At 63.7% G+C, this 42,487-nt stretch carries 50 protein-coding genes and 1 pseudogene (1 of these 51 running past the window's edge); 21 read left to right on the top strand and 30 right to left on the bottom strand.

What is annotated here, in order from left to right; genetic code table 11:
* The 5 genes from SE91_RS07300 to xoxF5 form a co-directional block, all read right to left on the bottom strand.
* On the bottom strand, positions 1 to 301 hold the 5' portion of the coding sequence (locus SE91_RS07300) for a (2Fe-2S)-binding protein (RefSeq protein ID WP_060737855.1). The gene continues 152 nt to the left of window position 1, outside the view; only the first 301 of its 453 coding nucleotides appear in the window; its start codon is at positions 299 to 301; the stop codon falls past the left edge of the window.
* 627 nt (positions 302 to 928) lie between these two features.
* Positions 929 to 1,492, bottom strand: a complete 564-nt coding sequence (gene gfa, locus SE91_RS07305; RefSeq protein ID WP_008562400.1) for an S-(hydroxymethyl)glutathione synthase — start codon at positions 1,490 to 1,492, stop codon at positions 929 to 931.
* A 33-nt stretch (positions 1,493 to 1,525) separates the two neighbouring features.
* Positions 1,526 to 2,635, bottom strand: coding sequence for an S-(hydroxymethyl)glutathione dehydrogenase/class III alcohol dehydrogenase (locus SE91_RS07310; RefSeq protein ID WP_060736696.1), 1,110 nt, complete (start codon positions 2,633 to 2,635; stop codon positions 1,526 to 1,528).
* 60 nt (positions 2,636 to 2,695) lie between these two features.
* On the bottom strand, positions 2,696 to 3,187 hold the full coding sequence (locus tag SE91_RS07315) for a c-type cytochrome, methanol metabolism-related (protein WP_060737854.1): 492 nt from the start codon (positions 3,185 to 3,187) through the stop codon (positions 2,696 to 2,698).
* 118 nt (positions 3,188 to 3,305) lie between these two features.
* Positions 3,306 to 5,111 carry a lanthanide-dependent methanol dehydrogenase XoxF5 gene (gene xoxF5 / locus SE91_RS07320; protein WP_060736695.1) on the bottom strand — a complete coding sequence of 602 codons (1,806 nt, stop codon included), beginning with the start codon at positions 5,109 to 5,111 and terminating at the stop codon, positions 3,306 to 3,308.
* A 513-nt stretch (positions 5,112 to 5,624) separates the two neighbouring features.
* Here xoxF5 and SE91_RS07325 point away from each other — a divergent pair.
* Positions 5,625 to 6,593 carry a helix-turn-helix domain-containing protein gene (locus tag SE91_RS07325; RefSeq protein WP_060736694.1) on the top strand — a complete coding sequence of 323 codons (969 nt, stop codon included), beginning with the start codon at positions 5,625 to 5,627 and terminating at the stop codon, positions 6,591 to 6,593.
* Positions 6,594 to 6,649: 56 nt separating this feature from the next.
* On the opposite strand, the gene SE91_RS07330 is transcribed toward SE91_RS07325, so the two are convergent.
* The 6 genes from SE91_RS07330 to SE91_RS07355 form a co-directional block, all read right to left on the bottom strand.
* Complete coding sequence (locus tag SE91_RS07330) at positions 6,650 to 7,075, bottom strand: hypothetical protein (protein WP_060736693.1); 426 nt, start codon at positions 7,073 to 7,075, stop codon at positions 6,650 to 6,652.
* 134 nt (positions 7,076 to 7,209) lie between these two features.
* Complete coding sequence (locus SE91_RS07335) at positions 7,210 to 8,199, bottom strand: Bug family tripartite tricarboxylate transporter substrate binding protein (RefSeq protein ID WP_060736692.1); 990 nt, start codon at positions 8,197 to 8,199, stop codon at positions 7,210 to 7,212.
* Positions 8,200 to 8,306: 107 nt separating this feature from the next.
* Positions 8,307 to 9,365: an FUSC family protein gene (locus tag SE91_RS07340; protein WP_245318393.1), complete on the bottom strand. Its 1,059-nt coding sequence runs from the start codon at positions 9,363 to 9,365 to the stop codon at positions 8,307 to 8,309.
* A 157-nt stretch (positions 9,366 to 9,522) separates the two neighbouring features.
* On the bottom strand, positions 9,523 to 10,452 hold the full coding sequence (locus SE91_RS07345; RefSeq protein ID WP_061847102.1) for a substrate-binding periplasmic protein: 930 nt from the start codon (positions 10,450 to 10,452) through the stop codon (positions 9,523 to 9,525).
* Positions 10,449 to 10,802 carry a c-type cytochrome gene (locus tag SE91_RS07350; RefSeq protein WP_008562441.1) on the bottom strand — a complete coding sequence of 118 codons (354 nt, stop codon included), beginning with the start codon at positions 10,800 to 10,802 and terminating at the stop codon, positions 10,449 to 10,451. Before SE91_RS07350 ends, SE91_RS07345 begins: the two co-directional genes overlap by 4 nt.
* Positions 10,803 to 10,814: 12 nt before the next feature.
* On the bottom strand, positions 10,815 to 12,479 hold the full coding sequence (locus SE91_RS07355) for a methanol/ethanol family PQQ-dependent dehydrogenase (RefSeq protein WP_061847103.1): 1,665 nt from the start codon (positions 12,477 to 12,479) through the stop codon (positions 10,815 to 10,817).
* Between the two features lie 334 nt (positions 12,480 to 12,813).
* On the opposite strand from SE91_RS07355, the gene lanM reads away from it, so the two are divergent.
* The 5 genes from lanM to SE91_RS07380 all read left to right on the top strand — a co-directional run bounded on the left by lanM (position 12,814) and on the right by SE91_RS07380 (position 15,384).
* Positions 12,814 to 13,206: a lanmodulin LanM gene (lanM, locus tag SE91_RS07360; protein WP_008569482.1), complete on the top strand. Its 393-nt coding sequence runs from the start codon at positions 12,814 to 12,816 to the stop codon at positions 13,204 to 13,206.
* Between the two features lie 122 nt (positions 13,207 to 13,328).
* Positions 13,329 to 13,652, top strand: a complete 324-nt coding sequence (locus SE91_RS07365) for a hypothetical protein (RefSeq protein ID WP_060736691.1) — start codon at positions 13,329 to 13,331, stop codon at positions 13,650 to 13,652.
* Positions 13,653 to 13,876: 224 nt separating this feature from the next.
* Complete coding sequence (gene pqqA, locus SE91_RS07370; protein WP_008562446.1) at positions 13,877 to 13,957, top strand: pyrroloquinoline quinone precursor peptide PqqA; 81 nt, start codon at positions 13,877 to 13,879, stop codon at positions 13,955 to 13,957.
* 217 nt (positions 13,958 to 14,174) lie between these two features.
* Positions 14,175 to 15,044: a DUF6662 family protein gene (locus SE91_RS07375; protein ID WP_061847104.1), complete on the top strand. Its 870-nt coding sequence runs from the start codon at positions 14,175 to 14,177 to the stop codon at positions 15,042 to 15,044.
* A gap of 130 nt (positions 15,045 to 15,174) precedes the next feature.
* The gene (locus SE91_RS07380; RefSeq protein WP_060736689.1) at positions 15,175 to 15,384 is read left to right on the top strand and encodes a hypothetical protein; all 210 of its coding nucleotides are present in this window, start codon (positions 15,175 to 15,177) and stop codon (positions 15,382 to 15,384) included.
* A gap of 24 nt (positions 15,385 to 15,408) precedes the next feature.
* On the opposite strand, the gene SE91_RS07385 is transcribed toward SE91_RS07380, so the two are convergent.
* Genes SE91_RS07385 through SE91_RS07405 form a run of 5 tightly spaced genes read right to left on the bottom strand, consistent with a single transcriptional unit; the run spans position 15,409 to position 19,072 of the window.
* Positions 15,409 to 15,756 carry a hypothetical protein gene (locus SE91_RS07385; protein ID WP_156489506.1) on the bottom strand — a complete coding sequence of 116 codons (348 nt, stop codon included), beginning with the start codon at positions 15,754 to 15,756 and terminating at the stop codon, positions 15,409 to 15,411.
* Between the two features lie 26 nt (positions 15,757 to 15,782).
* Complete coding sequence (locus SE91_RS07390; protein ID WP_061847105.1) at positions 15,783 to 16,577, bottom strand: pentapeptide repeat-containing protein; 795 nt, start codon at positions 16,575 to 16,577, stop codon at positions 15,783 to 15,785.
* Positions 16,578 to 16,625: 48 nt separating this feature from the next.
* Positions 16,626 to 17,363 (bottom strand): ABC transporter ATP-binding protein, encoded by a 738-nt coding sequence (locus SE91_RS07395; RefSeq protein WP_008562477.1) that lies wholly within the window; start codon positions 17,361 to 17,363, stop codon positions 16,626 to 16,628.
* Complete coding sequence (locus tag SE91_RS07400) at positions 17,353 to 18,090, bottom strand: ABC transporter permease (protein ID WP_061847106.1); 738 nt, start codon at positions 18,088 to 18,090, stop codon at positions 17,353 to 17,355. The genes SE91_RS07395 and SE91_RS07400 overlap by 11 nt, the downstream gene beginning before the upstream one ends.
* A 1-nt stretch (position 18,091) precedes the next feature.
* A complete protein-coding gene (locus SE91_RS07405; RefSeq protein ID WP_061851029.1) occupies positions 18,092 to 19,072 on the bottom strand; it encodes an ABC transporter substrate-binding protein in 981 nt (326 codons plus the stop codon).
* Between the two features lie 87 nt (positions 19,073 to 19,159).
* Between SE91_RS07405 and SE91_RS07410 the strand changes: the two genes are divergently transcribed.
* Positions 19,160 to 19,519 carry a hypothetical protein gene (locus tag SE91_RS07410; protein ID WP_061847107.1) on the top strand — a complete coding sequence of 120 codons (360 nt, stop codon included), beginning with the start codon at positions 19,160 to 19,162 and terminating at the stop codon, positions 19,517 to 19,519.
* Between the two features lie 181 nt (positions 19,520 to 19,700).
* Here the strand turns inward: SE91_RS07410 and SE91_RS07415 are convergent, their stop codons facing one another.
* Positions 19,701 to 20,519: a quinoprotein dehydrogenase-associated SoxYZ-like carrier gene (locus tag SE91_RS07415; protein ID WP_061851030.1), complete on the bottom strand. Its 819-nt coding sequence runs from the start codon at positions 20,517 to 20,519 to the stop codon at positions 19,701 to 19,703.
* Positions 20,520 to 20,569: 50 nt separating this feature from the next.
* Entirely contained in the window at positions 20,570 to 21,496 is a 927-nt protein-coding gene (locus SE91_RS07420; RefSeq protein WP_061847108.1) for a quinoprotein relay system zinc metallohydrolase 2, read from the bottom strand.
* A gap of 125 nt (positions 21,497 to 21,621) precedes the next feature.
* Between SE91_RS07420 and SE91_RS07425 the strand changes: the two genes are divergently transcribed.
* The gene (locus tag SE91_RS07425; RefSeq protein ID WP_061847109.1) at positions 21,622 to 22,506 is read left to right on the top strand and encodes a substrate-binding domain-containing protein; all 885 of its coding nucleotides are present in this window, start codon (positions 21,622 to 21,624) and stop codon (positions 22,504 to 22,506) included.
* Complete coding sequence (locus SE91_RS07430; RefSeq protein ID WP_061847110.1) at positions 22,503 to 23,060, top strand: PQQ-dependent catabolism-associated CXXCW motif protein; 558 nt, start codon at positions 22,503 to 22,505, stop codon at positions 23,058 to 23,060. Before SE91_RS07425 ends, SE91_RS07430 begins: the two co-directional genes overlap by 4 nt.
* A gap of 39 nt (positions 23,061 to 23,099) precedes the next feature.
* Here the strand turns inward: SE91_RS07430 and SE91_RS07435 are convergent, their stop codons facing one another.
* The 6 genes and pseudogenes from SE91_RS07435 to SE91_RS07460 form a co-directional block, all read right to left on the bottom strand.
* Positions 23,100 to 23,402, bottom strand: coding sequence for a copper-binding protein (locus SE91_RS07435; protein WP_061847111.1), 303 nt, complete (start codon positions 23,400 to 23,402; stop codon positions 23,100 to 23,102).
* A 142-nt stretch (positions 23,403 to 23,544) separates the two neighbouring features.
* Positions 23,545 to 24,153 (bottom strand): hypothetical protein, encoded by a 609-nt coding sequence (locus SE91_RS07440; RefSeq protein WP_008562515.1) that lies wholly within the window; start codon positions 24,151 to 24,153, stop codon positions 23,545 to 23,547.
* On the bottom strand, positions 24,150 to 24,998 hold the full coding sequence (locus SE91_RS07445) for a lanthanide ABC transporter permease protein PedC (protein ID WP_061847112.1): 849 nt from the start codon (positions 24,996 to 24,998) through the stop codon (positions 24,150 to 24,152). Before SE91_RS07445 ends, SE91_RS07440 begins: the two co-directional genes overlap by 4 nt.
* Positions 24,995 to 25,802, bottom strand: a pseudogene (locus tag SE91_RS07450) (ABC transporter ATP-binding protein). Before SE91_RS07450 ends, SE91_RS07445 begins: the two are co-directional and overlap by 4 nt.
* Positions 25,799 to 26,767, bottom strand: a complete 969-nt coding sequence (locus tag SE91_RS07455; protein WP_061851031.1) for a YVTN family beta-propeller repeat protein — start codon at positions 26,765 to 26,767, stop codon at positions 25,799 to 25,801. The pseudogene SE91_RS07450 and the gene SE91_RS07455 overlap by 4 nt, the downstream one beginning before the upstream one ends.
* A gap of 8 nt (positions 26,768 to 26,775) precedes the next feature.
* Positions 26,776 to 27,957 (bottom strand): lanthanide ABC transporter ABC transporter substrate-binding protein PedA1, encoded by a 1,182-nt coding sequence (locus SE91_RS07460; protein WP_061847113.1) that lies wholly within the window; start codon positions 27,955 to 27,957, stop codon positions 26,776 to 26,778.
* Between the two features lie 60 nt (positions 27,958 to 28,017).
* Between SE91_RS07460 and SE91_RS07465 the strand changes: the two genes are divergently transcribed.
* A complete protein-coding gene (locus tag SE91_RS07465) occupies positions 28,018 to 28,590 on the top strand; it encodes a DUF3280 domain-containing protein (RefSeq protein WP_156489510.1) in 573 nt (190 codons plus the stop codon).
* Positions 28,591 to 28,595: 5 nt separating this feature from the next.
* Here SE91_RS07465 and fghA read toward each other — a convergent pair whose 3' ends face one another.
* Together fghA and SE91_RS07475 are read right to left on the bottom strand one after the other, a co-directional pair.
* Complete coding sequence (gene fghA / locus SE91_RS07470) at positions 28,596 to 29,441, bottom strand: S-formylglutathione hydrolase (RefSeq protein WP_061847115.1); 846 nt, start codon at positions 29,439 to 29,441, stop codon at positions 28,596 to 28,598.
* A 71-nt stretch (positions 29,442 to 29,512) separates the two neighbouring features.
* Entirely contained in the window at positions 29,513 to 30,133 is a 621-nt protein-coding gene (locus tag SE91_RS07475) for a response regulator (RefSeq protein ID WP_008562541.1), read from the bottom strand.
* Between the two features lie 192 nt (positions 30,134 to 30,325).
* On the opposite strand from SE91_RS07475, the gene SE91_RS07480 reads away from it, so the two are divergent.
* The 5 genes from SE91_RS07480 to SE91_RS07505 all read left to right on the top strand — a co-directional run bounded on the left by SE91_RS07480 (position 30,326) and on the right by SE91_RS07505 (position 35,772).
* Positions 30,326 to 31,684: a histidine kinase gene (locus SE91_RS07480; RefSeq protein WP_061847116.1), complete on the top strand. Its 1,359-nt coding sequence runs from the start codon at positions 30,326 to 30,328 to the stop codon at positions 31,682 to 31,684.
* A gap of 165 nt (positions 31,685 to 31,849) precedes the next feature.
* Positions 31,850 to 34,321: a TonB-dependent receptor gene (locus tag SE91_RS07485; RefSeq protein WP_061847117.1), complete on the top strand. Its 2,472-nt coding sequence runs from the start codon at positions 31,850 to 31,852 to the stop codon at positions 34,319 to 34,321.
* Positions 34,322 to 34,956: 635 nt separating this feature from the next.
* Positions 34,957 to 35,292, top strand: a complete 336-nt coding sequence (locus SE91_RS07495; protein ID WP_061847119.1) for a hypothetical protein — start codon at positions 34,957 to 34,959, stop codon at positions 35,290 to 35,292.
* 102 nt (positions 35,293 to 35,394) lie between these two features.
* Positions 35,395 to 35,535: a hypothetical protein gene (locus SE91_RS07500; RefSeq protein WP_349540739.1), complete on the top strand. Its 141-nt coding sequence runs from the start codon at positions 35,395 to 35,397 to the stop codon at positions 35,533 to 35,535.
* Positions 35,536 to 35,772, top strand: coding sequence for a DUF6894 family protein (locus SE91_RS07505; RefSeq protein ID WP_061847121.1), 237 nt, complete (start codon positions 35,536 to 35,538; stop codon positions 35,770 to 35,772).
* A 77-nt stretch (positions 35,773 to 35,849) separates the two neighbouring features.
* Here SE91_RS07505 and SE91_RS07510 read toward each other — a convergent pair whose 3' ends face one another.
* The 3 genes from SE91_RS07510 to SE91_RS07520 all read right to left on the bottom strand — a co-directional run bounded on the left by SE91_RS07510 (position 35,850) and on the right by SE91_RS07520 (position 36,687).
* Positions 35,850 to 36,077 (bottom strand): hypothetical protein, encoded by a 228-nt coding sequence (locus SE91_RS07510; RefSeq protein ID WP_061847122.1) that lies wholly within the window; start codon positions 36,075 to 36,077, stop codon positions 35,850 to 35,852.
* A gap of 60 nt (positions 36,078 to 36,137) precedes the next feature.
* Positions 36,138 to 36,380: a hypothetical protein gene (locus tag SE91_RS37510; RefSeq protein WP_061847123.1), complete on the bottom strand. Its 243-nt coding sequence runs from the start codon at positions 36,378 to 36,380 to the stop codon at positions 36,138 to 36,140.
* A gap of 97 nt (positions 36,381 to 36,477) precedes the next feature.
* Complete coding sequence (locus SE91_RS07520; RefSeq protein WP_061851032.1) at positions 36,478 to 36,687, bottom strand: cold-shock protein; 210 nt, start codon at positions 36,685 to 36,687, stop codon at positions 36,478 to 36,480.
* 435 nt (positions 36,688 to 37,122) lie between these two features.
* Here SE91_RS07520 and rpsU point away from each other — a divergent pair, with 435 nt between their 5' ends.
* The 3 genes from rpsU (at position 37,123) to SE91_RS07530 (ending at position 38,324) form a co-directional block, all read left to right on the top strand.
* Entirely contained in the window at positions 37,123 to 37,398 is a 276-nt protein-coding gene (gene rpsU / locus SE91_RS07525; protein ID WP_061847124.1) for a 30S ribosomal protein S21, read from the top strand.
* Between the two features lie 286 nt (positions 37,399 to 37,684).
* Complete coding sequence (locus SE91_RS36940) at positions 37,685 to 37,852, top strand: hypothetical protein (RefSeq protein ID WP_008562564.1); 168 nt, start codon at positions 37,685 to 37,687, stop codon at positions 37,850 to 37,852.
* Positions 37,853 to 37,913: 61 nt separating this feature from the next.
* Positions 37,914 to 38,324 carry a hypothetical protein gene (locus tag SE91_RS07530; protein ID WP_060736678.1) on the top strand — a complete coding sequence of 137 codons (411 nt, stop codon included), beginning with the start codon at positions 37,914 to 37,916 and terminating at the stop codon, positions 38,322 to 38,324.
* A 63-nt stretch (positions 38,325 to 38,387) separates the two neighbouring features.
* Here SE91_RS07530 and SE91_RS07535 read toward each other — a convergent pair whose 3' ends face one another.
* Positions 38,388 to 38,963, bottom strand: coding sequence for a YybH family protein (locus tag SE91_RS07535; protein WP_061847125.1), 576 nt, complete (start codon positions 38,961 to 38,963; stop codon positions 38,388 to 38,390).
* A 129-nt stretch (positions 38,964 to 39,092) separates the two neighbouring features.
* Between SE91_RS07535 and SE91_RS07540 the strand changes: the two genes are divergently transcribed.
* From SE91_RS07540 to SE91_RS07550, 3 genes are all read left to right on the top strand, one after another.
* A complete protein-coding gene (locus SE91_RS07540; RefSeq protein ID WP_349540740.1) occupies positions 39,093 to 40,001 on the top strand; it encodes a LysR family transcriptional regulator in 909 nt (302 codons plus the stop codon).
* A 66-nt stretch (positions 40,002 to 40,067) separates the two neighbouring features.
* Positions 40,068 to 41,531: a GH1 family beta-glucosidase gene (locus tag SE91_RS07545; RefSeq protein WP_061847127.1), complete on the top strand. Its 1,464-nt coding sequence runs from the start codon at positions 40,068 to 40,070 to the stop codon at positions 41,529 to 41,531.
* A gap of 113 nt (positions 41,532 to 41,644) precedes the next feature.
* Positions 41,645 to 42,487: thiolase family protein (locus SE91_RS07550; protein ID WP_061847128.1), on the top strand; the 843-nt coding region annotated here is incomplete at its 3' end.

Below are 42,487 nucleotides of genomic sequence, written 5' to 3' on the forward strand. Positions count from 1 at the left end.
CCTGGCAGAAGCCGCATTGGGGCACGTTCACCTGCCGCCAAGCCTTTTGCACCGGATGATCGCCAGTGGGATGCAGCCCCTCGATCGTGGTGACCTCGCGCCCGGCGACGTCGTTGACCGACGTGATGCAGGCGCGCACGGCCTGCTTGTCGACGATGACGGTGCAGGCGCCGCACAGGGCCTGGCCGCAGCCATATTTGGTGCCGGTCAGGCCGGCCTCGTCACGGAGGAACCAGAGTAGCGGGAGATCCGGGTCGCCGTCCCAGCTCTGTTCCTGGCCGTTGATCTTCACCTTGATCATGATCGTCCCTCGCTCTTCATAAGCATGCCAAATTGAAATTGCGCCGACGCCGGTCGGCGACGGTTCGTGCGTCGTGTCGCCGCATTCCGCCGTCATCCCGCGCGGGCAAATCCCGAAAGGGGGCGGAACGCTAATGGCGATGTTTGGATGTGCTCGATACCTCCCGTTTTTGTTCTTAATTGATTGAACTTCGCGCGGCATCGTGACGGCGCGATCGTAGCAGAGATCGCTCCGGCTCGGCGTTCACAGCCGAGTGTTCACCGGGAAAACATTGCATCCATGATTTGTCAAAAGCAGGGCGCGGCGGCATGCCGCGCGCTTGCGATGCGGGGGCAGTCAAAAAAGCTTCGTCCGGCAGGAAGGCTGCACGGACGAAGCAGGATGCCTCAGTCGAGGGAGGGAGAACGCAGGCACCGGGAGCTTCAAGCAGGAAGCTGACGGTCCTGCGCAGTCATTCAGAGACCAGGACTGAGGAGCTGATGGTCCTCACATACGCGTGGTGCAGAGGCGGCGGCATCGCCGCGGCGGTCCCCGGACGGAGACCGATCCGGCTCGCTGGCGGTGGTGGGCGCCAGCGAGCGGGTTGGAGACTGACGGAGGCTCGATGGCTCCACCCGAGTGGCCTTCCTAGGCGGCCTTGGCTTTTGCCACGTGGGTCGCGATCGCATCCATCAGCGGCGGCGACAGGCAGTCATAGGGCTCCAGCCCGATCTCCTTCAGCCGCGCGCGGATGCCCGCCATCTGCTCCGGCTTGACGCCCGCTTCGATCACCGAGGAGACGAAGGCGGCGAATTGCGGCGCCTGCGAGCCCTGCTCCTGGAACAGCTCGGGATGGATGAAGTCGAGGCCGTAGAACGGATGGCCCTTGTTCTCGATGCGGCCGTACATGTGCGTGCCGCAGGCCTTGCAGGCATAGCGCTGGATCACCGCGGACGCATCGACGATCTGGAGCTTGTCGCCGTTCTCGAGCACCGAGACGTTCTGACGCGGCACCACGGCGACGACCGAGAAGGTCGCGCCTTGCGGCTTCCAGCATTTGGTGCAGCCACAAGCGTGGTTATGCGCGACGTCGCCCTTGATGCCGACCTTGACCGGATGGTCCGAGCATTTGCAGACCAGCGTGCCGCCGGCGAAGCTGCCGCTGCCCTGTTTGAGGCCGTTGTCGATCGATGGATGGAGTGCAACAGTCATGGGTCGATCCTCCTTGGTGTGATGGCTTTCGAGCTAGAACACGACGACGGAACGGATGGATTTGCCCTCGTGCATGAGGTCAAATCCCTTGTTGATCTCATCGAGCTTGAGCACGTGGGTGATCATCGGATCGATCTGGATCTTCCCGTTCATGTACCAGTCGACGATCTTCGGCACGTCTGTGCGTCCGCGCGCGCCGCCGAAGGCGGTGCCGCGCCAGTTGCGCCCGGTGACGAGCTGGAACGGGCGGGTTGCGATCTCCTTGCCGGCCTCGGCGACGCCGATGATGATCGAGGTGCCCCAGCCGCGATGGCAGGCTTCCAGCGCCTGGCGCATCACCGTGGTGTTGCCGGTGCAGTCGAAGGTGTAGTCGGCGCCGCCGTCGGTGAGGCCGACGAGGTGCTGGACGATGTCGCCGGTGACCTTCTTCGGGTTGACGAAGTGGGTCATGCCGAACCGCTTGCCCCAGTCCTCCTTGGAATCGTTGATGTCGACGCCGATGATCTTGTCGGCACCCGCCATCTTGGCACCCTGGATCACGTTGAGCCCGATGCCGCCGAGGCCGAACACGACCACGTTGGAGCCCGGCTCGACCTTCGCGGTGTTGACGACGGCGCCGACGCCGGTGGTCACGCCGCAGCCGATGTAGCAGCTCTTGTCGAACGGCGCGTCCTCGCGGATCTTGGCGACGGCGATCTCCGGCAGCACGGTGAAGTTCGAGAAGGTCGAGCAGCCCATGTAGTGGTAGATCGGCTTGCCCTTGTAGGAGAAGCGGCTGGTGCCGTCGGGCATCACGCCCTTGCCTTGCGTCGCGCGGATCGCGGTGCACAGATTGGTCTTCTGGCTGAGGCAGCTTTTGCACTGCCGGCATTCCGGTGTGTAGAGCGGGATGACGTGGTCGCCCGGCTTCACCGAGGTCACGCCGGGACCGATCTCCCGGATGATGCCGGCGCCTTCATGGCCCAGGATCGATGGGAAGATGCCTTCGCTGTCGAAGCCGTCGAGCGTATAGGCGTCGGTATGGCAAATGCCCGTGGCCTTGATCTCGACCAGGACCTCGCCGGCCTTCGGTCCTTCCAGGTCGACCTCGACGATCTCGAGCGGCTTCTTGGCTTCGAAAGCGACGGCGGCGCGTGTCTTCATCGGTAACTCCTCAGATCTTCGTAGAATGCCAGGACGTCGTCTCGGCGGTCCTGGCAACGTTCATTTATTGCCCATGCAGGCGTCTTCGGCCTTGGTGTAGGCCTCTGTCTTGTCTTCCTTCTTGGCGGGACGCTGCCGGCCCAAGGCTTCGGTGGAGCGGGCGCGCAGATAGACGTAGAGATCGTCCATGTAGCAGGCGACGTTCGGGTTGTCGCCGAAGGCCGGCATGACGTTTTCCTGCGCCGTGGAGATGTTCTTGCGACCGGATGCGACCACGCCGAGGAAGTCGCCATAGCTCATGCTCTTGACGGAATCCTTCAGCGCCGGCGCGTAGGTGGAGCCCATGCCGTCCGGGCCATGGCAGACGTGGCAGTCGGAATGGTAACGGCGGTATCCGGAATAGGTGAACCAGTCCACGGTGCCGTCGGCCGAAATCTTGTAGGTCGGGGTTCCGTCCTTATCGAGCCACTTTCCGTCGTCTTCCTTCTTCACAGCGGCCGGGTCGCCCGGACCGTCTGCGACCGCGATTCCGCCGGACGCAACGAAGATCATCATCATCACAGCAATGACAGAGCAGATTTTACGCAAGAGATTGTCCTCGGAAGGCGTTCGGTGGAGACGAGCCGGCGCGTGGAGTTGATCCACGCGCCGGAGCGATGCTGAGCGAGGCCTAGTTCGGCAGCGAGAACACGGTCAGCGTGCCGCCGAGTGCCGTGTAGTTGCTGAGGGCCGCGTAGCCGCCGACGGCGCCGAGACCTGCGGTCGGATCGGTCAGACCTGCCGCCAGACCGATGCCGGCCCAGCCGCCCACGCCGGAGAGCACGGCAACGTACTGCTTGCCGTTGTTCTCATAGGTGGTGACGTTGCCGATGATGCCCGAGGGAGTCTTGAACTTGTAGAGCTCCTTGCCGGACTTGGCATCGACCGCCTTCAGGTAGCCTTCGAGCGTGCCGTAGAACACCACGCCGCCTGCCGTTGCGAGCGCACCCGACCAGACCGAGAACTGCTCCTTGTTCGACCAGACGATCTTGCCGGTCTTGTTGTCCCAGGCGATGAAGTTGCCCATGTGGCTTTCACCCTGGGGCGGGTACATCGAGAGCGTCGCACCCACATAGGGCTGGCCCGCGGTGTAGCTCACCTTGAACGGCTCGTAGTCCATGCAGACGTGGTTGGTCGGGACGTAGAACAGCTGCGTGTCCGGCGAGTAGGCTGCCGGCTGCTCGTCCTTGGTGCCGAGCGCGGCCGGGCAGATGCCCTTCGTGTTCTTGTCCTCTCCGCCGTGCTCGGTCGAATATTGAGCGACGACCTTGGGGCGGCCATAGGTCGGCGAGTTCTTGTCCATGTCGACGCCGGAGGTCCAGTTCACCTTCGGATCGTACTTTTCGGCGACCAGCAGTTCACCGTTCTCGCGGTCCATGGTGTAGGCGAGACCGTTGCGGTCGAAATGGGTCAGCAGCTTGCGATTCTGGCCGTTGATCTGCTGATCCGTGAGGATCATCTCGTTTACGCCGTCATAGTCCCACTCGTCGTGGGGCGTCATCTGGTAGACCCACTTGGCCATGCCCGAGTCGGCGTCGCGCGCGAAAACGGTCATCGACCATTTGTTGTCGCCAGGACGCTGCTTCGGATTCCAGGTCGAGGGATTGCCCGACCCGTAATAGACCATGTTCAGTGCGGGATCGTAGGACAGCCAGCCCCAGGTGCAGCCGCCGCCAATCTTCCATTGATCGCCCTGCCAGGTCTTCAAGCTGGAGTCGGGACCGACCGGCTTGCCGAGCGACGTCGTCTTGACCGGATCGAGCTTGATCTGGTCATCCGGGCCTTCGGAGTAGGCGCGCCAGACCTGCTTGCCGCTCTTGAGGTCGTAAGCGGTGACATGGCACTGCACGCCGAACTCGCCGCCGGAGATGCCGACGAGGACCTTGTCCTTGACGACCAGCGCAGCCGACGTACCGGTCTCGCCCTTCGCCGGGTTGCCGTTCGTCGCGCTCCAGGCCACTTGGCCGGTCTTGGCGTCGAGCGCGACGAGGTTGGTGTCCGCCTGATGCAGGATGATCTTGCCGTCGCCGTAGGCGAGTCCGCGGTTGACCGTATCGCAGCACATCACCGGGATGACGTTCGGATCCTGCTTCGGCTCGTACTTCCAGACAATCTTGTTCTCGTTGGCAAGGTCAATAGCATAGACCTTGTTCGGGAACGGCGTGTGCACGTACATCATGTTGCCGATGATCAGCGGGCCGCCTTCGTGGCCGCGCAGCACACCCGTCGAGAAGGTCCAGGCTACCTGAAGCTTCCCTACGTTCTGTGCGTTGATCTGGTTCAGCTTGGAATAGCGGGTATTGGCGTAGTCGCCCGCCGGCATCACCCAGTCTTTCGGGTTCTGCGACATCTTAATCAGCTCGTCATTGGCTGAGGCGCTGCCGACGGCGAGAGCCGCCGCGGAGCCAAGATAGGTCGCCAGTAGCACCTTGCGCATAGTCATTCCTCCGTTGGTCTCGTTTATTGTTTCCGAAGCATTGCTTAATCACCGGGCTTCTCGTCCGGCGTCTGCTCGTGCAGGGCGGTCACGATTGGGACCAGAAACGATGCTGTGGTGTTTCCTCCTCCTGATGAGAGCCACGGGTCCACGTGCTGGAGCGGCCCGTTCTTTTTGTTCCTGCTGCAATCCCTAACGACTTCGCCACCGGGAAACTTGTCCAAGAGAGAAACCGGTTTGCTTGACAGCGCACGGGGGCGAAGATTTTGATTTTGCAGTAGCGAATTCAGCGGCTTCGTGCTGCCGCGGGGCCGCCTTCGACGCTCAGGTTCCCCTTGACGGCGCTGCAACTAAGGCGGAGGATTAACTTTCAAGGGCGGCAATGGAACGATGGCGCACGTTGCAAGAGACCGCTCAAATTCGAGGTAAACGTCACGCAATCACGGCTGAGGGCTCCGGTAGCGCTGGTCGCGATTCGCGTCGAATCTCCGGATCAAACCAGTGGCTGGATTAATGTCCGACACAATTCATACGCTCTCGACGACCGGAATGACGCCGAAGCGCCAGATCCAGAGTTGGATCGACGGGCTGACGAGCCTGTGTGGGCATTTCGATGTCGATCCGCTGGAGGCGTCTTCGCTCGAGGGGCGCATCGACTACACAACTGTCTCGCGCCTGAAGCTCTGCCAGATCGAAGTCAGTCAGCATCGCATCGCGCACACGCTGGCGCGGGCGAAGGCCAATGAACACCCTTACATCAAGATCCACTTCCAGACCTACGGCGTGTCCTATTTCGAGCAGGAAGGCCGCCACATCGAAATCAATCCGGGCGACATCATCGCCTATGACGTCTCCTGCCCGCATTCGATCATCAGTCCCGCCTTCACGCGTCACGACGTCGTGATCGTGCCGAAGGCGCTGCTGCGAGACCGCGGATTCCCGTCGCAGCGGATGCCGGCGTGCAAATTGTCGGCGAAGACCGGCACGGGCCGGATCGCCCATGATTTCGTCCACGCCACCTTCGACGAGGCAGCAAAACTCTCGGCGAACAGCGCGGTGGGCGTCGCCGATTCGCTGATCGACCTCCTGCTGCTGCCATTGCGCGAGGCCGACACAATGTTCGATCGTGTCGGGCCGGAGGCGATGTATGTGCGTGCGCAGTTCTTCATCCGCGAGCACCTGCGCGATCCGGATCTGTGCATCGACCAGATCTCGGCCGAGCTCGGCTGCTCCAAGCGTTATCTGCACATGCTGTTCTCCGAGCGCGGCACCACGGTGAGCGACTATATCTGGCAGGCGCGCCTGCAGAACTGTCGTCAGGAATTGGAGGCTCACGCCGGCAAGACCATCACCGACGTCGCGTTCTCCTGGGGCTTCTCCAGCTCATCGCATTTCAGCCGCGTGTTCCGGAAATATTTCGGCGTGGTGCCGTCCTCGATTCACAAGGCGCAGCAGGGCGCGGCGAGCTCGAACGAGCATTAGGCTGGTGCGCTGCGGCCGACAGGGGGCCTGTTACGTGCCGGCGGACGCGATGTCTCTCAAGCCGACGCGGCCATGTAGGGAATGCTGGCCACGAGAACGACCAGCAGCACCGCGTTTCCGAACATCCCGCTCCAGTGCAGCCGGCGCAGCCGACGCGGGGCTTCAGAATCACCAGCGTCCCTCGCGCTGAGCTGGTCGTCCATCCGCCGCATGAACCAAGGGCGCCCCCAGATCGCCATGGCTGCGATCAGGCCAACGCCCATCGCGGCCATCAGGCGCCCCTCGAGCAGCAAAGCCACCGTCCCGATGACGCCGGCGACGCGCATCACCAGAAAATGGGCGTTGAACATTCCGCGCAACAGCTGGGCGACGGGCTGGATATCGAGCCTGACCAGCAGAAAGGCGGGCGAGGCAAGCGTGAAATAGCTCATCGGAAAGAGCAGGATGATCATGACGGCGACGGCGACGGCATCTGGTGTCATGCGCTCGGCCTTTCCCGTCCGCGTCGGTCGGCGTTCCAGCGGCGGCGCACAATCTTAGCGCGAAAGCGCGTTTCCGACACTGGGCTTTAGTCGAACGCCGGCGCCGCTAACCAAACGGCGTCTTGCCCAAAGGTTCAGGCCGGCTCGAGACCCAGCGACTTTGCGCTCTCGATCCAGATCGGCAGCTCGCGCTGATACAGCTCGTTGGTTTCCTTGAAACCGATCGCGGGCTCGAGCACGAAAGTGGCGAGAACCTCCTTCACCTTCGGATCGTTGTTGGCGGCGACGCAGAACTCGGCCAGGCGGTCGACGATCGGCTGCGGCGTCGCCTTCGGCACCGCCCAGCCGGAGAAGCCGCTTACGGTGAAGAATTTCGACGTCGCGCCCTGCTCGGGGAGCGTCTTGACGTTCGGGATCGCGTCGACCTTCTTCGAGTGCACTGCGAAGACGGTGCCCCGGTCGCTTTGCAGAACCGACTGTGCAGCTGTGTAGCTGCCCATGGCAGCATCGAGGGTGCCTTCCAACATTCCCGTCCACATCGGGGCTTCGCCGCGATAGTGAACCGGCTCGATGTTGAGGCCATATTGCTTGTTGAGCTCGTTGATCGTCATGTGCGGGGCCGAGCCCGCACTGTAGGTGCCGAAATTGACCTTGCCGCTCTTGCGCGCGAAGGCGACGAAATCCTCCAGCGTCTTGACGCCGGTTTTCGGGTTCGCAACCAGCAGGAGGCCGGCGCCGGGGATGACGCTGACGAGGGTCAGATCCCGGTCCATGTCGTAGCCCGGATTCTTCACCACCATCCGGTTCATGATGTAGGTGGTCGAGATCGAGCACAGGATGGTGTGGCCGTCGGGCTCCGCACGGGCGACTTCCGCCGTGCCGATCGCGCCGGAGGCGCCGGGTTTGTTCTCGACGACGACGGTCTTGCCGACCTGCTTGGAGATGAATTCGCCAAAGGCGCGCGCCAGGAGATCGGTCTGTCCGCCGGCCGGGTAGCTGCAAATCATGCGGATCTGCCGCGAGGGCCACGCAGCTTGCGCCGAAGCGCCGCGTGAGACGAAAGGCATCGCGAGTGCGGTTGTACCGGCAGCGACGAAGCGGCGGCGATCGAGTTTTGCGGACATGATTCCCTCCCGGATTTTCTCCGAAGGTACTGCATCAGACTGGCGCTGGCATGGAGGCAAGGCGAGACAGATTGGCGCATTCGAACGGCGGACTGCCTGTTTTCGCATCATATCGGCGGCCGCGCCTTCCGCATGAGGCGTAGCCAGACGATCTCGGTCAAGGCCACCGCGACGAGACCGAACGCGCCGCCGATCAGCACATTGGCGATGCGTTCCTCCGCGATGCCGCTGGCGCCCCCGGCAAAAGAGGCCACGAGGGCGATGAAGAAGCAGCGCAGGCCGAAACCGACGACGTAGCGGGAGAACGAGATCAGGGTGAGGGTGGCCGCGAGCACCGCGAGCGCGTAGCCGACCCGGCTTTGCGGCAGCGCGATGCCGGCGAGGAGGCCGAGTGGCACGCCGACGAGCGCGCCGACCGCGCGCTGCTTCAGCTTGCCGGTCGAGGCGGAGAGGTCACCCACGATCACGCTTGCGGCCGACCACATCACCCATTGCCCCTGGGCGAGGTCGAGCATCTCGACCAGCGCCGCCGCGGCGAAGACCGCCATGGCGGTCGCGCTCGCGGGCAGAAGCCACTCGGCCGCGGGCGACCCGAACGGGGCCGCGCCACCATCTTCTCGCCGCCGGTCATAGATCCGGATGGCGCAGACCAGCGCCAGTGCGATCGGCGAGGACAGGAGGATGATGCCGGCATGACGCAATGCGTCCGCGGCACTCGCGCCCTCCCGCACCTCGCAGGCGAGATAGACGGCGGGGATGAACACCCAATTGCCGAGCGTGCGGAAATCTTCGCCATGGCGTGTCACTGCCACGGCAAGGAAGCCGGCGAGCGCCGTCAGCACGACGAATAGCGGCTTGATGGGACTTGCGAGGAAGAGAGCGGCAAAGGTGACGAGAATGGCAAGGTAGTGCCATGCGATCGCTTTCGGTGCCAGTTGCAGCCTGAGCGCGGGAATGAGCAGCGAGACCGCGATCAGCCCGAGATTGAGCAGCGCCGTCTCGCGCGACGCGAAGTAAGCGGCGACGAGCGGGCCGACGACGATCAGTGCCCGCAGGAGTTCGCCGGACTTGATTTCGCGAGCGAGGACGGCGTGCAGGCCTGCGGCGAACGGGGCGTTCAAGGTGGCACCGAAGGTCGAATGAAACGCCGGCATCATACGGTTCATAGGTCCCGCAGGCCAGTCGATGCCATCATGCTACGCTAGCCGGATCGTCATTCCGGGACGTGTGCGCAGCACGCAGGCCCGGAAATCCATCAGGCTGCATGCGCTGTGACCCCTTGATTCCGGGGCCGCCCTGCGGGCGCCCCGGAATGACGACATCTCACCGCTGAATGATCTTCATCCAGACATCGCCGAGGATCGCAGGCTCGCGCGGCGGCAGATAGGTGAGCCCGGCCTGCTTGCCGAGTTCGGCGATCTTGCCTTCCGCGGCGAGCGCCGTCAGCGCCTTGTTCACGGCCTCGATCAATGCGGGATCGCCGGCAAGCCCGACATAGCCGCGGTTGGCGCCGATCGGATAATAGTAGCCGGACGCGGTGATCCCCGTATCGGGGTGGGCGGCGCGATGGGCGTCGAAGCGGGCAAGGTCGATCAGCGTTGCATCGTGGTCGCCGCGCTGGAGCGCGCCGAGCAGGTCGTCGCGGCCGGGGACGAGATGGGTGATGTTGTCGATCAGGCGTCCCTTGTCGAAGGTCATCAGGATGGCATCGCCGAGCGAGCCGCTTTCGATGACGAGGCGAAGGCCGGCGAGATCGCCGATGTCGCCGATCTTGCGGCCCTTCGCCTTCGGCCCGAGCACCACCGCCATCGGCGAGTAAGCATAGGGCTGGCTCGGTGCGAGCACGCCGAGTTCGACGCGGCGCCGCCTGTCGTCACGCGTGGCCCCGACGAAATCCGGCAGGCGCGCCGTCTTCATGCCGGGCTTGACCAGGGAATCCGTCGTCAGTGCGTAGCCGCCGACCAGCGCGCAGCGACCGTCCGAGAGCAGCGCGTTGGCCTCGAGCTGCGGGCTGGAATCTTCGTCGAGCCTGCTCTCGAACCACTGGATCGTCAGCGGCCGCCGCAGGCGCTCGGCGACCGCCTGCGCCAGTAGCACGTCGAAACCCGCATCCGGCTTGCCCTTCTGATGCACCGATAGCGGCGGCCGGTCTTTGTCGAGACAGATCTTCAGCGGATCCTCGGCCGCGCGCGCAACGAGAGGCGCCGCCGCGAGAATCGCGGCAGCGCTCCAGACGGCGAGCCGACGTCTCATGGCTTTCTCCGGCTGGAGACAAAGGCCCAGAGATTCCCGATCTCGTCGTCGCTGAGGATGTCGGCCCAGGGCGGCATCTTGTTGTTCTTGCCGTTCTTCACCGTGGTGACGAAGCGCGTCTTGTCGTCGGGAATGGCGCGCAGGTCCGGCGTGATGGTGCCGGAATTCATCAGATTGGGGCCGTGGCAGTGCGAGCATTTCGAGGCGTAGGTCGACTTGCCATGGTCGATCTGCGCCTGCATGGAATTGCCGGTGGCGTCATCGGCGCGAACGGTCGCCGCAAGCGCGACCGACAGCACCGCGACGGCGGCGATCATCGCCGCCGTCTTGTGAGAAGTCACTTTCAGCATCGTACCCGTTGGCTACTGCTTGACTGCAAAGACCCACAGCGAGCCGCCGGGCGGCACCTGGGCCAGCCGCTCGTCGCCGGAGAACAGCGAATAGACGCCGCCATAGCCGCTCGTCACGGCGACGTACTGCACGCCATCCTGCTGCCAGGTCACCGGCTGTCCCTCGATGCCGGAGCCGGTCTGGAACTGCCAGAGCTTCTTGCCGGTATCGGCATCGAAGGCCTCGAACTCGCCGGTCAGCGCGCCAGAGAATACGACTCCGCCGGCCGTCGACAGCACGCCCGAGAAGCGCGGAATGTCGCTCGGCGCTTCCCATTTCGATTTCCCGGTCATGGGGTCAATGGCCTTGAGGTGACCGCGCGGCCCGTCGCCGTACTCCCAGAGGTCGGTCAGATCCATGCCGAGATACCATTCCCCCTGCTTGAAGGTGACGGGCTCGGTCTTGTACCTGCCGCCGAACGCGAGCGTGTTGGCATAGGCAAGGCCGGTCTGCGGATTGAACGACATCGGTTCCCAGTTCTTGCCGCCGAGGATCGACGGATAGACCGTGACCTTCTTGCCCTCGCGCGCGTCCTTCGAGACGTCAGTCTCGATCGGACGTCCCGTCTTCATGTCGATGCCGGTCGCCCAGTTGACCTTCACGTAAGGATTGGCCGCCAGCAGCTTGCCGTTGGTGCGGTCGAGCACATAGAAGAAGCCGTTGCGGTTGGCGTTCATCAGCGTTTTGGTCGGCTTGCCCTCGATGTTCACATCGGCGAGCACCATCTCGGCCACGGCGTCGTAGTCGAACGGGTTGTTCGGCGAGAACTGGTAGTGCCACTTGATCTTGCCGGTCTTGGGATCCATCGCCAGCACGGAGCAGGTGTAGAGATTGTCACCGGGGCGCACTGCCGAGTTGAACGGGCCGGGATTGCCGATGCCCCAATAGATCGTGTTCAGCTCGGGGTCATAAGACCCCGTGATCCAGGTCGAGCCGCCGCCGAGCTTCCAGGTGTCGCCCTTCCAGGTGTCGCCGCCGGGCTCGTCCGGCGAGGGGATCGAATGGGTGCGCCAGAGATGCTTGCCCGTCGCCGGATCCCAACCGTCGATGAAACCGCGCGTGCCGAACTCGGCGCCGGAGATGCCGGTGATGACCACGCCGTCGGCAACCAGCGGGGCCACCGTCATGGAGTAGCCTTCCTTGATGTCGGCCGCCTTCTGCCGCCACAGCTCCTTGCCTGTTTTCGCGTCGATCGCAATCACGTTGGCATCGAGCGTCGTACGGAATAATTTGCCTTCGTGGATCGCGACGCCGCGATTGATGATGCCGCAGCAGACGATCCGGGGCGTTTCGGCAGGATATTCGATCTTGCTCTTCCAGATCTGCTTGCCGGTCTTGACGTCCACCGCCATGGTCGCATTGTGCGTGGTCACGTAGATCACACCCTGATAGACGATGGGCTGGGACTCCTCGCTGCGATCGTCGTTGAAGGAGTAATTCCAAACAGGGACGAGGTTCTTGACGGTATCCTTGTTGATCTGTTTCAGCGTCGAGAAGCGCTGAAGATTGTAGCCCATCCCGTAGTTGAGAGCGTTCGACGTATCGGTCACACCCTTGACCAGCTGGTCAGTGGTCTGTGCATACGCGCAAGTTGATACAAGCATGACGAGGCTCGCGGCCATCGCAAGGCGTTTCATCCGTTCCTCCCAATATGCGCGTCTTTGACGCTGCGGGAGCAACACTCCGCCCGAATGCAAAACGCGTCAATACGAAAGTCGTAAGTGCGACGCCGATATGTTGAACGGCAGATGCAGTCACCTGACAGAAACCTTACAAACCCCCTCACACTTGTGCGCAGGCGCTGGAGAAATTCCGCGGTGCGAGGCGGTCGAGACGGAAAGCGACGAGCTTGACGCGGGAGTTCCGCGAGTTGCGGCGCGCGCAGGTTGTAATTTCCGACTTGAACCGGGGCTCGTTTGCGGACTTATGTCGGTTTGATCCCGCTCGAATCGAGGTTCTCAGGAGGTTTCGATGATGTCTCGTCACTCGGTTGCGCTTGCTCTCACGATCGCATTGCTGTCCGGTCCGGCCTTCGCGGCATCCGGTGGCGCGGTCAAGATGTTCGATACGGACAATGACGGCACGCTCGATCTCGCGGAGGTGAAGAAGGCGGCCACCGCATTGTTCGCCAAGCTCGATCCTGATCGCGACGGCACGCTGGACGCACGTGAGTTGCGCGGGCGGCTATCGGCGAAGGAGCTGGCCGCCGCCGACCCCGATCGCGACGGGACCCTGACGCTGGACGAATACCTTGCCGTGGTGGAGCAGCGCTTCAACGCGGCCAATCCGGATAAGGACGGAACGCTCGATGCAAAGGAGCTGAACGCACGGGCCGGCCGCGCGCTGGTGCGCCTGCTGCGCTGAGCGCCGCACTGCCGGGAGCTTAATTCCGGACCGAAGCTCGGAACATCAGGCTGTGCGGCCTGTTCTTCTCGCGATGTCCTGCTCGGCGCCGGGGCAGCGCGGCGGGAGAAGAGGAGAAGCAGATGAACACGAAACGTTCCGTTCTTGCTGCCTGCGCGATCCTGACCTTGAGCGCGGGCGTCGCCATTGCCGGCCCGTGCAACACGGGCAGCGCCAGCACCGACAAGGATGCCGGTTCCGGTCCGGTCACCGTGGGATCGGCACAGTCCCAGAGCTCGTCCAGTGAAACGGGTCAGCATCCGCCGACCAGCACGATGAACCGCGCCAGCAGCGGCGCGGCAGCCTCGTCGGAAGATGCACAGCGCCAGATGCAGAGCCAGCCGACCGCAGCGGAGCGGGCGGAAGGCGCCAAGCCCAATACGCAAACGGCAGGCAAGGACTGCTGACGCGGCGCTAGTCGTGCCGATTCGAGCGCGGTGTGTCGCGCGAAGTCATCTTGTTCAGCTCCGTGCTTGACCAAGAGCGAACTGGCTTTGCCCGAGAGAGAAATGCAGCCGCGAAGAATTGACACGGATGCGTTCGACATTCGAAACGGCGCTTGAACTGTGGGGGACCCAGCCCTAGGTTTTGCCCCGCGCGATGTCGCGCTCAATACCTTGGGAGACCCCGAATGGCTTGGAAAGCTCCGAAGATCGTGGAAGTGCCGGTGGGCATGGAAATCAACATGTACGCCTGCGCTTCGCGCAAGTAAGACTGACGACCTGCCGCGGCTTCGACGGCAAACGCCGCCGAAGCCGTGGCAGTGTCGGGCCGTCGCCCGCCATGGTTGAGCTCGTGCTCTGGCGCTGACGTTAGCCGCACACACCTTCAATCCTTTCCATCAAAATCTCGATCGCGTTCTGCGGCACTGTGTTAGGCTCACGCCTGGTCAGCGTCGCATCAGGCGGCGCACGCCTTCGGGGCAGGGGATGGGCGGCGGGGCTTGCAAATTCGGGGTGGCGGTTGCGTGCATAGCCGCGCTCGCTCCGGCCTGTGTCAGGGCCGAGGAAGGCTTCGATACCGAGCACATCTTCGGCTTCATGATCGGTACCGATATCGGCAATGTCGGCGAGCGCGAGTTTCAGACGCAGACGACGGGAGGCTTCGGCAAGGGCAGGGGCACCTATCGCGCGCTCGAGCACGAGGTCGAGATCGAGGTGGTACCGCTGCCGAATTTCCGCGTCGAAGTCGGAGGCACCGCCAGCCTGCACGACATCACCGGCGTCCCTGACATCGACGACCGCCGCCAGTTCAACTTCCAGGGCGCCTCGCTTGATCTGCGCTATCGCCTGCTCAACCGCGAGCAGGCGCCATTCGGCCTGACCGTCGCCGCAGAGCTCCACGGCAACCGCATCGACGAGACCAGTGGCGCGAAGGGGCGGATGTACGGCACCGAGTTCACGCTCGCCTTCGACCGCGAGCTCGTCCCGAACTTCGCCATTGCTGCGCTCAATCTGATCTATCAACCGGAATGGGCGCGCTTCGAGATGGCGGGACTGTCCGAGAAGAGCTCGACGATCGGGGCCGCGTTCGCCGGCCTGGTCCGCGTGAGGCCCAACGTGCTGCTTGGCGGGGAGATGCGTTATTTTCGGCAATACGAGGGCATTGGCCTCGGCGAGTTTTCGGGCCAGGCCCTGTTCGTCGGCCCGACCGCTTATTTCCAGCTCTCCGAGCGCTCGCGGCTGACCTTGAGCTGGAGCATGCAGGCTTGGGGACGTCCGGCCGGAGCATCCGGCAATCTCGACCTCGTCAATTTCGAGCGCCATCAGGGCAGATTGGTGTTTGGCGTTAATTTTTAGTTGTGGGACATGTCTCCTGCGCGCGGATAAAGTGCCAGAGCAGAGTTCCACCATCCGATTTGAAACTTCGCTCTCTTGGGGACGTAGTTTTTCGTGCTAATCTCGGTTGCCTATGCGAGAGGATCCCGGCATGAACCCGATTGACCTGGTGGTGACTGTGTGTGCGGTGCTCTCGCCTGCGACTTGCGAGGAGCAGCATCTGGTGTTCCACTATTCCGGGTCGCCGCGACAATGCGCGATGGCCGCGCCGCCCTATATCGCGCAATGGGTTGGCGAGCATCCGAAGTGGCACGCGATAAAGTGGCGCTGCGAATACCCGCACCCGAACGACAAGGCATAAAGGCTCCAACGGAGAGCCGTCGCGCTATTTGCTGCAGTCCTTCAAATCCTTGTCCGCGATCGAGAACACCGCATCGGCCCTGATCTCGATGTCGCGGACCACACATTGGCGTCCACTGGGATAGCCGACCTTGGCATCATAGCGGCCGGGCTCGACGCCGACGATGCGCAGCCGTTCGTCGTGGTCGACCTCCTTGTCCTTGTCGTTCAGGCATTGGTTCGGGCCCCAGTCGGTCTTGCCGGCGGGAGCGAGCTGGAAGCCGGAGATCGTCTCCGCCGTCAGATTCCAGAGCCGGATGCCCTTGCCCTTGGCCTGCGCGGCGGCCTCGCCGGCAAGCGTCAACAATGCGATCAAAGCCAGAACCCAACGCATCAGCCAGTCCTCCCAAAGGCGTGCCTTCATTCCCTGATCAGGCGTTCGCGGTTCTTTGCCTTGTCGAAATTTTTGGCGCGGTCAAGGCCGTTCGGTGCGATCAGCTTCGCCGAGACGAGATCGGCGCCATCGAAATCGGCGTCGATGACGATGGCGCCGGTCAGATCGGCGCCACCGAGTTGGGCATTCTTCAGCGATGCACCGCTCAGGTCGGCGCCCCTGAGGACCGCGAATTCGAGGTCGACGCGCGACAAATCGGCGTTGCGCGCGTTCAGCCGTTCCAGATTGGCGGATCTCAGCACCGCGCGCATCAGCCCCATCGACTGGTTGCGCATGTCGGCGCCGAGATGCGCATCCGCAATCGACGTGCCGACCATGCTCGCGCCGGTGAGATCTGCCGTGATGCGCGCACCAGTCAGATCGGCGCCGTCGAGGCGAGCACGTGCCATCTGTGATGCGAACAAATTGGCGCCCTTCAGGCTCGCGCCCGTGAGATCTGCATCCAGCAGCCACGCCTGATCGAGGATCGCCCCGTCGAGCCGGGCGCCGGCGAGTTTCGTCTTGTTGAGCCGTGCCGCACGGAGAATTGCTTTGGTGAGGTCGAGGCCACTGAGATCGAGCCCCGATAACCGCTTGCCGGTGAAATCGGCCGGCGCGCCGGCGATCGCTTTGGCTAGCACGGCCTCGACCTCCTGCCGGCTCATCTCCGCGGAGACCATGGCGGGTGACGTCAGATCGAGATCGCGCATCATGTCCTGCGCGCGCGATGTTGTCGCGAGCAGAGCAAGGCCAAGCGCCGTCAGGGCGATCGTTCGCGTCATCAGCAGACTCCGCTGCGAGCCAATCTAGCACGTGCGTCGCGCGATTGCCTATGAGGCATCCCGCCCGGCGCGTTCGTCGCCTTCCTCTTGGATGCGTCGCGCTAGCCCGGCCTTGATTGCCGCAATCTCGGCTTCGCCCCGTGCGTCGCGCGGAATCGCGATCGGCACCTCCTGCACGATGCGGGTAGGGCGCGGCGACAGGAAGAGCAGGCGGTCGCCGAGCCGGATCGCGTCGTCGAGGCTGTGGGTGACGAGCAGCGTCATGACCGGACGGCTCGCCACCAGCGTTGCGATCTCGTCGCGCAAGCGGCCGGCGAGCGCGTCGTCGAGCGAGGCGAGAGGTTCGTCGAGCACCAGCAGATCGGGCTCGACCGCGAAGGCACGGGCCAGCGCTACGCGCCTGGCAAGGCCCAGCGACAATTCGCCGGGGAAATGGTTGCGATGCGCCTCCAGCTCCAGGATCCTGAACAGCTCGGCGAGCTTCGCATCGGTGACATCAGGCGCCGCCAGTCGCACGTTCTGCTCGACGGAGCGCCACGGCAGCAGCCGCGGCTCCTGGAACACCATGCCGATCCGCGCCTGCGGCGGGCGCGCGATGCGCCCCTGAAATTCGTGGTCGAGCCCCAGGATGATGCGCAGCATCGTGCTCTTGCCGCAGCCGGAGGGGCCGATCAGCACGCCGACCTCGCCGGATTGCAGCGCGAACTTGACCGGCGCCAGCACCTCGTGCGTTCCGCCCGCGGCACTCCTGAACGTCTTGCCTGTGATCTCCACCTCAAGCCGCACGGGGGCGCCACCGTGTTGCGCGGGCTTCGAACGGCTGCACCAGCAAGGTTTCGATGACGAGCACGACGGCGGCAAACGTCAGCGAATAGGCGAGCAGGCGCGGCGTGTCGAACAGCTGGAAGGCGACGCCGATCTCGAAGCCGACGCCGTTCGGCCGTCCCAGGAGCTCGGCGACCAGCACGATCTTCCACACCAGCGACAGGCCGGAGCGGGCGGAGGCTGCGATATAGGGCGCGAGCTGCGGCAGCACGACGTGGCGGAAGGCGCGCCATCGCGGCATCGCGAACACGCTCGCCATCTCATCGAGCGAGCGGTCGAGCGCGCGGGTGCCCTCGCGCAGGGTGACGATGGCCGTCGGCAGCTTGTTGATGGCGATCGCCGCGATCGCGGCGGCCTCGGTGAGGCCAGCCCAGATATAGGCGAGCACGATCACGACCAGCGCGGGCAGATTGAGCAGCAGGATCAGCCAGGGATCGCCGAGCCGGTCGGCGAGCTTCACGCGGCCCATCAGATAGCCGATGGCGCTGCCGAGCGACATCGCCAATGTGAAGGCGAGCGTCACGCGCGCCAGTGTCGCGCCGAGATGCAGGAACAACGCGCCGGATGCGGCTTCCGCGATCATCACCTGGAGCACCGCCGGCGGAGACGGCAGCTTTGCGCCGCCGGCGAACAGCGCGGCGATCCACCAGACTGCGAGGAGCAGGGCGAACGAGAGAAGACGCAGCACCTCAGTCTCCAGGGACCGCGTGATAGAAGGTGCCGGGATCGAGCTCGGCCGCCGGTCCCACGAGATCGCGGCCGCCGGTCTCGGCCAGCACGCGGTAGAGCACGCGCGCATCCGCCTCCTCGTCGGCAATGCTCCGGCGCGGGATGCCGTCGCGATAGCGGTCGCGGTAGGTCTTGAGCATGGCCGGATCGCCCGTGCCGGTGAGCGGCGCGATCTTGTCCCAGGCCGCGTCCGAGGTCACCAGCAGCTCCTTGGCCTTGCGCGTCATCGCGATGAAGCGCGCCACGGCGTCGCGATGACTTGCCGCCCAGTTCTCGTCGAAGACATAGCCGACCGCGGCGACCGCGCCCTTGGCGCCGAGCTTCGGCAGGATGTCCTCGATGCCGGCGAGCCGGCGAAAGCCCTTGGCTTCGAGCTGCGCGCAGAAATTCCAGAAATTGAGGCTCGCATCCATCTCGCCGTCGAGGGCCTTGGCGGCGATCAAGGGCGGGGCGCCATAGACGACGGTTGCCGCAGACTTCAGGTCGATGCCGTCCTGCTTCATGCTTGCCTGGAGCAGCAGCCAGCTCTTGTCGATCGCACCGCCGGCCACGGCGAGCTTGCGCCCCTTCAGATCCGCAAGCGTCTTGATCGGCGAATTGGCCGGCACCATCACCGCGCCGAGCGCACTGGAATAGGGATAGAACGTGAGCTTGGCGCCGAGCGCGCGCTCGCGCGATACCCACAGCCAGTCCGACAGGATGATGTCGGCGCTGCCTGCGCGCATCGCGATCTTGCCGGCCTCGGTGCTCGCGAGCTCGGTGACCTCGAGCGACAGGTCGGCCTCCTTGTCCAGGCCGCTCGCGCGGATCGCGGCCAGCTCCCAGGAGAATGTTCCGGTCTTCTGCACCGCAAGGCGGACGGTCTCCGCGGCGCGGCCGGATGCGGCAAGGGTCAACGCGAGCGTCACCGCGAGCGCCAATGTTCGACCAGAAGCTCTCATCACCTTGTGAGCCGTTTCCTCTGACAGACTGCTTTTCAGGACAATACGCATAGCATAGCTTGGGCCGCAACCAGCGGGAGGATGCGTATGAAACTGGCGGGACAGCTACGACCGATTGTCGCCGCATTGACGGTATTGACGGCGACTGCGTGCGCGGCGCAGGCCGAGGAGGCCAACGATTATCCGACATCGGCGCGCGCGGAGTACGTCTATGGCTGCATGAAAGCCAATAGCGAGAGCCGGCAGTCGATCGAACAATGTTCCTGCTCGATCGACGTGGTGGCCTCAATCATGCCCTACGCGCGCTACGTCACCGCGGAGACCGCGCTCAGCATGTCCCAGGTGCGCGGCAATCTCGGCGTTCAGTTCCGCACCTCGGAGCAGGCGAACTCGGCGGTGAATGATTTGAGGCGCGCGCAGGCGGAAGCCGAGGTGAGGTGTTTTTGAGGTGCCCTTCCCTTCTCCCCTTGTGGGAGAAGGTGGCGCGGAGCGCCGGATGAGGGGTATCTCTCCTCGTGCTCAGGCGTGTGAGAGTATCGTTCGCGGAGACATACCCCTCACCCGTCTCGCCGCTATCGCGGCGATCCACCCTCTCCCACAAGGGGAGAGGGAGTCAGCGCAAGCCTCATTACGTCCCTGGCTTCTCCACATCCCACTCGTTGCGGAACACGTGCCCGTCGGTGTCCTTTGCCTCCGCGCGGAAGCGCTTGGCGCCGTTGGAGACATAGGTGAAGCGCAGATTGGGATCTTCTGAGATCGAGATGCCGCCTTCCATCGACAGCACGGGGCTGTCGTCCTGCGTCAGCTTGATCTGGTTGATGAAGAAGGCCGGGATGTAGAGCTGCGTGACCTGGTCCATTTGCAGCCCGGAATTGTTGGGATGGCCGATCATGATCTGCGCCTCGCGCACGCGGCTCGCCGGCGCCTCCTCGCGCGCGAATTGCCGGTAGCGCATCTGGCCGAGCCGGGCCTTGGCTTCCTCGATGTTCTTGCCTGCGGGTGCGGAGCAGCCGCCGGAGGCCTTCACGTAGACTTTCGAGACATAGAGCTGGCCGTCGCTGAGCTCGGCGACCGCATGCACATCGGTGTAATTGTTGACGCGCACCCGCGTCGAGATCTCCGTGACATTGGCATCCGGTCCGAGCTCGAACTTCGCCGCCATCGGCGCGGGATTGCGGTCGATCACCAGCGTGATCGAGCGGATGCGCCGCGCATCGCCGGGCGACAGCTTGCTGCGCAAGGTCACCGGCACGATGGCCGCGTCCTCGGCGCGATACGGCATCTCGATGCCGATGACGGTGCTGCCGTCGTTCATCGGACGGTTGCTGAAGATGTCCTGCACCAGGCCCGGCCAGGGATCGTTGGCTTCCTCAGCCTGCGCCGGCACCGCGAGAGCGAAGCCGAGCAGGAGGGCGGTGAGGGTCAGGCGGCGTGTGCATCCCGTCATGGTCATGGTCCTGCGGACGATACGTCGTTCGGTGCAGCCTAGCGCGCCTGCTACTCCCATTCAATTTCCGAGAATGCTGCGGTTGCGTTGCGGGAATTGTAGTCCTCGAACAGCTCCCATCGCGGCCGCTCCGCCGCCGCCGCCTTGTCGACGGCGCTTCGAATCGGCTCGCCCTTCTTGTTCAGCGCGCGAACGTCGGACAGCAGCGTTGTCAAATAGCGCTGTTCATCGGTCAGCGCGGCAGGCCAGTCGCTCACGGGGCCGTGACCGGGAACGACGCGCAACGCCGGGATCGCCTCCATTCCCTTCAGCGTATCGAGCCAGCCGCGGATGCTGCCGTCCATGACTGGAACGTGGCGGAGAAAGACGAGATCGCCGGCGAACAGGGTCTTGGTCGTCTCGTCGAGCACGGTCAAATCGCTATCGCTGTGCCCAGTCGGCCAGGCGCGCAGGGCCAGTCGATGCGATCCGAGATCCAGGTTCATCGTGTCCGAAACCAGCAGGGTCGGGGCGATGATCTTCACGGGATCGATCAGTTCGCGGCCCATGATGCGGCGGAAATTGTCGAGATAGAAAGGCCCTCGCGCCGCGAGCGCCTGCGGCAGCTTGTGATGGCCGACGAAGGTGGGGTTTTCGGCGGCGAAGGCTGCATTGCCGAAAACATGATCGGGATGGCCGTGGGTGTTGATGACGTAGCGGATCGGCTTGGGCGTCTTCGCCCGCACGGCGGCCAGCAGCGCCTCACCCTCGCGCACGCTACCGCCGGTATCGATGACGGCCACCGCATTATCGCCCACGATGAAGCCGACATTGGCGATGCCGCCCTCGTTGTCGCGGGTCATCAGGGCGATGGTCCCGGAGTGTACGAAGATTCCCGGCGCGACTTCGCTCACAGGCAATTCGGCTGCCCCGGCGCGTGCTAGCGTCGCGATCCCCAGCAGGGACAGGGCCGAGACGATTGAAGCGATGCGAGACACTTTTCTGCCTCAGTTCAACGGATTGGCCGCACTGCACTGCAACAAGAAAGCCAACACCAATTGGCAAAACATGGCGCGTCATGCGTTGCATGGATAACATTCAAACAAAGCGAGGAGGAAGCGCGATGACGGAGACCGGACGACATCGTCGCTGGTTGTTTTCACTGTGGGTCCTGGTTTCATCCTGCGTGGTCGGCGATGCCGCCGTCGCGCAAACGAGCGAGACCGGCGACCTCTCGTTCGAACTGGTCGATCCCAAGGTGTTGCGCGTCTGTGCCGATCCGCGCAACCTGCCGTTTTCCAACGAGAAGGGCGAAGGCTTCGAGAACAAGCTCGCCGAATTCCTGGCGGAGAAGCTCCAGAAAAAGCTCGACTACGTTTTCTTTCCGCAGGCCGCCGGGTTCGTGCGCATGACGCTGGGTGCGCATCGCTGCGACGTCATCATGGGCTTCCCGCAGGGCGACGATCTCGTGCAGGGCACCAATCCTTATTACCGGACGAGCTATGCGCTGGTCGCCAAGGCCGGCAGCGGGCTCGAGGACGTCGAGACGCTCGAGGATCCCAAGTTGAAGGGCAAGCATGTCGGCATCGTCGCCGGCACGCCGCCGGCAACCAACATGGCGCTGGCCGGCTTGATGGCTGATGCAAAGCCCTATCAGCTGATGATCGACACGCGTTTCGACAATTCGGCGCAGGCGATGATCGACGATCTCAGCGCCGGCAAGATCGACGCGGGCGTGCTGTGGGGCCCGATGGCCGGCTACTACGCGAAGAAGGCCGGCGCGTCGTTCCATGTCACGCCGCTGGTGAAGGAGACCACCGGACCGAAGCTGGTCTATCGCATCGGCATGGGCGTGCGTCCCGCCGACCAGAACTGGAAGCGGCAGCTGAACAAGGTGATCCAGGAGAACCAGGGCGAGATCAACAAGATCCTGCTCGACTTCGGCGTCCCGCTGCTCGACGAGAGCAACCGGCCGCTCGGCGCGGAGACGGTCAAGAAGACGCCATGAGGCCGCATCTTGCCGTTGCGCTGCTCGCTGCCGTTCTGGCGGGGCAGGGATTGGCGCAGCAGCAGGAGCCGTTCGAGCCCGAGGGCTATCGCACCGACCAATACCGCGCACCGGTGCCGGCGGCACTTGCCGGCGCACGCGTGTTGTCGACGGCGGAGGCCGAGGAGATATGGCGCGCGAAGAGCGGGGCCTTCGTCGACGTAATGCCGCGTCCGCCGAAGCCGAAGAACCTTCCCGAAGGCACCGTCTGGCGCGATGCGCCGCGGAGGAACATTCCGGGCAGCATCTGGCTGCCCGATACCGGCTACGGCATGCTGCCGCCGGCCATGGACGACTATCTCCAGCGCGGCCTCGCCCGCGCCTCGCACGGCGACAAGACTGCACTGCTCGTGATCTATTGCCTCGCCGATTGCTGGATGTCCTGGAACGCGGCCAAACGTGCGATGGCGTATGGATATTCCAACATCGCCTGGTATCGTGACGGCACCGACGGGTGGGAGGGTGCGAAGCTGCCCGTCGAGGACGCGCAGCCGGAACCGCGCCCGGACCAGTAAGATTGGATGCAGTGCCTGCCTCTCCCCGGAAGCAGGCAGCTATTTTTGCTTCTGCAACTTCGTCAGCGTACCCGTGCCGTTCGTCTCGGTGGCCGTATAGCTCACCCTGTCGCCGGCATGGACGGCGTCCAGCATTGCCGCGTCCTTCGCCTTGTATTCCTGGAGCGCGCCGGCGTTGCCTGTGCTGGTGCCGACCGTGCCTTTCTGCGTTTGCTGGATCGAGATGGTGCCGTTGAGCCGATCAATCCGCGTGATCATTCCGGTCATGTCTTCGGCAAAGGCGCTGGATGTCAGCATGGTGACGACCGCAGCGCTCCCGAGGATGAATTTCGTTGTTCCCATCAAGGCCTCCCGAGGTTGGATGTCTTGGGTTGACTTCGACAAGACATCCCGGAGCGATTTGGTTCCGCCGGATGGCGCGGCGAAAGGTTAACGATCGCGCTGATATCGCGGGAACTTTCCCGGGGCGTCAGTGAGGCTGACGCTATTCCATTTCCTGCTGGATCACGCGCCCGAGCGCGAACAGGCGCTGGTCGATCGTGGTCGGAACCTCGCAGACGAATCGCACCACTTTGTGACGATCCTCGAAAATGCGCGTCTTCCAGATCAGCTCGTTGCTGAGGGCCTCGACCTTGGCCTCATCGCGCGGCGTTGCGCCCTGGAGCGCCTGAAGCGCAAGTGTCTCCTCGCGGATCTTGTCGGCGGCCTCGCGTTGCTTGCGGCTGACGCGTTCGAGCCCGCTCATGACCTGGGAGCGCTGGGCGTTGAGCGTGTCGAATAGGCCGGCGAACAGCAGTTTTGCGTTGGCGGACTTGTCCGAGGCGGAGGCGGCGAGAAACTCCTTCACCGATTTCTCGGCCTCGTCCAGCGGCGTCTTGCGCGCCGACAGCTTTGCGACCAGTGCGCTGACCTTGGCGTCGTCCTTCCACTTATTCTGGACGTCGTCGAGCGCCGGCCCGGCCCAGACGGCCGAAAGCGAAATCTCCGGCACCTTGGCCTGGGTGCAGGGCCAGTCCGGATAGCGCGGATCGGCCGCGCGGGCAGCCGCGCCCGAGAGCGCAATTGCGATGGCAGCCAAAATCCAAGCCTTCATCCTTCGCCTCCCGCCGGTCCGCGTCGCGCCAGCCCGCGCGACGGATCATAGGCGAAAATCGCACCGATCATGAAGGCGATTGTGCAGATCGCGACCACTGACAGTGAGATCCAGTTGATCTGTCCGTACAGCGCGAAGCGGATCAGCTCGACCGCGTGGGTGAACGGATTGACCTCGCAGAGATAGTACAGATAGGGGCTGCCCTCCTGGACCCGCCAGAGCGGATATAATGCGGAGGAGGCGAAGAACATCGGGAAAATGACGAAATTCATCACGCCGGCGAAGTTCTCCAGCTGCTTGATGCCGGAGGATATCAGCATGCCCAGCGAGCCCAGCATCAGTCCGGACAGGATCAGCGCCGGCAGCACGGTGAGGTAACCCGACGGCGGTGGGGTGATGTCCCAGAACCAGGCGATCAGGAGGAACGCATAAACCTGGAGCAGCGATACGGCCGTGCCCGCGAGCAGCTTGCAGAACAAGAGGAACCCGCGCGGCAGCGGGCTCACCAGCAGCGTGCGCATATTGCCCATCTCGCGGTCATAGACCATCGAGAGCGAGGACTGCATGCCGTTGAAGAGCTGGATCATCGCCATCAAGCCGGGCGCGATATAGACCTCGTACAGGATGTAGGTCTCGTAAGGCGGGATGATGGAGATGCCGAGCACCTGGCGGAATCCCGCGGCGAAGATGAACAGCCACACCAGAGGCCGCACCAGCGCCGAGACGAAGCGCTCGCGTTGATGCAGGAAGCGCAGGCCCTCGCGCCAGACGATGCCGGTGAGGCAGGTCATGTACTCGGCGAATGAGAAGCCGCGCGGCGCCTCGCTGGTGGCGATGCTGCTCATGCGTTGCCTCCCGGCATGGTTTGCGCGCCGGTTAGGCGCATGAAAGCGGTGTTGACGTCCTGCGCGCCGGCTTCCGTAACGACCTGGCTCATCGGTCCCTGCGCCAGCACCTTGCCCTGGTGCAGCACGACGAGGTCGTCACCGGGCAGGATCTCGTCGAACAGATGCGTGGCCCAGAGCACGCCGATGCCTTGTTCAGTGACGAGCTGGCGGACATGGCTGATGATGTCCGGCGCGCGCCTTGACATCCAGGCCGACTGTCGGCTCGTCCAGCAACAGCAGCCGCGGCCGGTGCAGCAGCGCGCGGGCGATCTCCAGCCGCCGCATCTGTCCGCCGGAGAGGTCGCGCACCTTGCTGCCGGCGCGCTCTTCGAGCCCGATGCGCCCGAGCAGCTCGGCGCTGCGTGCGGCCGCCTCGCGCCGGCTGATGCCGTGCAGGGCAGCGTGATAGAGCAGGTTCTGCGTCAGCGAGAGATCGAGATCGAGCGTGCGCGGCTGGAACACGACGCCGAGCAGCCGCAGCGCCTCGCCGGGGCTTTTGCTGATGTCGTGCCCGAAGATGCCGACACGCCCCGATTGGATGCCGAACAGGCGCGTGATCAGCGAGAACAGCGTGCTCTTGCCGGCACCGTTGAGGCCGAGCAGTGCCGTGAAGCTCGCCGGCAGCACGCGGAAGGAGACGTCGGTCAACGCCCGCCGCGGACCGTAAGCATGGCTGACGCTGTCGATCGACAGCGCCGGCACAGTGGCCGCGTCCGGCCCCGGCGTCTCGCGCGGTTCAGCGGTCGGGGCGGGCATCGTCATGGCGCGATCGCGACGCCCCAGGGCAGTTCGCCGACCTGGATGGTCTTGATCACCTTTTGCGCGGCGACGTCGATGACGGAGACGTCGTTCGACACGCCGTTGGTGGTGAGCAGATATTTCTCGTCCGGCGTGAACGCCACGTGCCAGACCCGCTGACCGACCAGAAGATATTTCGTCACCTTGCGCGTGGCGACGTCGACCACGGCGATGCGATTGGCCGGGCCGAGCGCGACGAAGGCGGTCTTGTCGTCCTTGGTCATACCGATCCCGACCGGCTGGATCGCCTCTTTGCGCAGGCCCGGGATCTCGAACGTGACCTTGCCGATCACCTCGTGTTTCCTGGGGTCGATGATCGAGACGGTCCCGCCGATCTCCGAGGACACCCACACTTCGGAAGAATCATGCTTGAACTCGGCAAAGCGCGGGCGCGCGTCGACCAGCACGTTGGCGACGATCTGGCGCGTGGCGGTGTCGATGAAATGCGCCATGTTGGTCGTCTCGGACGTGTTGATCAGCGTCTTGCCGTCGGGGCTGATGGTCATGCCCTCGGGCTCGACGCCGACCTGGATGTCGCCGAGGCGTGCGCGCTTCTCGAGGTCGATCACGGTCACCGTGTTGTCGTTCTCGTTGGCGACATAGAGGATCTTGCCGGCGGCGTCCTGGGCGAACAATTCCGGATCGGGACCGGACGGCAGGCTGTCCACCACGGTCTGCGTCTTGGCATCGATCACCTGGATGGTGTCGTCGTCGCCGACCGCGACCATCACGAACTTGCCGTCGCGCGTGAAATCGATTCCGCGCGGGCGCTGGCCCACCTTGATGGTTTTGGTCACCGTCCAGCTGTCGGTGTCGATCACCGACACCGTGTTGCTCTTCTCGTTCGAGACATAGGCGATGAACGCGTGCGCGGGCGTCGCCGCCAGCACCAGTGCGGAGAGAAGCCCAACACGCCACATGCGCGACATCTGCATCCTCATTTCAGCTTGCATTTGCTTTCCGGACGATCGTAGCCGAGCGTGTCGAGCTCGGAGACCTGGTGCAGGAAACCCTCCTGCGGCGACACCGACACCACCATGCGGCCATCGACCAGCAGGATCGGCTGGCGCAGCTGCAGATTCCAGTCGCGCAGCGTCAGGCGCGTGCCCTTGAAGGCGGCGACGGAGAAATCCGGGCCTTTGAGGAAATCGGTGACCTTCTTGACGTCGCCGGAATTTGTGCGGGAGGTGGCTTCGCCGATCATGCGCACCGCCGTCCAGGCCTGCATGTCGAGCGCGGTCATGCGCCGCGAGTTCAGCTTGACGAAGCGGTTCTGAATCTGGAGGGCGCCCCATTGGTCCTGCGCCGCGTCCCAGCTGCGCGGCACGAGGCCGGCCGAGCCCGCGACCGGGCGCGGATCCCAGGTGCGATAGGGCAGGTAGGCGCCGAACACCTCGCTCTCGTCGGCCGCGACCAGTACGTCATAGGCCGGCGCCTGTTGCGTGAAGACAGGCATCTGACGCTGGATCAGCGTGACGCCGGAATCCGTGCGGCGGGCGCCGCCTTTGTCCTCGAAGCTACGCTCCTGCACGATCTTGGCGCCGAAGCGCGTCGCGGTGCGCCTCAGGGCATCGGCGAACAGCTTGTCCTCGTCATGCGAGCCAACCACGAGCAGCCAGCGCGACCATTTCTTCCACACCAGGTACTGGCCGAGCGCGTCTGCCAGCATCGCGCGGGTGGGCGCGGTATGGATGACGTTGGCGCGGCAATCGGCCTCTCGCAACCGCTCGTCGATTGCGCCGACGTTGAACAGCAGCGTGCCGCGATCGCGCAGCGCGTCCGAGACTTTCAGTAGCGCATCGGCCGGCAGGTCGGCGATGATGAAGCCGTTCTTGTCGGCGAGGGCGGTTGCGGCCTGGACCGGATCCTCGCCTTCTTTGATGCGACGCTCCTCCAGCGCAAAGCGCTGATTGAGGAATTTCCCGGTGGTGTTGTTGTCCTCGATGGCAAGGCGGGCGCCGGCGACGCCGTCATTCTCCGCGGGCTGCTCCACCAGCGACAGCGTCGATCTGGTGCCGGCGACGCCGAGATAGCCGACGCCGATCGCGACGGGGTCGGCCGCGAGCGCACTCGTCGCGGCAACGCCCAAGCCGATCAGGCCGACCAACCATCGGATCATGTTTCCTCCGGACGATCTCTGCGGCTTGACCGCCGCTGGAGAATTGTCTCTGCTTCAAGCATGACCAATTTGCCAGGGCATGCAACCCCGCATTTCGTCCCCGCGCGCACGAGGATTGGAATCACGATCATGCGAGCGTTGATGTGTTTCGCAGCTTTGCTGTTGACGTGTTCGGTCGCGCGCGCCGATCCGCCGAAACTCGCCGTGTTCGATTTCGAGCTGATCGACACCAGCCTGCCCGGCGAGTTCTACGGCTCGCGCCCCGAGGAGGCGCGGCTGGAGCGCATCAGCGAGCAGCTCCGCAAGGAACTGGCAGAGTCAGGCAAGTTCCAGCTGCTCGACATCGCGCCGGTCAGGGACGCCGCCCGTCGCGCGAACTTGCAGGCCTGCGGCCGCTGCGACCTCAAGCTCGCAGGGCAACTCGGCGCCGATCTCGAGATCACCGGCCTCGTGCAGAAGGTCTCGAACCTGATCATCAACCTGAACATCTATCTGCGCGACGTGAAGACCGGCAACATGGTCGCGGCAGCCAGCGCCGATATGCGCGGCAACACCGATGAAGCCTGGACGCGCACGATGAGCTATCTCATCCGCAACCGGCTGCTGGCGCCGAACTACGGACGGCCGCAATAGCGGGCTTACCCCTTCAATCTCTCTGCGTGCCAGTGCAGATGATCGCCCATGAAGGTCGAGATGAAATAATAGCTGTGGTCGTAACCCGCCTGGCGCCGCAGCGTCAGGGGGATGCTCGCCTTGGCGCAGGCGGCTTCGAGGAGCTCCGGCTTGAGCTGCTCTTTGAGGAAATTGTCGGCCTCGCCGATGTCGACCAGGAAGCCGGAGAATTTCGCCCCGTCTTCGATCAGCGCCACCGTGTCGTGGCTGCGCCAGGCGTCTTTGTTCGACCCGAGATAGCCGGTCAGCGCCTTAATGCCCCAGGGCACGAGCGAGGGCGCCACGATCGGTGCGAAGGCGCTTGCCGCGCGAAAACGGTGCGGATTGCGCAGCGCCACCGTCAGCGCGCCGTGGCCGCCCATGGAATGGCCCATGATCGATTGCCGCTTGGCATCGACCGGAAAATTCTCCGCCACCAGCTTCGGCAGCTCGTCGGTGACATAGCTCCACATGCGATAGTTGCGCGCAAAGGGCTCCTGCGTCGCATCGACATAGAAGCCGGCACCCAGGCCGAAATCATAGGCGTTATTGGCATCGCCGGGCACGTCGGGCCCGCGCGGTGAGGTATCGGGCGCGACGAAGATCAGGCCGAGCTCGGCGCAGGCCTTGCGGAATTCGCCCTTCTCGGTGACGTTGGCATGCGTGCAGGTCAGCCCGGAGAAGTACCAGACCACGGGCAACTTGGCACCGTCCGCATGCGGAGGAACATAGACCGAGAACACCATGTCGGTTCCGGTCGTCGCGCTCGCATGGCGGTAGACGCCCTGCACACCGCCACAGGACTTGTTCGTCGAGACAGTCTGGATCGTCATGCCCTTAAGCTCCGTGGCATCTCACTGCAATCAACATTGCAACGCTTGTGTGACCGAAATTTGTGGCGCCGTCAGGCAACGCCGCTGTCGATCGCCAGCCGCACCAGCTCGACCGAGGTCTTCACCCCGAGCTTCTGGCGCATGATCGAGGACGTGTTGGCCACCGTCTTGTAGGAGGATTGCACCAGCCAGGCGATCTCGGACAGGCTCTTGCCGGCGCTGAGCAGCCGCAGGATCTCCATCTCGCGCGCGTTCAGCTTCGAGAGCGGGCTTTGCGCCAGCGCAGGTCCCGCGAAGGCGATGCTGCGCGCGATCGCGGTCGGAAGGTAGGTGCCGCCGCCGCCGACGGCGCGGATCGCCTCGACGAGGTCGTCGGGGTCGCCGGTCTTGGAGACGTAGCCCTTGGCGCCGCATTCGATCGCGCGCGCGGCGAAGGCAGGGTCGTCGTTCATGCTGAACATGATGATGCGGGCTTCGGGCGCGCGTTCGAGGATGCGGCGCGCGAGCTCGAAGCCGGAGACGGTCGGCAGGTTGATGTCGATGATGCAGAGGTCGGGACGCTCGACGATGAAGACGCATTCGCCGTCTTCGGCGTCGGCGGCCTCCAGGATCTCGATCTCGCCCTCGTCGGCCAGCACGGCACGGCAGCCGGAGGCGACAATGGGATGATCGTCGACGATCAGAATGCGCATAGGCGTTCCCCGCGACAGCTTCGAACCTGTGCGCCGCAAGAAGCCGACCAGGCAAGACGCGTGCGCCTCATGTCGCCTCATGCAACCCGGCCGGGATTGCTGTACGTTTCCGATTAGATATCCGCCGCTTCGTCTCTGTCAACGTCATCGGACAGGCGGGCAAAACCTTCGCGGGGGCACCAAGCAAGACCAATGTGGCAAAATCTATCCTTGCGCGGGCGCATCAACCTGCTGCTGGCGTTGCTGCTGGCCCTGGGGCTCGCCGTCAATATCGGCCGCCAGATCGCCGAGGCGGGGCCGCGCGTGCAGGCCGAGGACCAGAGCGTGATCCGGCTCGCGCGCGAGTTCATCGAGATGATCGTGGCGGACCTGAACGAGGCGCCCGATCCGGATGCGAAGCTGAACCAGATCGCGCGCGATCTCAGCCGCCTGCGCCATGTCAGCATCGCGCTCCATGACGCCGGCGGCCGTCCGCTGACGCCGCCCCGAGCTGGGGCCGACGCCGACACGCGCGGGCCGCCGGCCTGGTTCGTCGGCCTGGTTCATCCCGAGCAGACCGCGGTCAGCGTGCCCGTCTCGATCCAGGGCAAGCCCGGCTCGCTCGTGATCACCTCGCATCCGACCGACGAGATTGCCGAGATCTGGGACAGCATCGTGACCCAGCTCGAAGTGGGCTCGGTCCTCGCATTGGTGCTGTTCCTGCTGATGACGAATGTGGTCGGCCGTGCGCTGGCCCCGCTGCAGTCGCTTTCCGAGACGATGGCCGAGATCGAGGGCGGGCATTACGACGCGCGGGTCACGCCGGGCGGCGCCCCCGAGCTCGCCGCGATTTGCGGCAAGCTCAATAATCTGGCAGCGGCGCTCGGCGAGGCGGTCGAGGACAAGCGCCGGCTTGCCGAGCGCGCGGTCTCGCTCCAGGACGTCGAGCGCAAGGAGATTGCGCGCGAGCTGCATGACGAGTTCGGGCCGTATCTGTTCTCGCTGCGCGCCCACGCCAGCGCGTTGGCGAAGCTGGCGGACGGCCGCGAGCCGAGTGCGGAGGCGGTCCGAAAGCATGGCAGCGCCTTGCTGGAGCAGATCAACGCGCTCCAGCAGTTCACCCGCCGCGTGCTGGAGCGGCTGCGCCCCGTCGGTCTTGCCGAGCTCGGTCTGCGTCAGGCGCTGGAATCGCTGTCGCGGCTGTGGCGGGAGTCGCATCCCGAAGTCGCCATCGAGACCACCATCTCGCCCGCGCTGGGCACGACCGGGGAGACCGCGGACCTCACCATCTACCGCATCGTGCAGGAGGCGCTCACCAACGTGTTCCGCCATGCCGGCGCGACCTCGGTCAACGTCGTGATCGAGCCGGCTGGGCAGCTCGGACGCGACGGCCGCTTCTGCGTCAAGGTACGGGTCAGCGACAATGGCCGCGGCATGGAGCCGGGTCAGAAGCTCGGCTTCGGCCTCGTCGGCATGCGCGAGCGTATTTTGGCGCTGGGCGGCACCCTCAACGTCGTTTCCGGGGACGGCGGCTTGACCGTCGAGGCGCTGGTGCCGACGGCCGCGGCCTGATCGCGCCCGAAACGATCGGGAAAAATTCCCGATCCGATCGGGAAAACGGGTGTGGATACCGCCCGATCTTTTGTGGCTGGCGCACCCATTGCGGCCGAATAAACTCGTCTGGACAAATCGGCGGAAAAATCAAAACAGCCGGTCGTTGCGGATGGGAAGGCGGGGATGGGCAAGGTTCTTTCGTTCAAGTTTCGTTTGTTGATGGCTTCGGTATCGACCGGGCTGGTCGCGGGTGTGGTCTGTGCCGGCCCTGCCGGGGCCGCTCCGGACGAGGAGACCAACGTCCAGAACCTGCCGCCGGTCGAGGTGACCGCACCACCGCCGGCAACGCGGCGCGCGGCGCCGTCGCGACCGGTGGCGCGCATAGGCGCGCCGGGATCTGCCGCGCCGAGGACACGCCTTTACGTCTACCCGACTTCGCCGGGCACCGGCCGGGGTCTCGACGTCGACAAGGTCCCGTCGGCGATCAATGCCGTCGATGCCAGCCAGATCAGGCGCACTAACTCGCTGAACATCACCGATGCGCTGCGCGACAACATCCCCGGCGTCAACATCAGCGAGGTCACCGGCAATCCGTTCACGCCCGATATCGAGTTCCGCGGCTTCGTTGCGTCGCCCGTGGTGGGCACGCCGCAAGGTCTGGCCGTTTACCAGAATGGCGTCCGCATCAACGAAGCGTTTTCGGACGCCGTCAATTGGGACCTGATCCCAACGGCCGCGATCAGGTCGGTGACACTGGTGACCAACAATCCAGCCTTCGGCCTCAACGCGCTGGGCGGCGCCCTCAACCTGCAAATGAAGGACGGCTTCACCTATCAGGGTGCAGAAGTCGACCTCATGGGCGGTTCGTTCGGCCGGATCCAGGGCTCGGCGCAATGGGGCAAGCAGGTCGACCAGAACTATGCGGTCTACGGCGCGCTCGAAGGGATACGCGACAACGGCTTCCGCAATTTTTCGCAATCCGAGGTGAGGCGCTTCTACGGCGATGTCGGATATAGGACCGGCGACAGCGAATTCCATGTCAACATGGGAGCCGCCAAGAACAAATTTGGCGCCAGCGCCGTCGTCCCGGCCGAGCTGCTGGATAAATATTGGGGCGCCACCTACACGACGCCGCAGACCACGACCAACCGCGTTGGCTATCTCAACCTGACCGCAAAAGTCGATGCGACGCCGACCTGGACGTTCGAAGGCACCGCCCATGTGCGCAGGTTCGAGCAGAACATCGTCGACGGCAATCCGACCGATGCGGAGGAGTGCGCGGTAGATCCCGCGTTGCTTTGCTTTGGCGACGACACCACGCCTGCCAACGGTGCGGGCGGCGTACAGCTCGCCAATCCTTTCGCTCCGGGAACGGTCCTCGGCGCGATCGACCGGGGCTCAATCCGTTCGTCCACATTCGGCGTGTCGGGGCAAGCCACCAACGTCGATCAACTGTTCGGCCATGATAACCGCTTCGTCGTTGGCGCAACCTATGACGCCGGCGTCACGCGCTATAACGCCAGCTCCGAGATCGGCTCGATGGGTGAGAACTACGTCGTCACCGGCAGCGGCGTTTTTCTCGGTCCAACTCCAGCGGCAGACCCGATCGCGGGCCCCGTCTCGCTGCGGACCATCAATCAATATAACGGCGTCTATGCGATGGACACCTTCAACGTCACGGATGCCTTCGCCGTCACGGGCGGCGGACGCTTCAACGCGGCGCGGATCACCTTGGAAGATCAGCTCGGGACCGCGCTCAATGGCGACCACACCTTCATGCGCTTCAATCCGGTTGTCGGTGGCACCTACAAGATCATGCCGGGCTTGACGGCTTATGCCGGCTATTCCGAGGCGAACCGCGTGCCGACGCCGCTCGAGCTCGGCTGCTCCGATCCCGCCAGACCTTGTCTCATTGCGGCTTTCCTGGTTTCGGATCCACCGTTGAAGCAGGTCGTCTCGAAGACGGTGGAAGCGGGCTTCCGCGGCACCGCGGAGCTGAACATCGGCACGCTCGGATGGAAGGTTGGCGGCTTTCGCGCCACCAATCACGACGACATCATGGCTGTGCCGGTCGTTGGCCGGACCGGCTTTGGCTATTTTACCAATGTTGGTCGTACAAGGCGGCAGGGGCTTGAGGCCGAGGTCAATATCAAGTCGCCCACGCTCCAGTTCCAGGCGAGCTACGCCTTCGTCGACGCACGCTACCTTGACCCGCTTGAACTCGAGTCGGAAAGCCCGTTTGCCGATCCGGCCACCGAGACCATTCAGGTCAGACCTGGCAACCAGATCCCAGCGATCCCGCGCCACCGCGTCAAGGTCGGCGTCGACTATGCCGTGACTGACGTCTGGAAGGTCGGCGGGAATGCGCTGTTCGTCTCTAACCAATTTATAGTTGGCGACGAGTCGAACCAATACGCCAAGCTGCCCTCCTATACGGTCTTCAACCTCCACACCTCCTATCAGGTCGCCAAGAACGTCCAGCTCTACGGCCGCGTCGACAATGTATTCGACAAGCGCTACGTGACCTACGGCCAGTTCTTCGACCGCGATGCCTTGCCCAACTTCACCAATGGCGGGGCAGACTTCACCGATCCGCGCTCGCTGAGCCCGGCACGGCCGAGGGCGTTCTATGCGGGGATGCGGGTGACGTTTTAGGGCGGAGCTGAGACGGCTTCGCGCGCGGGAAGCCAGGGTGTTGTCGCCCAGCACGTTGGCGCATCGGCCCAACAACGCTTGCACCGTCCGCAAGGAGACTGTCCCACTTGTACAGCCAGTCCGGCCGATGGGGCCGTTGGGACAGTCAAACTAACTCGATCCGGATTTCCGGCAGCAAACTAATTCGGACGCGGTCAGATATCAGTGCTAGACTCGGGGATGATGAAAATCCTTGTGGTTGCGCTGGTCACAACAGTTCCGGCGCGCTCAAGTCGGTTCCCCGCAGAAACCGCCTCTGACCGATCGTGAACAGGTTAAGGCTGACCGAGAGAAGGCGGTTGAAGCCGAAAAGAGCGCACCCACAACGCGACCTTGGGATCGTGACGCGGACGGCAAGCGTCCCTGGGATTAAAAGCCCTCGAAGCCCTGAGACTCGAGGGGCAAGCTTCCAATGGCGCCGCGCTCCATGGCGCAGGCGTGCTTCCTTGTTTCCGGCGATGCGGCTCCGACCTGCGCCGATTTCTCAATGGCCAATGGCTCCCAAGTCCTAGGAACGGTTCGGACGATCGCCCGTTGGTCATCCATCTTCTGCCGATGGGCGCGTTGCTGCGGTGGCAGCAAACTAGGTGAGCCCAATGAGCAAGCGTTCCAGCCTCGCGCCAGCTGTAAGCTTTCGGCCTTCGGCGTCCCTGCTGAAGGCCATCGAGGCGTGGATGGCTCAGAACAACGGCACTTCCCTACCTGAGGCGATTGGTCGCCTCATCGAACTGGGCCTCACGGCACACGACCGTCGTGATCAGCAGAAGCTGCGCGCGCGCAAGATGGCTGGCGATGCCATCGATGGCATGGGCGACAAGGCCACGACGGAAGATGCCCGGATCGCTCGCAAGCAGGATCTGCTCAATGGACCCGAGGAGTTCGACCGTTTGCGCAAAGACCGACCCAGCACAACGCGCCGGTCAAAAACCTAACGCGGCAGCGAGAGCCGGCCGACACCAGACACATCGCAGAGAAAGAAGGCATGGACCATGAGACAGCAATCCCACACACGGGCCGTCAAGGAGGCCCATGACTTGTTCAAGCCGATCGCGAAGAAGCCGCCGACCGATTACGAGCAAGCGCAACAGACTTTTCACGCAAATCGGGAACGTTTGAAAGCCGAAAGGTTGGCCAGGGAAGCCGAGCGCCGCGGCAAGCCCGACAGGGCATCTTAGGTGCCGCACTTCTATTTCGATATCTGGGACGGGGAGTCGCTCGTATTCGACGAAGAGGGGTTGAGTTTGACCGGCCGAAGGGCCGCGGAGATCGAGACGGCGCTGTCTCTTGCGGACATCACCAGGGAGCTTGATGCCTTCAGGAGCCGCGACGGATTGAGCATTCAGGTCCGGAACGCGATCGGCCTTGTCTTCAGTGCAACTTTCGTTGGTGAAAGAGCTCTGCCGGGCGATTGATGAAATTGGCGCGCAGCGTCATCGCTGCTCTATGATGTGAGCGTCATCTCTGCTCAAGACCACTGCGCCCATCCGGATCATGCTCGACTAGACTGGAGCATCGAAAGCACGACAATTCCGTCTTCGAGTTCTCCTGAAGCCAGGCGCGCCCGCGCGATGCGCTCGAACTCCGTCCGGTGCTTCTGGAGATAGCTGAACGCCTGCTTTTGCGTGTTGAACGTCGTGGCAAGTCGGCACATCTGCCGATTTGCGCCCGACGCGAGAAAGAAAGTGATGGTTCCGTGGTCTGGCTTGAGTCTAGGCACGATCTGCTCTCTCCGGCATGTGATCGGCCCCTTCAGGGTCGGCGGTAGCGTTGAGAGCGACTATTGCGCCCGCTTCCTTGAACGCTGCTTCGGCATCGGCGTTGGCAAAGCGATGCGAGCGGCCTCATCGGCTGCTTCCCTGGCCTCGCGCGCCTCGCGAAGCCGCGCCATGTTGCTGCGGATCTGGACAGCCTGGCGCTCGACCTCAGCCAAAGCACGCGCGCCCTCTTCAGCGGCCAAACGCTTGCGGTCGGAACGTGCGATGCTCTCGGGCGACGGCTCTGCCGATTTCCTGGCGCTCATTGCTCGCGGGCCTCCGCCACGGACGAAACCCGCTCAATCCGAAGATCGAGCGGGCAGGGGAACCGTTTCAGTACATCCGTGAAACGGTACCACGATATCAAGCCAGGGAGAGATTCTCGGCGCTGACTTTGCCTCGCATCTTGTCAGTCTTGATCTCGAAATTGACCTTTTGGCCCTCACCGAGACCCGTCAGACCAGCGCGTTCTACAGCGCTGATGTGAACGAACACATCATTGCTGCCGTCGCTCGGCTGAATGAAACCGAAGCCCTTCTGGCCGTTGAACCACTTCACAGTACCTGTCGTCATATTCTTCTCCAAAGTGCGCGAGCACATGCCGCGTGACAATCACGCGTCATCTTCAACTTCGTCGATGTCTTTGGAAAAGGAGCCCGCAGGGCGCATTCAACAAGGCACAGCGGCTAATCGAACAAGCTCAACATATAGCACGTTCGCAATTTTGCAAGTTGCAAGCCAATTTGTTTCGGCGGCCACCGTCCAGGTGTTCCGATCGAGCCGCTTCGCGCGCCCTTCGTTGAACGCAGGCGACACGTTATCGATTGACAGCGGTGCACGAGAGGGTCACGTTGATGTCACCAAGCTGCATCGCCGTGACGCGCAGATCGGCTTGTGCGCAGCCGCGGCGAACGTTGCCGCCACTATCCTCAAAAGTCGGAATGAAGCTCCTGCGGGATTGGCTGCCACAGGACGTGCCGCATTCGCAGCCATCAGCAAGGAGACTCAATGCACGTACTCGTCAGAGACAACAACGTCGATCAGGCACTCCGTGTTCTCAAGAAGAAGATGCAACGTGAAGGCGTCTTCCGCGAGATGAAGCAGAGGCGGTCCTACGAAAAGCCGTCCGAGAGAAAGACCCGCGAGAAGTCCGAGGCCATTCGCCGGGCCCGCAAGCTCGCTCGGAAGCAGGCCATCCGAGAAGGGTTGCTGCCCGCACCGCCGAAGAAGAAGCCGTTCGAGCGCAAGGCACCATTGCCGGAGATCAAGGCGCGGACCGAATAGAGCGCGCCATTGGCGAGCGTATCGCTATGATCTGAAATGGATGCCGCGCAGCACGATACCGGGCGGCGTGCCTTGCGAGCTCGGTTGCACGACATTTGCTCGCCGTGCATGCTTCGATGGTCGCGACAAGCCGGCCGGGGTGAGCGAGGCTGGGCTTCGGGCTTGCGGTGTGCTCCGACATTGCTGCTTCGTGCCTTTAACCGACCAGAAACCATCGCAAATGATCGGAAAATTTTAACGAAACGACTTGGCTGCCTCCGCGTCAGTTCGTCGGAGGGCCCGTACGATGACAGAGCGCCAGTTGAAAGAGCAGGAATTCCAGATCGCGCGTTACAAGCGTCTGGAGCGGGAAGTGACGGATCCGCTCGCCGCGTGTCTGCTTCACAGCATCATCGAGGACCTTGAAGCCGAACTGCGGCGAGACTTACCGGATTGGCACGGGCCGCGCGATTAACGCTTTCTTAGCGCTAATGATGCGGATTATCCGCTTGGGAACACCAACGGAGATGGCTCCCATGCTGAAGGACGGCACCTACGCGGCGTGGTACAAGACGCCACTCGATCAGGGGACCGGCATCGTCCACGTTGCCGACGGACAGATCTGGGGCCGCGACAGCCTGATGACGTATCATGGCTCCTGCCAGATCGACGGAGACCGCTTCACAGCCACCGTGTCGACGAGGCGTCATACCGACGGACGCGCGACGGTCTTCGGCAACGACGATGAGCTCACGCTGAACATCGAAGGAAATTGCCCCGGCAGGATCGCGACCTACACGGCGACGGCCGTGCAAGTTCCGGGAATGGTTCTCCAGGGCACGCTCATATTGACGGAGCAGCAGCAGTCCCCGGCGTCTGAACGAGCCGGCCAGATGCCGGCGTTCAACCCCGACAAGCTTCCGAAGTTGCCGAAGCGCTCGCGCTGAGTAATGTCACGCGGAAGATGACGCCCCAACCATTGGCCGGCTGACCCAGCGAGACGAGCGACATCATTTTTCCTCCGGCCAGCCTCGGGCGAGCGTCGCCGCTTGTTGCAAGGTGATGCGTCGCACCAGCGGATCTGCGTGACGGTGCACGAGCTGCCAATCGGTGCTATCCTTGCGGTAGATTTCGGTCACGCGCAGCGACCAGTCCTGAGCCGCCAATCCACCCACCTCGGCCCGCTGGCGTTCGATCATGACGAGAACGACGAGCACGTCCGATGCGTAGGTCTGCAAAACCTCGAGCTCGGTTTCGCCTTCCCTGAAGTACTGCGACAGTTCGGCCAGGCGCTTGGGGCTGGCGTCGAATCCACGACTGGCAGGCCCGCCGAACGGCTGCATCAACGTGAAATCTTGCGCAATGCGGACAAGCTGAAACCAGCGATCCATGTCGCCGCGCATGAAGGCGGCATTCTTCTCGCGGGCGCGTTCGATGAGGCCGGCTATCGCGTCGTTCCCTGCGGCCGCACCGGCCGAAAGCTGAACGGTCAGCGGCATTGCAGCCGTAGCGGCCATCATCGAACGCCGCGACATCGTGTCCCGCGAGTTCGGCCATTTGTTCACTCCCGGCGGTGTCTCAGTCATGTCACGGCTCCTGATCGAACGGCAAAGGTGCCCCTATCCATGAAGCCTTGATCTTGCTGAAGCCAGCGATATGATTTCAGCAATATGCTGAACCAAATTGATCTATCCAGGATCGACCTCAATCTCCTCGTGCTCTTCCGCGTCGTTCTGGAAGAACGTCATGTCGCGCGTGCAGCCGCGCGTCTGAGCTTGACGCCGTCGGCCGTCAGCCATGCGCTGGGCCGGCTCCGTCTGTTGCTGAACGACCCCCTGTTTCTGCGGACACCGAAAGGCGTCGTTCCGACGGCGCGGGCCTTGGAGCTTGGCGAGCCCGTGGCCGAGATCATCGCACGCATCGAGCAACTGATCGGCTCGGCTGCACCGTTCGATCCCGCGAAAAGCAGCCGCCGGTTCACGATCGGCGCTCCCGATGCCGTCCTGGTCTCGACATCCGTTCAGCTGTTGCGATCGATCGCGACTGTGGCGCCCCATATCGACGTCGCCCTGATGCACCTGATGCCTGCGTCGCGCGGCGGCGCTGTCGGACAGCCCTGGCAGCAAAGCCTCGACATGCTCGAAACACGCGAGCTCGACGTCGCAATGCTGCCGTTGCCGGCAGTGTCGCCCCGGTTCGAGGCGCGCAGGCTCTACGATGAGGATTTTGTGCTGGCCATGCGTAAGGGACATCCCCTGGCAAAAGCGCCGGCCCGCACTTTGTTCTCGCAATCACAGCACCTGCTGGTGTCGCTCAGCGGTGAGGCGCGCGGCTTCGTCGATGAGATATTAGCCAAGCGCGGCCTCGAGCGCCGCATCGCCTTGACCGTTCCCCATTTCATGATGGCGCTGGTCCAGCTTTCCGGGTCTGATCTGATCGCAGCATTGCCGCGCCGATTGGTGGATCACCATGCCGGCCGTTTCGGGTTGGTGTTCGCCGAGCTGCCTTTCACGCGCAAACCGGATACTATCCGGGCCATCGCAACCAAGGCGGCGATGAGAGACGCCGGCATCGCGTGGCTGATGCAGGTCGTAGTCGGTTCAATCGGATCAGGCCGGCCCTAAATCCGCCCTTTCTGAACCCTGGAACTGACGATCGTGCCTCGAACCAAGAGAAGTGGAGCAGCATCAATGTCGGACAAGGTCTCGCGTCGCCAGTTTGCCACGCTGGCAGGATTGTCCGCAGCTGGGATTGCAAATCCGCTTGAGGCGGCTGAGGTCAAGCCGGCACCGCCGCCGCGCGGCGGAAGCGGATTTCCGGCGGGCTTCATCTGGGGCACCGCAACCTCATCCTATCAGGTCGAGGGTGCCGTCAACGAAGACGGGCGAGGGGCCTCGATCTGGGACAAGTTCGTGCGCATCCCCGGCAAGATCGAGGACGGCACCACGGGCGATCGCGCCAATGAGCACTATCATCGCTACAAGGAGGACATCGCGCTCATCAAGGCGCTCGGCTGCAAGGCCTATCGCTTCTCGGTGGCTTGGCCGCGTGTGTTTCCCGACGGCGACGGCAAGCCCAATCCCAAAGGGCTCGACTTCTACAACCGTCTCGTCGACGAACTCCTGAAGAACGGCATCGAACCATGGCTGACGCTCTATCATTGGGACCTGCCGCAATCGCTCCAGGACCGTTTCGGCGGTTGGCGCTCGACCGAGACCTGCAAGATCTTCGGCGACTATGCAGCCTATATCGCGGAGCATCTGACCGACCGCGTCAAGAACGTGTTCACGCTGAACGAGAGCGGCCGCTTCGTCTATTTCGGTTACGGCATCGGCATCGACGCGCCGGGTGTGACGCTGCCGCAAGCCGAGGTCAACCAGATCAGGCACAACAGCGCGCTCGCGCACGGGATCGCAGTGCAGGCGGTGCGCGCCCACGGCCGACCGGGCACAAGGGTGGGACCGGCCGAGAACATCGATGCCTGCGCGCCTGCAATCGACACGCCGGAGAACGTCCGCGCCGCGGAGATCGCGCTGCGCGAGATGAATGCCGGGTATCTCAACGCCATCATGACAGGCGAGTATACCGAAGCCTTTCTCAAATTCGCCGGGCCCAACGCACCGAAATACACCGATGCGGAGCTGAAGATCATCTCCTCGCCGGTCGATTTCCTCGGCCTCAACATCTACGCGCCGCAGAACTACGTCGTCGCCTCCGACCAGGGCGCCGGCTTCATGCCGCTGCCGATCCCGAAATCATTCCCGCACATGAATTCGGACTGGCTGCGCGTCGGCCCCGAGACGATCTACTGGGTGCCGAAGCTCGCGGCCAAGATTTGGAAGACGGATGCGATTTATATCAGTGAGAACGGCACGTCCGGCGATGACGTCGTCACGCCCGACGGCAAGATCTACGACACTGATCGCATCATGTACCTGCGCAACTACCTGGCGCAGCTCCAGCGCGCCACCGCCGAAGGCGTGCCGGTGCGCGGCTATTTCCTCTGGAGCCTGATGGACAATTTCGAATGGGTGTACGGACTGAGCAAGCGCTTCGGGCTCTATCACGTCAATTTCGACACCCAGGTCCGCACGGCAAAACTCAGCGCCAGCTTCTACCGCAACGTGATCGCGAACAATGCGGCGGGGGTGTAGCCGATTTTACGCGTAGCGGAAAATCCGGGTGAGAGGCGCCATCGTCGCGCATTGACTCCCCTCATCCCCTGATTCACAACGTCCTCAACGCTCAAAACAAGAGGACAACGCCAATGGCTGACGCGCTGATCATCGATGCCTGCCGGACCCCGCGCGGCGTCGGCAAGGCCGGCAAGGGAGCACTCTCGGGCATTCATCCGCAGCAGCTCGGTGCAACCGTGCTGCGCGCGCTCGCCGATCGCACCGGTATCGACACGGCCGATGTCGACGACATCGTCTGGGGCTGCAGCGCGCAGGTCGCCACCCAAGGCGGCGATCTCGGGCGCATGTCGGCGCTCGATGCCGGCTACGACGTGCGCGCCAGCGCCGTGACGCTCGACCGCTTCTGCGGAAGCGGCATCACCAGCGTCAACATGGCCGCAAGCTCGATCATGGCGGGCGCGGAAGACCTCGTCATTGCCGGCGGCTGCGAGATGATGTCGATGGAGGGACGACGCGGCGGCGGTCCGATGATGATGGATTCCGGCAATCTGCGCCTGCGGGCAAAGCATCCGCAGTCGCATCAGGGCGTCTGCGCCGACGCGATCGCGACGCTGGAAGGCATCACGCGACAGGATGTCGACGCGCTCGGCCTGGAGAGCCAGAAGCGCGCCGCGCATGCGATGGCGAACGGTCACTTCAAGAAGAGTCTCGTCCCCGTCTACCGCGAGGATGGCAGCCTCGCGCTCGACCACGAGGAGTATCCGCGGCCGCAGACCACGATGGAGGGCCTGAGCAGCCTGAAGCCCGCGTTCCCCGCAATCGCCGATTATGCACTCGACGACAAGGGCACGACCTATCGCGGCCTGATCCTGCAAAAATATCCGGATCTCGACATCGACTTCGTGCATCACGCCGGCAACTCGTCCGGCGTCGTCGACGGCGCCGCGGCGATCCTGCTGGCCTCGCCCGCCTAC

It is taken from the genome of Bradyrhizobium sp. DOA1, from assembly GCF_001593325.1.
Classification (GTDB): Bacteria; Pseudomonadota; Alphaproteobacteria; order Rhizobiales; family Xanthobacteraceae; genus Bradyrhizobium.

What these genes read in the sequence shown, in the direction of transcription:
- gfa (WP_008562400.1), bottom strand. Translation starts at nt 1,492, where the DNA reads ATGACTGTTGCACTCCATCCATCGATCGACAACGGCCTCAAACAGGGC.
- SE91_RS07310 (WP_060736696.1), bottom strand. Translation starts at nt 2,635, where the DNA reads ATGAAGACACGCGCCGCCGTCGCTTTCGAAGCCAAGAAGCCGCTCGAG.
- SE91_RS07315 (WP_060737854.1), bottom strand. Translation starts at nt 3,187, where the DNA reads ATGATCTTCGTTGCGTCCGGCGGAATCGCGGTCGCAGACGGTCCGGGC.
- xoxF5 (WP_060736695.1), bottom strand. Translation starts at nt 5,111, where the DNA reads ATGCGCAAGGTGCTACTGGCGACCTATCTTGGCTCCGCGGCGGCTCTC.
- SE91_RS07325 (WP_060736694.1), top strand. Translation starts at nt 5,625, where the DNA reads ATGTCCGACACAATTCATACGCTCTCGACGACCGGAATGACGCCGAAG.
- SE91_RS07330 (WP_060736693.1), bottom strand. Translation starts at nt 7,075, where the DNA reads ATGACACCAGATGCCGTCGCCGTCGCCGTCATGATCATCCTGCTCTTT.
- SE91_RS07335 (WP_060736692.1), bottom strand. Translation starts at nt 8,199, where the DNA reads ATGTCCGCAAAACTCGATCGCCGCCGCTTCGTCGCTGCCGGTACAACC.
- SE91_RS07340 (WP_245318393.1), bottom strand. Translation starts at nt 9,365, where the DNA reads ATGAACCGTATGATGCCGGCGTTTCATTCGACCTTCGGTGCCACCTTG.
- SE91_RS07345 (WP_061847102.1), bottom strand. Translation starts at nt 10,452, where the DNA reads ATGAGACGTCGGCTCGCCGTCTGGAGCGCTGCCGCGATTCTCGCGGCG.
- SE91_RS07350 (WP_008562441.1), bottom strand. Translation starts at nt 10,802, where the DNA reads ATGCTGAAAGTGACTTCTCACAAGACGGCGGCGATGATCGCCGCCGTC.
- SE91_RS07355 (WP_061847103.1), bottom strand. Translation starts at nt 12,479, where the DNA reads ATGAAACGCCTTGCGATGGCCGCGAGCCTCGTCATGCTTGTATCAACT.
- lanM (WP_008569482.1), top strand. Translation starts at nt 12,814, where the DNA reads ATGATGTCTCGTCACTCGGTTGCGCTTGCTCTCACGATCGCATTGCTG.
- SE91_RS07365 (WP_060736691.1), top strand. Translation starts at nt 13,329, where the DNA reads ATGAACACGAAACGTTCCGTTCTTGCTGCCTGCGCGATCCTGACCTTG.
- pqqA (WP_008562446.1), top strand. Translation starts at nt 13,877, where the DNA reads ATGGCTTGGAAAGCTCCGAAGATCGTGGAAGTGCCGGTGGGCATGGAA.
- SE91_RS07375 (WP_061847104.1), top strand. Translation starts at nt 14,175, where the DNA reads ATGGGCGGCGGGGCTTGCAAATTCGGGGTGGCGGTTGCGTGCATAGCC.
- SE91_RS07380 (WP_060736689.1), top strand. Translation starts at nt 15,175, where the DNA reads ATGAACCCGATTGACCTGGTGGTGACTGTGTGTGCGGTGCTCTCGCCT.
- SE91_RS07385 (WP_156489506.1), bottom strand. Translation starts at nt 15,756, where the DNA reads ATGCGTTGGGTTCTGGCTTTGATCGCATTGTTGACGCTTGCCGGCGAG.
- SE91_RS07390 (WP_061847105.1), bottom strand. Translation starts at nt 16,577, where the DNA reads ATGACGCGAACGATCGCCCTGACGGCGCTTGGCCTTGCTCTGCTCGCG.
- SE91_RS07405 (WP_061851029.1), bottom strand. Translation starts at nt 19,072, where the DNA reads ATGAGAGCTTCTGGTCGAACATTGGCGCTCGCGGTGACGCTCGCGTTG.
- SE91_RS07410 (WP_061847107.1), top strand. Translation starts at nt 19,160, where the DNA reads ATGAAACTGGCGGGACAGCTACGACCGATTGTCGCCGCATTGACGGTA.
- SE91_RS07415 (WP_061851030.1), bottom strand. Translation starts at nt 20,519, where the DNA reads ATGACGGGATGCACACGCCGCCTGACCCTCACCGCCCTCCTGCTCGGC.
- SE91_RS07425 (WP_061847109.1), top strand. Translation starts at nt 21,622, where the DNA reads ATGACGGAGACCGGACGACATCGTCGCTGGTTGTTTTCACTGTGGGTC.
- SE91_RS07430 (WP_061847110.1), top strand. Translation starts at nt 22,503, where the DNA reads ATGAGGCCGCATCTTGCCGTTGCGCTGCTCGCTGCCGTTCTGGCGGGG.
- SE91_RS07435 (WP_061847111.1), bottom strand. Translation starts at nt 23,402, where the DNA reads ATGGGAACAACGAAATTCATCCTCGGGAGCGCTGCGGTCGTCACCATG.
- SE91_RS07440 (WP_008562515.1), bottom strand. Translation starts at nt 24,153, where the DNA reads ATGAAGGCTTGGATTTTGGCTGCCATCGCAATTGCGCTCTCGGGCGCG.
- SE91_RS07445 (WP_061847112.1), bottom strand. Translation starts at nt 24,998, where the DNA reads ATGAGCAGCATCGCCACCAGCGAGGCGCCGCGCGGCTTCTCATTCGCC.
- SE91_RS07455 (WP_061851031.1), bottom strand. Translation starts at nt 26,767, where the DNA reads ATGTCGCGCATGTGGCGTGTTGGGCTTCTCTCCGCACTGGTGCTGGCG.
- SE91_RS07460 (WP_061847113.1), bottom strand. Translation starts at nt 27,957, where the DNA reads ATGATCCGATGGTTGGTCGGCCTGATCGGCTTGGGCGTTGCCGCGACG.
- SE91_RS07465 (WP_156489510.1), top strand. Translation starts at nt 28,018, where the DNA reads ATGACCAATTTGCCAGGGCATGCAACCCCGCATTTCGTCCCCGCGCGC.
- fghA (WP_061847115.1), bottom strand. Translation starts at nt 29,441, where the DNA reads ATGACGATCCAGACTGTCTCGACGAACAAGTCCTGTGGCGGTGTGCAG.
- SE91_RS07475 (WP_008562541.1), bottom strand. Translation starts at nt 30,133, where the DNA reads ATGCGCATTCTGATCGTCGACGATCATCCCATTGTCGCCTCCGGCTGC.
- SE91_RS07480 (WP_061847116.1), top strand. Translation starts at nt 30,326, where the DNA reads ATGTGGCAAAATCTATCCTTGCGCGGGCGCATCAACCTGCTGCTGGCG.
- SE91_RS07485 (WP_061847117.1), top strand. Translation starts at nt 31,850, where the DNA reads ATGGGCAAGGTTCTTTCGTTCAAGTTTCGTTTGTTGATGGCTTCGGTA.
- SE91_RS07495 (WP_061847119.1), top strand. Translation starts at nt 34,957, where the DNA reads ATGAGCAAGCGTTCCAGCCTCGCGCCAGCTGTAAGCTTTCGGCCTTCG.
- SE91_RS37510 (WP_061847123.1), bottom strand. Translation starts at nt 36,380, where the DNA reads ATGAGCGCCAGGAAATCGGCAGAGCCGTCGCCCGAGAGCATCGCACGT.
- SE91_RS07520 (WP_061851032.1), bottom strand. Translation starts at nt 36,687, where the DNA reads ATGACGACAGGTACTGTGAAGTGGTTCAACGGCCAGAAGGGCTTCGGT.
- rpsU (WP_061847124.1), top strand. Translation starts at nt 37,123, where the DNA reads ATGCACGTACTCGTCAGAGACAACAACGTCGATCAGGCACTCCGTGTT.
- SE91_RS36940 (WP_008562564.1), top strand. Translation starts at nt 37,685, where the DNA reads ATGACAGAGCGCCAGTTGAAAGAGCAGGAATTCCAGATCGCGCGTTAC.
- SE91_RS07530 (WP_060736678.1), top strand. Translation starts at nt 37,914, where the DNA reads ATGCTGAAGGACGGCACCTACGCGGCGTGGTACAAGACGCCACTCGAT.
- SE91_RS07535 (WP_061847125.1), bottom strand. Translation starts at nt 38,963, where the DNA reads ATGACTGAGACACCGCCGGGAGTGAACAAATGGCCGAACTCGCGGGAC.
- SE91_RS07545 (WP_061847127.1), top strand. Translation starts at nt 40,068, where the DNA reads ATGTCGGACAAGGTCTCGCGTCGCCAGTTTGCCACGCTGGCAGGATTG.